The 42,988-nt window shown below is 60.7% G+C and carries 23 protein-coding genes (1 of these 23 running past the window's edge); 5 read left to right on the forward strand and 18 right to left on the reverse strand.

Translation table 11 applies throughout. The annotated features are described in order from the left end of the window. Positions 1–1,444, forward strand: the 3' portion of a protein-coding gene (locus KDL09_RS16505; RefSeq protein WP_294387420.1) for a hypothetical protein. It extends 215 nt beyond the left edge of the window; the window shows 1,444 of its 1,659 coding nt (coding positions 216–1,659); its start codon lies off the left edge, out of view; its stop codon occupies positions 1,442–1,444. Between the two features lie 20 nt (positions 1,445–1,464). Here KDL09_RS16505 and KDL09_RS16510 read toward each other — a convergent pair whose 3' ends face one another. The 5 genes from KDL09_RS16510 to KDL09_RS16530 form a co-directional block, all read right to left on the reverse strand. Next, a complete protein-coding gene (locus KDL09_RS16510) occupies positions 1,465–2,310 on the reverse strand; it encodes an alpha/beta hydrolase (RefSeq protein ID WP_294387422.1) in 846 nt (281 codons plus the stop codon). 41 nt (positions 2,311–2,351) lie between these two features. Beyond that, positions 2,352–2,795 carry a hypothetical protein gene (locus KDL09_RS16515; protein ID WP_294387424.1) on the reverse strand — a complete coding sequence of 148 codons (444 nt, stop codon included), beginning with the start codon at positions 2,793–2,795 and terminating at the stop codon, positions 2,352–2,354. Continuing rightward, positions 2,792–4,204, reverse strand: a complete 1,413-nt coding sequence (locus KDL09_RS16520; RefSeq protein ID WP_294387426.1) for a DUF1501 domain-containing protein — start codon at positions 4,202–4,204, stop codon at positions 2,792–2,794. Before KDL09_RS16520 ends, KDL09_RS16515 begins: the two co-directional genes overlap by 4 nt. Beyond that, positions 4,201–7,137 (reverse strand): PSD1 and planctomycete cytochrome C domain-containing protein, encoded by a 2,937-nt coding sequence (locus KDL09_RS16525; protein WP_294387429.1) that lies wholly within the window; start codon positions 7,135–7,137, stop codon positions 4,201–4,203. Before KDL09_RS16525 ends, KDL09_RS16520 begins: the two co-directional genes overlap by 4 nt. Before the next feature lie 82 nt (positions 7,138–7,219). Continuing rightward, on the reverse strand, positions 7,220–18,901 hold the full coding sequence (locus tag KDL09_RS16530) for an autotransporter-associated beta strand repeat-containing protein (protein ID WP_294387430.1): 11,682 nt from the start codon (positions 18,899–18,901) through the stop codon (positions 7,220–7,222). 423 nt (positions 18,902–19,324) lie between these two features. On the opposite strand from KDL09_RS16530, the gene KDL09_RS16535 reads away from it, so the two are divergent. Both KDL09_RS16535 and KDL09_RS16540 read left to right on the forward strand, forming a co-directional pair. After that, positions 19,325–20,731 carry a PAS domain-containing protein gene (locus KDL09_RS16535; RefSeq protein ID WP_294387432.1) on the forward strand — a complete coding sequence of 469 codons (1,407 nt, stop codon included), beginning with the start codon at positions 19,325–19,327 and terminating at the stop codon, positions 20,729–20,731. A gap of 37 nt (positions 20,732–20,768) precedes the next feature. Beyond that, the gene (locus tag KDL09_RS16540; RefSeq protein WP_294387434.1) at positions 20,769–21,455 is read left to right on the forward strand and encodes a response regulator transcription factor; all 687 of its coding nucleotides are present in this window, start codon (positions 20,769–20,771) and stop codon (positions 21,453–21,455) included. A gap of 7 nt (positions 21,456–21,462) precedes the next feature. On the opposite strand, the gene deoC is transcribed toward KDL09_RS16540, so the two are convergent. Together deoC and KDL09_RS16550 are read right to left on the reverse strand one after the other, a co-directional pair. Further along, positions 21,463–22,245, reverse strand: a complete 783-nt coding sequence (deoC, locus tag KDL09_RS16545) for a deoxyribose-phosphate aldolase (protein WP_294387437.1) — start codon at positions 22,243–22,245, stop codon at positions 21,463–21,465. Positions 22,246–22,295: 50 nt separating this feature from the next. After that, complete coding sequence (locus KDL09_RS16550) at positions 22,296–23,729, reverse strand: PhoPQ-activated protein PqaA family protein (protein WP_294387440.1); 1,434 nt, start codon at positions 23,727–23,729, stop codon at positions 22,296–22,298. An 82-nt stretch (positions 23,730–23,811) separates the two neighbouring features. Between KDL09_RS16550 and KDL09_RS16555 the strand changes: the two genes are divergently transcribed. After that, a complete protein-coding gene (locus KDL09_RS16555) occupies positions 23,812–25,344 on the forward strand; it encodes a hypothetical protein (RefSeq protein ID WP_294387443.1) in 1,533 nt (510 codons plus the stop codon). A gap of 60 nt (positions 25,345–25,404) precedes the next feature. On the opposite strand, the gene KDL09_RS16560 is transcribed toward KDL09_RS16555, so the two are convergent. The 11 genes from KDL09_RS16560 to KDL09_RS16610 all read right to left on the reverse strand — a co-directional run bounded on the left by KDL09_RS16560 (position 25,405) and on the right by KDL09_RS16610 (position 41,981). Next, positions 25,405–26,016: a redoxin domain-containing protein gene (locus tag KDL09_RS16560; RefSeq protein ID WP_294387446.1), complete on the reverse strand. Its 612-nt coding sequence runs from the start codon at positions 26,014–26,016 to the stop codon at positions 25,405–25,407. A gap of 114 nt (positions 26,017–26,130) precedes the next feature. Next, positions 26,131–28,512 carry a DUF1592 domain-containing protein gene (locus tag KDL09_RS16565; RefSeq protein ID WP_294387447.1) on the reverse strand — a complete coding sequence of 794 codons (2,382 nt, stop codon included), beginning with the start codon at positions 28,510–28,512 and terminating at the stop codon, positions 26,131–26,133. Between the two features lie 49 nt (positions 28,513–28,561). Continuing rightward, entirely contained in the window at positions 28,562–29,824 is a 1,263-nt protein-coding gene (locus KDL09_RS16570) for a DUF1552 domain-containing protein (protein WP_294387450.1), read from the reverse strand. Positions 29,825–29,839: 15 nt separating this feature from the next. Further along, on the reverse strand, positions 29,840–32,275 hold the full coding sequence (locus KDL09_RS16575; RefSeq protein WP_294387452.1) for a DUF1592 domain-containing protein: 2,436 nt from the start codon (positions 32,273–32,275) through the stop codon (positions 29,840–29,842). Between the two features lie 8 nt (positions 32,276–32,283). Continuing rightward, positions 32,284–33,024, reverse strand: coding sequence for a hypothetical protein (locus tag KDL09_RS16580; RefSeq protein WP_294387457.1), 741 nt, complete (start codon positions 33,022–33,024; stop codon positions 32,284–32,286). Between the two features lie 54 nt (positions 33,025–33,078). Further along, a complete protein-coding gene (locus KDL09_RS16585; RefSeq protein WP_294387460.1) occupies positions 33,079–34,698 on the reverse strand; it encodes a sulfatase in 1,620 nt (539 codons plus the stop codon). 33 nt (positions 34,699–34,731) lie between these two features. After that, on the reverse strand, positions 34,732–35,631 hold the full coding sequence (locus KDL09_RS16590; RefSeq protein WP_294387462.1) for a kappa-carrageenase: 900 nt from the start codon (positions 35,629–35,631) through the stop codon (positions 34,732–34,734). 27 nt (positions 35,632–35,658) lie between these two features. After that, positions 35,659–37,056 (reverse strand): DUF1501 domain-containing protein, encoded by a 1,398-nt coding sequence (locus KDL09_RS16595; RefSeq protein WP_294387463.1) that lies wholly within the window; start codon positions 37,054–37,056, stop codon positions 35,659–35,661. A gap of 14 nt (positions 37,057–37,070) precedes the next feature. Continuing rightward, entirely contained in the window at positions 37,071–39,836 is a 2,766-nt protein-coding gene (locus KDL09_RS16600; protein ID WP_294387465.1) for a PSD1 and planctomycete cytochrome C domain-containing protein, read from the reverse strand. 19 nt (positions 39,837–39,855) lie between these two features. After that, positions 39,856–41,448 (reverse strand): LamG-like jellyroll fold domain-containing protein, encoded by a 1,593-nt coding sequence (locus KDL09_RS16605; protein WP_294387466.1) that lies wholly within the window; start codon positions 41,446–41,448, stop codon positions 39,856–39,858. Beyond that, on the reverse strand, positions 41,445–41,981 hold the full coding sequence (locus tag KDL09_RS16610; RefSeq protein ID WP_294387473.1) for a sigma-70 family RNA polymerase sigma factor: 537 nt from the start codon (positions 41,979–41,981) through the stop codon (positions 41,445–41,447). The genes KDL09_RS16605 and KDL09_RS16610 overlap by 4 nt, the downstream gene beginning before the upstream one ends. Before the next feature lie 122 nt (positions 41,982–42,103). Between KDL09_RS16610 and KDL09_RS16615 the strand changes: the two genes are divergently transcribed. Continuing rightward, positions 42,104–42,988 (forward strand): Gfo/Idh/MocA family oxidoreductase (locus KDL09_RS16615; protein WP_294387475.1); only part of this gene is annotated, 885 nt, incomplete at its 3' end.

Here is a 42,988-nt window from a genome sequence, read left to right on the forward strand (position 1 = left end):
CGAGGCCCGGGTCCGGGAGCTCGGGGCCAAGCGTGAGGAACTGCTCAAAAACCTCGAGTTCGTTGTCACAGGTTTCGACCCGCTTTCGGGTTCACCCGAAATCAATGAGACCATGGATCTCCAGGCGGAGACGCGGGATTTGCTGCTTCCCATCATTCAGGAACTGAAGCAGATGACCGCCTCTCCACGTGAAACGGAGAATCTGCGCCGTCAGGTCGCCGCACTGCAGCAGCGCAGCGCTTTGGCCAAGGTGGCAACGCAGCGTCTGGGGGAGCAGTTGAAACAGGAGGAGGACGCCACGCTCAAACCGCTGATCCAGGAGTTGCTCGCCAACTGGAAAAAGAAACAGAACGACTCCGACACCGAGCTGGCCGTGGCCGAGTTCAGGCTCGAAGAACTCGAAACAAAGCGCGGTGGCGTGCTCGGCGCACTTCGCGATGTCACCAGCGGCTTCTTCAAGCAACGCGGACGCAACCTGCTCATGGCCGTGTGCGTCAGCCTGCTGATCTTCGGCGGACTGCGTTTGCTCTGGCGCCGGTTGAAGATGCTGCCGCAGCTTCGGCGCAAGAACCGCTCGTTTGGCCTGCGCATGGTCGTGGTGGCCTACCATGTCAGCTCCTTTTTGCTGGCAGCCTTCTCTGCGCTCCTGGTCTTCTATCTTGCGGGCGATTGGGTGCTGCTGGGCCTGGCCACGTTGTTCCTAATCGGCATCGCCTGGACCGGAAAACAAACCCTGCCTGTTGTTTACGAGCAGTTGAAAATCCTCCTCAACCTGGGCTCCGTCCGCGAAGGCGAACGCGTGATCTACAACGGCCTGCCGTGGGAGGTGCGGACCATCGGAGTGTTTTCCGAACTGCACAATCCTGCGCTCGACAGCGGCCAGATACGTCTGCCCCTGCGGGATCTGACCGCTCTCATCTCGCGCCCGTCAGAAGACGAGCTGTGGTTCCCCTGCGCGGTGGACGACTGGGTCTGCCTGAGCGACGGCACGCATGGGAAAGTGGTCGCACAGTCGCCAGAATGGGTGCAGCTCGTGCTGCTCGGAGGCAGTCGCCGCACCTACCCCACCTCAGCGTTTTTGGAGCTGTGTCCAGAAAATCTGACAAAGAACTTCCGCGTGCGCAGCATTTTCGGCATCGACTACCGGCACCAGGCGCTATGCACCACCGAGATTCCCGCGAAGCTCAAAGAACACCTCGAACGGGAACTGCGCGTCATCGTGGGACCAGAGAATTTGAAGAACGTCAGTGCCGAATTGAGCGAAGCCGCCAGTTCATCGCTGAACTACACGGTCCTCGCCGATTTCTCCGGTGAGGTTGCTCAGCGTCATTCCTTCCTCACACGGGTCATCCAGCGCATCTGTGTGGATGCCTGCAATGAAAACGGTTGGAACATCCCGTTCACCCAGATCACCGTTCATCAGGCGGGAACTGCGTCTGCGTAAAGCCTGGATGATCAGGCGGCTCACTGTTGTCGAACCCACTTGCGAAGGAACTCGGCAACGATCTTCGTGCGCTCATCGTCGTAAAACTCCGGTCCACCGTGCTTGCTGCCCGGCAGTCTGATGAGCGTGACAGGCAATTTCAGCGCTTCGTAGTCACGGGCCAGTTCCTGCGACTGCGCCGGTGGCATCTGCGGATCGGCGTCGCCGTGAATCAGCAGCAGCGGAGGATCGCTCTTGTCGAGATGGGCCACCGGGCTCGCCAGTTTTGCCAGATCGCGCTTCTTGTCGGGCACATCTCCCAGCAGCAGCTTCAAAGCCGGAATCCGCACGGTGAGACCAAACTCGGTGCTCTGGGAAAGGATCGACTGCAGATTCGAAGCGCCGTAAAAGCTCACGATGCCCTGCACGTCGCTGCTTTGATCCGGATGATCTCCCACCTTGCCCTCGAGCGCCGGGTTTCCATTGCTCACCCCCACCAGCGCCGCCAGATGACCTCCGGCTGATGAGCCGACGATGGCAATCCTGTCCGTGTTGACGTGAAACGTCCCGGCATTCGCCCGCAGAAAACGGATCGCCGCCTTGATGTCATGAACCTGGGCAGGGAACACCGCCTGCGTCGAAAGCCGGTAGTCCACGCTCGCAATCGCAAAGCCGCGATCCATCAGCTTCGCGATCGGCACATCGGACTTCGATCCTGCACGCCAGGCGCCTCCATGCACATAGACGATGAGCAGCGGATTCTCCGCCTGCGGGCGATGCAGATCGAGTTTGAGCGATGTGCCGCCCACCTTTGCATACTCGATGTCCGTCTGCGTGTCGGCAAAGGCGGTGGAAGCAACCAGCAGGGACAAAAGAAACCGTGTCATGGCGGATCAACGTCGGGAGAACCGTCCGCCTGACAAGCGTCTCACCGTTCGAAAACCATCTGATCGTCCGGCACTTCCAGATGAATCTGATCGCCGTAGCCTAACCCTTCCGTCCACGGCAGTAGCAGTTCGAGCACGTTGGGCTTCTGGAAGTGTGTCGGCTTCGTGTCCGGATGCGGAAAGTAGATCCAACCGCTCACCGGAGCCCCATCACTGCGATGCACGGTGAGATCAAAGAACGAAAAATCCTCCGCCGGATCCTCAGGATGCCACTTCAGCGCACGAAACGTGTGCCGTGGTTTCAGCACACGATAGCTCAACGGCGCGATGCTCACGTTGAGCGTGCCGGGATAAAATGCACTCAAGTCCAGCCCCAGCGCCGCGAAGTAAGGCAGCTGCATTCGCAGCGTGCCGCCAGGAAACTTGGGATTCCCATTCAATCCTGACGCAACACGGTGGCCCTGGACGATAGTGGCGGGGATCATGCGATGATCTGCTTGATCACCTTGCAAGGCTCCACGCCGGTGAGTTTGAAGTCGAGCCCTGCGGCGCGGAAGGAGAGGCGTTCGTGATCCATGCCCAACTGATGCAGAATGGTAGCGTGCAGATCGGCCACGTGGACTTCTTCCTCGATGATGTTGAAGCCCATCTCGTCCGTCGCGCCGAGGGTCACGCCGCCTTTGATGCCGCCACCGGCCATCCACATGGAGAAGGCCTGCGGATGATGATCGCGGCCCATGCTGCGGCCGAGCGAGACACTGGCTTCGACCATCGGTGTGCGGCCGAATTCACCGCCCCACACGACGAGCGTGCTGTCGAGCAGGCCGCGCTGCTTGAGGTCCTTTACCAAGGCGGCGCTGGCCTGGTCGGTCTTCGCGCAATTGCTCTTCACATTGCCTTCTACGTTGCTGTGCGCGTCCCAGCCTTCGTTGTAGATGTTGATGAAGCGCACACCGCGTTCGACCATGCGCCTTGCAAGCAGGCAGGCTCGGGCAAACGACGGCACCTTCGGATCGCAGCCGTACATTTTCAGCGTGGCCTCGTCTTCTTTGCTGAGATCCATCAACTCCGGCGCGGAGGTTTGCAGGCGGTAGGCCATCTCGTAGTTCGCGATGCGCGTGGCGGTCTCGCCATCGCCATCGAGCTCCAGGCGGCGCTGATTGAGCGCGTTGATGAGATCGATCGTGTCCTTCTGCGTGCCCGACGAGATGCCCTCCGGCGTGCTCACATTCAAAATGGGATCGCCCGTGTTGCGGAAGCGTGTGCCGGCATACACGCTCGGCAGGAAACCGCTGCTCCAGCACGCCGCGCCACCGCTGATGCCGCTGCCGGTGCTCATGACAACAAAGCTCGGCAGATCGCGCGTCTCAGCGCCGAGGCCGTAAGTGATCCACGAGCCCATGCTGGGCCGTCCGGGCTGCGAGAAGCCCGTGTTCATGAAAATTTGCGCCGGAGCGTGGTTGAACTGCGTCGTGCGGCAGGATTTCACGATGGCGATGTCGTCCACGATCGTCGCCAGATGCGGCAGCACCTCGGAGAGCTCCGCGCCGCACTGCCCGTGCTTCGCAAACTTAAAGCGCGGCCCCAGCACCGCCGCATCCGGCCGGATGAAAGCATAACGCTGACCGCCGATGATCGAAGGTGGCAACGGCTTGCCTTCATACTTCGTCAGCGTGGGCTTGTGATCGAACATTTCGAGCTGCGACGGCGCGCCAGCCATGAACATGTGAATCACGGCCTTCGCCTTCGGCTGAAAATGCGACGACGCGGCAACATTCGGACTCTTCGCAGCGCCATATGCCGACTCCGCGAGCAACGAAGCCAGCGCGATCTTGCCCGTGCCGACGGCGCAATCCTGGAAGAAGTGTCTGCGGGTGATGTTGGGAATGTTCATGGATGGGTAACTGTTTCGTCGAGATTCAGCGCCGCGCGGCACACGGAGGTCCACAGTGCTTCGCCTTCGAGTTTGTGGGCGCGTTCTTTGGCGAGGAAAGTCTTGAGCATGGCGATCTCATCCGCTGCCGCTGGCCGCGTGGCACAGCGGCGGAAGAGGTTTTGGAGGCGGCCTTCATCCGTGGAAGACTCGGCGATGACTTTCTTCGCCATCGCTTGCGCGGCTTCCATGAACATCTGGTCGTTGAGAAGCGTGAGGGCTTGCAGCGGGCTGTTGGAGACTTCGCGACGGGCGAGGCAGCTTTCGCCGGTGGGCGCGTCGAAGGTGGTGGACATCGCGAAGGGCGCAGTGCGCTTCATAAACGTGTAGAGGCTGCGGCGGAAGTGATCGTCGCCCTCGCTGACTTTCCATTCGAACTTCCCGTAGGTGCCTTCGGAGGTCACGCTCACCGGCTGCGGAGGGAAGACGCCTGGACCGCCCATTTTCGGCGATAAAACACCGGCTGCCTTCAAAGCGGAGTCGCGAATGATTTCAGCATCGAGACGGAAACGTGAACCGCGTGCGAGGAGGATGTTCTCCGGATCTTTTTCGGCGAGTTCGGGCGTGATGCGGCTGCCCTGCTTGTAGGTGGCGCTGGTGACGATGAGACGATGCAGCTTCTTCATCGACCAGCCCTGCTTCACGAATTCGACGGCGAGCCAGTCGAGCAACTGCGGATGCGAAGGCGGCTCGCTTTGATAGCCGAAGTCCTCGAGCGACTTCACCAGTCCACGACCAAAGAACGCCTGCCATTGGCGGTTCACGGTGACACGCGCGGTGAGCGGATTCTCCGGTGAGAACAGCCACTTCGCGAAGGTGAGACGGTTCGCAGGCGCGTTCTTTGGCAGCGCGGGCAGGAAGGCTGGAACCGCAGGCGGCACCTCCTCCTTCGGCGAGAGATATTCTCCGCGATGGTAGCGATGCGTGATACGCGGATTGGATGCCGGGCGCTCATTCATCACCAGCGTGGGCTGACCACGTGGCGGGTTTTTGCGCAAGGCTGCGAGCTGAGCCGCGGCCTGTTTCGTCTCGGGTGCGGTTTCGAGGAAACGGCGCAGCAGGAGATCACGCTTCGATGAATCGTTGGTGGCGAGTGCGTTTTCGACGTCCGCCGGATGTCCGGTCGCCGTGGCGTGATCGCTGGTGGTGACGGAGATGCGGAAGTGGCCGAGTGGGCAGGCAAAGTGCTTTTCGAAAAGCATTTTCAAATCGAAACCGTTCGTGAGATCGACCGGCTTCTCGAAATGAAACACGGCTGCGTGCTGCACGCCGTAACCACCAAGCACCTGCCAGCCGCTGGACATCTCCGCATCGAGCGCGGCGCTGGCGTTGTTGGTTTTCTTTTTGGCTGCGGCAGCTTTTTTGGCGGGAGAGGCATCGCTGATCTTGTCGGCCTCTTGATCGTTGGTGGCATCGGCGCCCTTTATGCCGATGCGCTTGCCGCTTTGAAAAGCCTGCAGTTCGCTGAGGAAGAAGCCGCCGATGGGGCCTTCGTAATAGGTGAGTCCCGGGCCGTCGTTCGGCAGGCTAGGATGGCTGGCGACTTCGATACGCAGTGCAGTCACACCCTTGATCGGCGCTTTGAAGTTCAAGTCATAGACATCACTCTTCGAGATGTCGCCGCTGCCAAGAATGAAGCCGTCGGGTTGCAGTTCCAAATGCGGCATGGTGGTCTTCATCGCCGTGGGGCGAATGATCTCCCACTTGGAGGCTCGATGCGACTCGCCTTCCATCCATCCTGCGAAGCGGCTTTCCATGGCTGCTTTGCCGCCGGGGAATTTCGATGGCAGTTCGGCTTCCAGTTTCGCGATCTTCTCCGCGTGCGCCTTCTCCTGCGCGGCGATCTCCGGCGTGGGGATGTTATAGGTGGGTTCGTTGGCGTTGTTCAGCAGCGCCATGATGCTGTAGAAGTCGGTGTGGAGGATGGGGTCGTATTTGTGCGTGTGACACTGGCAGCAGTTCAACGTGAGGCCGAACCACGTCGCACCGGTGACCCCCACGCGGTCCACCATCGCGTAGAATCGATACTCGTTCGGATCGATGCCGCCCTCTTCATTCAGCATGGTGTTGCGATGGAAACCGGTGGCGATGAGGTCGTCGGGCTTGGCGTTAGGCAGCATGTCACCGGCGAGCTGCTTGATGCTGAACTGGTCGAAGGACATGTCGTCATTCAGCGCCTTCACCACCCAGTCGCGATACGGCCAGATCTGACGCGGGCGGTCTTTTTCGAAGCCGTTCGTGTCCGCGTAGCGTGCGAGATCGAGCCAGCGTCGCGCCCAGCGCTCGCCGTAGTTCTTTGAGGCAAGCAGCGAATCCACGAGCTTGTCGTAAGCATCGGGCGACTTGTCATTCACAAAGGCATCTGCCTCCGCCGGTGTCGGCGGCAGGCCCGTGAGGTCAAGATAGACACGGCGCACGAGGGTGTAGCGATCTGCCTCGGTCGATGGCTTGAGTCCTTCCTTCTCGAGGCGCTCACGGATGAAATGATCGATGCTAGCTTTCGGGTCCTTCGATGGATTCGGAGGCGTGTAAGCCCAATGCGTCTCATACTTCGCGCCTTCGGCGATCCAGGCTTTGAGCACGGCCTTGTCTTTGTCCGACAACACCTTCTTCGTGTGCGGAGGTGGCATGACCTCATCCTCGTCAGTCGAGAGGATGCGTTTGACGACCTCGCTGGCGTCCGGCTTGCCGGGAACGATGGCGATTTCACCCGATTTGCCCTGACCGTACGCGGATTCGCTCAAATCGAGCCGCAGTTTCCCTTTGCGACCGTGATCATCCATGCCGTGGCAGGTAAAGCACTGCTGCGCGAGCACCGGGCGCACGTCGCGATTAAAATCGACGGCACGGGCTGTGCTGACGAACAGCAGGAAAAGCAGAAAGGGGGACTTCATCACCATCACTAACGAACCAAACGGCAGGTTTTCACCTGCCGTTTGATCCGGGAGCAGCCCTCAACGGCCAAACAAAATCCGGTCACCTGCGACGGCGAAGCAGCAGGCCGATGACGCCAAACAGGAACAGCAGCACGCGGGACGGCTCGGGAACCACCACCACGATGCCATGGCTGGAGAAGAGACTGGTCTCGAAGAACAGGCCGGCGAGGCTGAGGTCTGGCAGTTCCAGATCTCCCAGCAGGCCGCCGCTGCGGAAATTGCCGCCGACGCTGAAGCTGTTGGGATTGAGCGTGGCCCAGTCGATCAGATTGAACACATCTCCGAACACCGGCTGATAGTCGGTGCCGCCGTTGTTGGTGAAACTGATGATGCCACCACTATTGAGGGTGAAGTCGCCCGTGACCACGAGGCGGTCATGATCGCCGCCGGTCTCGGCGTCATAGGTGCCGCCCTGAGTGGTGATCCAGCTTGAGAAGTCACCTGCACCGAGGTGACTGCTGAAATTGGCGGCGTCATTGTAGTCAGCACCGTTTGTGGCGCCCATCTGGAGAGTGAGTCGGTTCACTCCCGAAGAATCTCCGACGAGTTCGAGATTGCCGTTCACCGTCAGCACTCCGATGCCGTCACCTGCCGTTCCGATGGCAGAAGGATCCGAGGACATGCCCGGGCTCATCACTCCGGGCCCACCATCTGTGCCGATGATCAGGCTGCCTGTGCCGGTCGTAACAGTGCCCGAACCACTGACGGGCCCGTCGAAGGTGAAATCACCCGCGTTGGACGCGGAAAAATCAAGCGTGGCTCCTGACGCCACTTCGATCCAGCTCGTTGGGGAGATGTCTGTGTCGCCTGAGATGGCCAGCGTGCCTGCGGACACCGTTGTCTTGCCAGTGTAAGCGGTGCCGGCATTCGTGAGTGTCACGGTGCCTGAGCCCTGCTTGTTGACGCTCAGGACATCGCCGGGATCCGCTGTGGCGATTGCCCCGGAGATGAGCACACCACCACCCGCATCGTCCGATTCGGAGGTCAGTGTCAGTTCGCGGATGTTGTCCACGCCCGGGAGTGTGAGGTGCTGCAATGTGATCGCCCCTGAAAACTCGGTGGTGCCGGTGGTGAATGTGCCGCCGAGGATGGTGGAACCCGTGCCGTTGGTGTCATTGATGTCGATGTCCGTGCTGATGATCAGACCGGAAGCCCCGGCCACGAGCCCCACGTCGGGATTGTTCAGATCGACAAGCCAGAGCACCGGATCCTCCGTGTTTCCGAATCCATCATCGACTCCGTTCACGATGTTCACATCCGCGGAGGCCATGAAGAAGCGCGTGCCGGCCTGTGCACCGGTGGTGACGCCGATGCTCGTGCCATACAGCATCTCGGTGGTTTCATCGAAGTCATCCGCACGCACCAGATTCATGTGCGTGCCGTTGGGATCGAGGCTGACGATCTCGTAAACGCCGTTGCGCTCCGGACTCTCACCCTCGTCTTTCACCAGGATGCGCTTGCCGATGTCCGCCGTGGTGATGGTCACGCCGTCCACGATCGTCGTCACATTCAGGAAGGCGCCATTGCCAGCGCCGCCTGCACCATCACTGCTTCCGTCGAAGCTGCCGCCGGTCGCTGCCGCGATGAGCGAGCGGGTGGTGGCCAGGTAGGCATCCGAGGCCAGATTGCGGCGGATGTCCCCCAGTTCCACGATGGTGGTGGAGAGCGAGTCATTGTCGAACACACTCAAGGTGCCGTGACGCACGACCGTGCCGCCGTCGATGGCCGTCCCGGCCGCCCAAGCGCCGCCTGAGTTGTAAGAGTTCGCCGTGTGGAACTCCACTGTACCGCTGCCGACCTTGACCAACGGCGTAACGCCGCCGAAGCCGCCGTCAAGAATGACATCGCCGAACTGGAAGATCGAGCTGCCGTCCGCCTCCACAAAGACGTTGGTGGAGATGTCCTGGTAGAGCGACACCGTTCCTCCTGTGGCAAACCCGTAGGTTCCCGAGGTCGCGCGTGTGCCGATCACGGTGATGCCCTCGTCATTGCCGTCGAAGTTGTTCATCTGCACCTGGTTGACCACCGCATTGGCGGTGCCGTCGAGCAGCAGCTCGACTTCTACGTCCTTCGGGCTCTCGGAGAACACGATGCCGCCGAGATTGATGACATTGAATGCATCCCCAAACGCCGTGTTGCTGCCACCGATCAAGGTGCCCTGCCGCACAGCGAGATTGGTCGTGACGAACGTGTTGTCGCCTGACAGCCGCTGCGAGCCCGAACCAATTTTGTAGAACCCGTTGGCGCCGGCACCGGGGGCGCCCAGCGCGTTTGTTTGAATGACACCGGCAAAGTCAGCATCGTTGGTGTTGTCTCCGCCGATCCTCAAAGTGGAGTTCTCAATGTTCACCGTGGAACCGCTTTCCCCGGAGAGCGAACCGATGGTGACATCGAAGCCGGCACCCGCGTTGTCCCAGTAGGGGCTCAGCAGCGCGCCATCGCTCACGATGAAACGAGAGTAAGGGGAGAAGGAGTTGTTCGAGCCGGCATACAGCGTGCCCTGCAGCACCGTGGTGGTGCCGGAGTAACTGCTGAAGGCATCCGCGATGTCATCACCACCGGTGCTGGCGCCGAAGACGGTTTCGCCGATGCCGGTCTTCACCACGTTCAGCAGCCCCTGATTGCTCAATGTTCCGCCAAAGACGAGCCCGTCGTCCATCCCCACCCCAATGTCCTGGAAGCTTACACCCGTCCTCGTACCATCCGCGGAGAACGTGAGCGTCACATCGGTGAACGCGGCGTTTTCGATTTTCGCGGTGGTCGCGACGCCGGTGGCACCAACGAACAGGAAGTCCTGCGTGAAAGTCTTGTTGATGCCCGCCAGCTGCAGATGCCCCTGCGAGGCAAACTTCACGAGATTGTCATTCAGAGCCATGGCGTTTCCCAGACGAACGATGGCGATGCGGTCCACGTCGCTGCCGCCGGTGGTGGCGCTGTTGTTGGTGATCAGCAGGTCGCCGGTCCAGCCGGTGTTGTCACCGTTGAGACCGAAGATGGCGTTGATCACAAAGTCATCAAACGGATCGAGGATGCTGCCGTTGGCCACATTCCCACTGCCACCCTGCGGGACGTTGATGGAGATGTTTTTGCTGCCGACGATGTTGCCGTTGAAATTGATGAACACAGTTTCGGCATTGGTCGGGGCTCCGATGGACCGGGTATCATTTCGAGTGTTCGAGGTGTTGGTCGGGGTGGTGCTGTTGCGGACGTCGTCCTGGTAGTAGAACTCCACATCATCCTGCAGCGTGAGGGTGCCGTTGTAGTTTACCACATCGGCATGGGCCAGGTAAACGGCCCCGATGCGCTTCGTCTGATTTCCCGCTCCGGAGTCATCACGCACGATGATGGCCTGGCTGACATTGGACACATCCCGGTAGCCACCCTCATCACGATAAAGGAGCTGAACAGTGGAGTTGCCAGTCACCTCCTCGCCCGCCGTCTCCGCAGCGAGGTTGTGTCCGAGAATGATCGGCATCGTGCCGACGCCGAGTGGATTCCCCGCACTGAAAACATTCACCGAGCCTTCGCTGACGATCAACTGGCCGGTCCATTCTGGATTGCTCTCGCGGAAGTACATGGTGCCGGGACCGATCTTGGTGATGCCGCCATCGCCGGTGATGTAGCCGCCGGCGTCGTTGAGATTGGTGGTTCCCTGGCTCCCAACCTTGATGGTAGTGGCCCCGGCCAGCGTGCCGGCGGTCTGCACACCATCAGGCGTACCGGCGTTGCCGAGGCTGTCGAACTGCAGAATGCCGCGGAAGTAAAAGTTGATGTCGTGCGGATCACCCGCGGTGTTCACCGGAGCAAGATCCAGCACGCTGCCGCCTTCAAAAGTGAACCACTCCTGCAGGAAAGCGTTGTAGTTGGAGTTGTTGGCGGGCGTCTGGGGGGCGAGCACCAGAGTCGCTCCGCTTCGAAGGATCGTGCCGTCCAGGAAAGCGCTGTTGGATCCGAACGGGGTTGCGGTCGTGCTCGACGAAAAGGTGGGTTCCCATTTCACGGTGCCCGCCTTGATTTCGGTCAGGCCGTTGTAGGTGTTGTTGATGTTGGTGAGGTACAGCGTCCCGTCTCCCGTCTTGTCGATACGGCCCACCGCCGGATTGGCCGAGTAGTTGACGATCACATTCGGCTCGGACGCAATGATGCCGCCATAGCTCAGGGTGGTTCCGGACGCGACATTCACCTGCCCTCCGTTGCCGCCAAGCATGATGCCGCGATTGGCGTCGAGCGTGAAGTCCGCCGTCGTGTTGAGATTGCCGCCGTTGATGTAAATGGCGTCCACCAAGGCCGCACCCGGAGCCACGCCCAGATTCGCATCACTGGAGATGGTCAGCGCACCGCCATTAAGGAAGGTGCGGCCGGTGAAGGTGTTGGAGCCGGCAAGGATGAGCTCACCTGATCCCGTTTTGACCAGCGCATTTCCCGCCGCGCTGCCGCCATTGTCAGCAATGATCGAACCGATGGTCATCGCCGCGCCGCCATACTGGTGGATGATCAGGTCGGCGTCCGCGCCTGCCATCAGCGTACCGTTGATGATGGACTTGGCGCCCGTGAGTACTGTGGAGCTGATCATGATGCCGCCGTTGGTCACCTCGAGACCGTTGGTTGCGTCGATGATGCCTGTGCCGTCAAAGTCGAAGTGCAGGGTGTTGACGGGCGACGCAGCCACGCCGCCGTTAAAGCCAGCACCGTTCTCACTGACATCCATCGCCGCTGTCCATAGAGTGACATCGTCCTCATCCTGACGCGTGGCGCCCGCAAATTGCGTGATGTCTCCCGATCCGCCGGTGGTCATGGCAAAGTCGAGAGCGTTGAGCGTGTAGGTCGCCGCGGCGGCATTGTAGGTGTAGCTGTCGCCGTAGGTGGCCCAGGCATAGGCGGTGTCATCCGCCTGGATGCTGCCGCCGCCGCTGCCCCGGAAGGTGATGACCGAGGTGCCGCCGGCGCCGTTTTCCACGAAGTTCAAGGTGCCGCCAGAAAGGCGGTTCGTGGCCAGAGTCGTGGAACCGATGTTCATGGTGGTGATGCGGCCTTCCTTCGACGTGACGATCACATCGGTGCCGCCGGCTGAGATGAGTGTCTGCGCGGTGGGGAAATGCGAGGCCGTCCCCACGGCCGCCCCTGTGTAGTTGGCCGTTTCATTTTGAATGGAACTGGCACCATCCATTTCGATGCCGCCACCCGCGAAGGTGATCATGGCCCCGGTGTCGAAGCGGCGTCCCGTGGCGTTGCCATAATTGGTCAAACGCAGCAATCCACCGGACATATTGAGCTGTTCCACATCACCATTCTGCGCAGCGCCGTTCACATCGTTCTGGCCGTTGAAGTTGACGACACCGCGGCCGATTTTCGTAAAGGAGGTATGGGAATCCGCATCCGTGTCATCCAGGCGGAAGTTCAGTTCCATCGTGCCTCCGCCGGCCTGATACACGGTAAGATCACGCACAAAGTTGTTGGCGGCGCTTGAACCGTTGTAAACAACCCTGTCCGTGCCGTCACCAAAAGTTACGGTGCCTGAGGTGTTGGTGCCGGCGAGCATGTCGTTGCCGAACTGGTTGAAGTCGTTGTTGCCGTCTCCGCCGATGTCGATGCGGCTGATGTTGAGTGCCTGGCCTGGCTTGGTCAGAATGACCGCTGCGTTCCAGTTGTTGCTGTTGCCGCCGATGCGCATGCCGCTCTGCCCGTTGGCGGAGTTCATGTTGGCGGCTGCCAGCGGGGTCCAGAAGTTGCCATCGCCCTCGTAGCGCAGGATGCCGTTTTCCACAAAGATGAGCCCCGCCGCGTCCCACTGCTGACGCGCATTGACCACTGCCTGATCACTGCCGCGAATGAAGAAGCGCAGGAGCTGGTTCTCGTTGTCACTGGTGACCGGAGCGGCGATGGCGCCGAACTGGTTGTCGTGGAACTGGCCGTTGAGATTGATGACACCACCGGCTGAGTTGATGCTGTTGGTGGCGATGAGGCGCGCGTCGTTCAACGCGGTGTCCGTATTGATGTGATTGGCGGCAATCCCGCCCGGTCCGCCTTCTTCATTGCCATAGATGTCGCCGTCGATGGTCAAGGTGTAGAGAGCACCAGTGCCGAGGTAGGGGGTGAAGACCCAGTTCCCGGCATCGTCCACGGTATCGACGATGATGTCGCCACCCCAGGTGTTGTTGGCGCTGTTGCTGTGCAGAACATTGGTCGAAACGCTGATGTTGCCGATGTAGAGATTCGCCGGAGCGCCGCCGGAGGCGGAATCGAGCATGTTGGTGCCGAGTTCCAGGTAAAGCCGGCCATCATTTTCGATCCTCAGCAGATTCGAGTCACCCAGACCGTGCTGGTCGCGAATCACGAGAATGCCTTCCGCAATGGTGGTGACGCCGGTGTAGCTGTTGCTGTTGTCGAAATACACGGTCTGCGCCCCGGCCTTCGTCAATCCGCCGCTGCCGGCGATCTCGGAGCGAATGAGCGCGCTGTTGCCGCTTTCGTTGACAATGATGGCCTCGCGCGTGCCGAAGTCGAGCACACCGCCGGCGATGTATTGATTGCTGCCCGCACTGGTGCCGCTGACGTCCCGCCCGAAGAGAAGCATGCCCGAGCCGTTGGTGTCGAAGCCAACCCCGTTGGTGGCACCCAGGGAGTCCCCCAGATAGAGGGTGACGTCAGCATTGAGCACCAGCACCGAACCAAGTTCGTTGTTGTTGTTGCTGTTGACGGTGGAAGTCGGCGTGTTGGTGCCGAAGCGCAGCGAGTTCATCGCCACATTGGTCGTGACGCGGTTGGGATTGTCGCCATACCAGTTCACGTCGCCGTCGGGGTCACCCGCGCGGTCCACGTTGTAGTTCAGCATGAAGTTCTGATTCACGCCGTAGAGCACGGTGTAGTCGCCGTCCACGAGGCCTTTGACCGGGAGGCTGGAGCTCTGCAGATACTCCGTGTCGAAATCCAGCGGCCGCAGCTCCGTGGTGTTCAAGCTGTCAAAAGTCATGAAGTGGTTGGAGATGTTGTTCACGCCGCCAAAGGCGCCCAGCACGATGGACTGCGTCGTCGTGCCATTGCCCGTTCCGCCGCCATACAGCGTCGCGCTGGCACCGCCATCCTGAATGAAAAGGTGCGCCGTGGTCCCAAACGAACCCAGAACATTGTCGAGCACCTGAAACTGAGCGATGGAACCCGGATCACGCTGGAAGCTCGCAAAAGTGAAGCTCGTGGTCTGCGGCGTGGCGTCATCGAGGTCGAAATTGATCTTGCCGGAGCCTGATTCGATGATGAGGTCCCCCATGGTCTCGGAGACCGCTGATCCCGCGTTGCCGACCAGACGAATGCGACCCTGACCGCGGAGAATGAGATCGGCGGTGTCATTGACACGATCGTTGTTCACGTCCGTGGCGTTGAAGAGATAAAAGCTGCCATCGCGGCTGATCACCATCGAATTGACGGAGGAGAGCGCGCCATCAGGTCCTGTCAGTCGAATGCCGCCGCGGGAAAGAGTAGAATCAATGTTCGAGCCACCCACGCCATTGCGCTGGATGTAGATGTCGCCGGAGATCGTGTTGTTTGCCACCAGCCGCAGGGTTCCCGTGTTGATCTTGCTGAAGCCGCCCGTTCCACCGATGACGCCTGTGACTTCGTGTTGATCCCCCACCCCGGCGTCGTTCACGTCAAAGAGATTGGTGTTGCCCGTGCCGGTGAAGTTGATGTCTCCGCTCCAGATCGTGAGATCGCCGTTTCCAAGGTCGCTGGTGATCCAGCCACCGTTGACGTTGAGTTCCGCCGTCTGGGTCGTCTCCGTGTTGACCAGATACAAACGTGGGAACACCTGAAAGCCCGTTCCGCCCGTCGTCACAAAGCCGTCACCCAGATTGATGACGGGTGCATTGATGAGGAAGGTGTTGGGCGTGCCGGCGATTCCATCCACACGAAACTCTCCGTTGAAAACATCGATCTGACTGATGTTGGTCATCCGGCTCGGGTCCTGGTTGAAGCGCACCTGGCCCTCCCCGATCAGACGGATGGTGCCGGGGCCGTTGATCACCGCTTCGCCCGAGTCAATGGTCACCGTGCCCGAGTTGGCGAACACAAGAACTCCGCCGTTGAGTTCGATCGTTCCCGTTGAGTTGCCGGTGATGGACCGCACCGCATTCGTCGTGCCATTGAGGTCGATCACGCCCCCGCTCGTCGGGTTCAGGTTAAACGTACTCCCGATGGAGACGCCCGTGCCGATCCTGATCGTGCCGTTGCTGACGGCCAGATTGCCGCCGCCGTCCGAGTCTTGATCAAGGGTCAGGATTCCTCCACCCGTCTGCAGCAGGTTGGCCGTGTCACCAATGCTCGCCCCAAGATCATAATCACCCGCCTGCGTGACTGTCAGCGTGGCGTCCCCAAGGATGCGGCTGGTGACGCCGCCGCCCGTGACGCTCAGGATGGTGTCGTTGTTGTCCACATCCAGCCAGGCGCCGGCCTGCAGGGTGACAAAGATGGAATTGTCGATCGCGTCGGTGGCGCTGATCCGCAACTGCGCGCCGCTGATCACGTTGATGCTGCCGCCCCCGACACTGTCAGTCACCTTGTCCATTCGCACATCGCCCAGACCTGGATCGCCATCGATCACATCTGCGTAACCGATCGTCAGCGTCAGGCCGTTGAGTTCGACATCCTCGTTGATGTTGAACAGATGCCCGCTGGATGACGCAATGGTACCGCCCGCGCCGCCGGGTTTCAATTCGATGAATCCTCGGGAGGTCGCATCCAGGCTCCGGTCAAAGGCGTCGTTGATGATGATGCCGTGACCCGAGCCGGGAGCGCCATCCAGAGAGACAATCGGCGTACCGGCCGAAGTAGGGTTCGCGGCGTTCGCATTGGCGCTCCACTCATAGATGCCGGTGCCGTCAAAATACGTCGTGAGCAGCGGCTGTGCCGCCGTGCCGAAGTTGTCCACATTGATCTTCACGATGGCATCGTTCACGCCGATGGCGGCCAGCGCCTGGGCTCCGGTCCAGCCGGTGTTGTTGTTGATCTGAATGATGGAACGGGCTTCAAACGTGAGCTGGCCGGTGCCGGACAGGCCGTTCGTGTTTTGCGCGAGAAAACGTCCGCGTGATTGAACCGTCACATCGCCGTTCAATCCTGTCGCCGCTGCTGCCAGACGCGCCGCATCCGTGCTTCCATACTGCTGCAGGGTGCCGCCATCGAGAACGATGATGCTCGCCAGGCCGTCGCCAGAGCCCATCGCGTCTGATTGGGACACCTCCAGAGTCCCGCCCGGCTCCACCATGAACGTCACCGGGCTGCCCGCCGCGATGCTTCCGTAGGTGGCGGAGCTGTCATCAAGGCCCACATAACCGCCCGTCACATGCGCGGTGAGCGGCGTGGAGGCGGCCCCGGTAATCACAGGGCCACCGGCGCCTGTGCCGTTGCCCAATCTCAGCGTGTAAGCGCTCTGACCTTCGCCATTCTGATTGGGAACCAGCATGGCGTGCAGTTCGAAGTCGCTGCCATTGACCATGATGGTGCCCAGATCCCATGCGCGGGTGTTGCGGTCATTGCCAATGCCCTTCCAAGGAGTGCCGACGCCGATCGTGACACCAGATCCGGCAGTCTGGGTGGTTCCATCGCCAAAGTAGAACTGCATGTCATTGGGCAGGTTCTGAATGGTGTTGTTGCCCGTGCCCATGGCCGATGAGTTGGTGCCGTGAAGGACCGTGGCCCCTGGATCGAGATGCACCTCGCCGCCGGCGCTGACGGCTCCAGCAACGTAAGTCAGACTGTTGAGACCACCGCCTCCGGCTGACGTGGACTGCCCGCCAAAGCTGCTGGTTCCATCAACGGTGAACCGGTCCCCTGGAGTGTTGAAGACCGTCGTTGAGCTGTCGAGATAGATGCTGCCGCCTTCAAAAACGGAGTAGCCCTCGGTCGAAGTCGTGGCGCCCATTCGCCGCACGTTCAAGATGCCTCGTGTAACGTACACAGGGCCCGTTCCCAGATAAGTGCGATTGTCGACCGTGCCGGTATAGACGTTGCCTGCACCGTTGATGAAGGTGCCACCCGAGTAGGTGTTGTCGGTGTTGCTGTAAATGACAAGGTTGCCGGCCTGCGTCTTCACCAGGGCAGTGGCCATATCACCGTCTGCAATGGTGGAATAAATGTACAGGTTTAACTGTGCATTGTGAACATACAACGCGCCGCCATTCGCCGTGATCGTGGCATTGCCGCCGCTCTCCGGCTGGATGGACTTGTAGAAGTTGCCGATGGCGAGCAGCCCGCCTGTGTCGATCGTCAGCGTGCTGCCGTTGGTCTGTTCGATGATGGTCGTGGGTGTGCCTGAGGTGACGCCGGCAGTGGCCGTCCACTTGAGAGCATTGACCGTCGTGTCGCCGATCGTCGTGGTGACGGCCCCCTGGCTGAAGTCCACATTGTCCGCAGCACCGGCGGTGGCGAGGTCCGTAGACGTGTAATTCGCAATCGCCACGCCGTTGGTGGCATCGTAGGTGGCAAAGTTGATCTGGTTCACCAATGCCCAGCCGCCCAGGATTCCGTCATTGACCGCGTCTGGAATGCTGTTGAAAACGATGCGCGGATTGTTGCCAGGGTCACCGAGTGTCCCGGCAGAGGTCGTCCAGTCGAAGTCGGCCGTCGCACCGACCGAGCGGGTGAGATCGCCAAAGGACCACAGCGTCGCCGAGCTGCTGCTGGTCCGGCTGATGAAAAAACGCGAGGATCCCCGGTCCAAAAACAGATCCCCCATGGTCTGCGTCCACGGACTGACCGCTCCGCTGCTGTTCGAGTAGAACTGGATTCGGCCGCCCTCCATGTGCACGGGAGCCGTCTCATTGACCGCCGAGTAGTAGGGAGTCGAGCCGATGGCGTTGTATGCCACGATCAAGTCCCCGCCGGAGCGGATCGTGTAGCTGGATGCGCCGCTCAGAGAGGGGATGTTCGTCACCGTTCCCCGGTCCGTGTAGGCCTGCATACGCACGATGCCGCTGTCCAAAATGAAGTCGCCGGTGAAGGCGGAGCTGTCGCCATCCAGACGCAGTTCTCCAAATCCGGTCTTCGTCAGCGTGCCGGCACCACTGATCTCCCCTTTCAGACGCATGGAGCCGAAGGTGGAGTTGTTGCGTGTGACATCCAGCGTGCCGCCGCCCGCACCAATGGTGATGCCACGAGTGGAATAGAAATTGTTTCCCAGCGCACGCAGGGTACCGCCGTCGAGAACAACGTTGCCGCCGCCGGTGCCGAGACTTTCGTCCTTGTACACCTCGACGATTCCGCCGTTGATCGTGGTGTTGCCCGTGTAGCTGTTGGACGAACCCAGATTCAACGTGCCGTTTCCTGTTTTGATCAGCCCCAGGCTGCCGGCGATGTCGGAGTCGATGCGCACATCATTCAAGCCGCTCACATCAATGGTCGCCGCACCGCCAAGCGTGAGCGTACTGCCAGTGAGGAGGTATCCGGTGCTGTTGATGATCAGCGTGCCCGCATTGATCGGTCCGCCAAGAGTCACCGTGCCGGCGGTGCCGGAGAAGATTGCGGTGTCGGTGAGTGAATTGGGCCAGGCGACGTCGGCGGAGACTCCGTCCCACCAGCTGCCGGTGATAGTGTCCCAGGTGCCAGTTCCGCCGACATTGGTGCCGTCCACGAGGTTTCCCGTGGCGTCGGCATCAGCGTCCCAGTAGAACGTGGCGGCCTGTGTTTGAGTGGAGAAGACACCCGTGAACAAGGTCAGCAGAAGCAGGAGCACAGACAGAGACCCATGCGAATTCGCAGACTGCAATCGAGATACAGGCATCACCATGTTCAGTGATGGGAATCCTCTGGAGGGTTGGAGGAATGTTTGTTTCATCCATCCAGAATACCGGTTCACCGTTGTGCGAATCCATCCGACGAACCTGCAATGTCCTCTGTCCTTTCGCCGATCAACGACTACGCCAACAGCCACCCGCATAAGCCATAGGCTTATTGGGCAAACCGCTCATGGATGATTGTGCGTCGGCGTGTCCTCGCCATCTTGGAAACGCTCCGTTTTTCACACCATGCCATGCTGCGACCACGACCATCTTCTTCGGGGTTTGAACTGACAAAAAAAGTCAGACGCTCGTGTGGTCAGACAGCTCCTCCTCTGCCTGCAGAGAATCCTGTCATCCTGTCCGATGTGACTGCGGTCGTGGAATCCGAGGTCGCCGACTCGCTGCCGGTGCTGATCGCGGTGCTCGATCTGGAACGGCGCTATCGCTACTGCAATGCGGCCTATCGTGACTGGTTCGGTCTCGATCCTCAGACTTTGATCGGTCAGCGTTTCGAGGAAGTGGTCGGTGACGCGGTTTACCAAATCGCCCGTCCCCACATTCAACGGGTGCTTGAAGGAACCGAGGTGAATTTTGAGGGCACCTTTGCCTACCAACACGGCCCGACCCGCCATGTGAACGTCAACTACGCCCCGCAGCGGGACGCCGCCGGACAGGTCACCGGCTACGTGTCGCTTACAGTCGATGTCTCGCGACAACGGGACACCGAGCTGCGGCTCCGGGAACTGACCTCCGAGCTGGAGGCCAAGGTGCGCGCGCGTACACATGAACTGCACCAGACCGTGGAGGCGCTGCAATCCACCGTGCAAAGTGCGCCCGACACCGTTCTGGTGCTGGATGCCGTCGGTCACATCCTCAACGCGAATCCTCCGGCGCTGCGTCTTTTCGGCCTGCCGACGGAACAGCTCATCGGCCAGTCGCTGAGCGCGTTTCTGCCCACGGCGCATGTGGAGGAGTTCAGCGAGTTTTTCGAGGAGGCAAAACGTGTCTCGCCTGACATCCGCTCCACCGAGCCCCGCGAATCCATGCTCCGACATGCCAATGGAGCACTCATTCCGATCGAGGTTGCCATCGGTGTCAGCCCGCGCCTTGATCACTTCACCGCTTTTATCCGCGACATCTCCAGACGACGGGATCTTGAATCCGAGCTGATGCGAGTCGCCGTGGACGAACGCCGGCACATCGCGCAGGACTTGCACGACAGCCTCTGCCAGGAAATCAGCGCCGTGCATTTCGCGGTGGTCGCCCTCGCCCAGCGCTTGAAGGAGGACCGGTCCGGCGAAGCAGAAACCACACGCAAAATCGGCCTCATGATCGAGGAGACCCTGGACCACGCACGTCACATCGCCCACGGGCTGGGCCCTGTCATGGAAGAGGGTGACGATCTGGTGCGCGCGCTGCGGCGGCTGGCTCGCACCACGGAAGATCTTTGCAAGATGCCCTGCGGCATGCAGTCCAACGGCAACTTCTCGGACGTGAATCGTGACGCGGGCACCCAGCTCTACTACATCACGCAGGAGGCGCTGAACAACGTGCTCCGGCACGCTCATGCCACCCGGATGGACATCGAGCTCTCGCGCGAAAACAACGAGGTGGTGCTGCGTGTTTCAGACAACGGCCGGGGCTTCCATCCTACAGGGGACTCCACAGGCCGCGGTGTGCGCTTCATGCGCTATCGCGCCGCCAGCGTTCAGGGCACCTTGCGCTTGCGCAAACGCGCCGCGGGAGGCACTGAGCTCGAATGCCGCGTGCCGGTGACATCCTGAACAACAACGCCGGACCGGAAAACTCTGGAAACCTGTCATGAAATCCCAACAACAACCCCTCATTCGAGTGCTGCTTGTGGATGACCATCCCTTTCTGCGTCAGGGCGTTGCGCTCAGCATCGAGGCCGCCAAGGATCTTGAGGTCTGCGGCGAGGCGCCCGACTCGGCCACCGCCACCCGTCTGGAGGAGGAGCTCCGCCCTGATGTCGTCGTCACGGATCTCACGCTGCCGGACAAAGGCGGGCTGGAACTCATTCACCTTCTCTGCCAGCGCCGTCCCGACCTGAAGATTCTGGTGCTCTCGATGCACGACGAAGATCTCTATGCCGAACGCTGCCTGCGCGCCGGAGCCAAGGGCTACCTGATGAAGAGCAAGGCTCCAAACCATCTCGTCACCGCCATTCGCGAGATCGCCGCAGGACGCATCTACGTCAGCGGAAATCTCACCCAGCGTCTGCTGCACGTGCTCACCCAGCCCGCGACAGCCACGGCGGAACGCCCGAACGAACTTAAGGAGCTGAGCGGTCGTGAGTTTGAAGTCTTCGAACTCATCGGACGCGGCAAGACAGCCAAGGAAATCGCCCACATGCTCGGCATCAGCTCCAAAACCGTCGACGTGCATCGCGCGCGGATTCGTGACAAGCTCAACATCCTGACCAATCCGGACCTGATCCATCACGCCGTCCGCTGGGTGCAGGCACACGAAGGTGGCGCCACGGTCTGAACCGGTCTCAGTAGCCTCCTGAGCCAATCTTCCCGGACGATTCTCCGCTGTCGCCGGTGGCTTCGCGCCTGCGATACTCGTCCATCATCGCCGCTGTGGCGGTGGCGCCGCAACGTGAGCCGCCGAGGTCGCGCACTTTGATGAGACCGTCGAGATCGCGCACACCACCTGCAGCTTTCACCTGCACCTTCTCCGACACGTTGGCGCGCATGAGCGCCAGATCGTGCTCAGTGGCGCCTTTGTAGTTGTAGCTGCCGTCGGGTTGCTTCACGAAGCCATAACCCGTGCTTGTCTTCACCCAGTCGGCACCGGCACGTTCGCAGATCTGGCAGAGTTTGATTTTGAAATCGTCGCTGCTAAGCCCCGCGCCACCGTTGGCGAGATAATCGTTTTCAAAGATCACCTTCACCTTCGCGCCGTGCTTGTGCGCTTCGTCGCAGACTGCTTTCACATCGGCTTCGACGTAGTTCCAGTCGCCACCGAGGGCCTTGCCGATGTTGATGACCATGTCGATCTCCGCCGCGCCGTCCTTGCAGGCGAGTTCGGTCTCATAGCGCTTCGATTCGGTGGTGCTGTTGCCATGCGGAAAACCGATCACCGCGCCGACAAGCACGCCCGATCCACGCAGCCACTCGACAGCCTGCTTCACCGCGTAAGGCTTGATGCAAACCGAGGCCACCTGGTATTTGGCGGCTATTTTGCAACCTTCTTCGAGGTCTTTGTCGGTCATCGTCGGGTGCAGCAACGAATGATCGATCATCTTGGCGAGGTCGGAGTAGCTGTATTTCATGGAAGGAAAGCGGTGGCGTCTGATTCCACACGAATGGAACGAATCAACGTCTATTCCAACCGGATCTCGGGGCTCGACACGGTCAGCGTGGAACCGTTCTCGGTGTGCGCATGCACGGTGATGACATCGAGCATCTTCACATCGCCTTCGACGGTCGTTTCGCCGGTGAAGGTGGCGGTGCCGCTCTTCTGCATCGGTGCCGAACTCCAGGGATCAAACTCCATCTGAATGCTGTAGTCCGGATGACGGTTCACCGACCACCACAGCGTGTTCTCCTGCGGCTGGCTGCCGTCAGGGAAAACGACCTTCACAGAGAGACGATGCGCGGCCTTGTCCCACTGCGTCGTCACTTTCGGCGGTGCCACCATGCGACGCGCACCGAAGAAGTGATGCGTGGCGAAGGCGTAGAGGTTCTCATCGACCTCGGGCAGTCCGCCGACGGATTTGACGAAGCCGGCCTCCTTCGCTCCGCCGTGCTGGCCTCCCGGCACGATGTAGACAGGCAGTTGCGGGAAGAGACGGCCGAGTTCGACGAGTCCGGGGCTGACGTTGTCGTTCGAGCCCTGATTGTAGAAGATCTCGGTGCCGCGCTGTTTGAGCACATCGAGATAATTCGTGGTGCGGCAGGCCTCCCATGCGGCGTTGCAGGCGGTTTTCATCTCCGCATCACTCCAACCGGCGTCGCGGGCCATCTTCACGGAGATGCGTTCGTCGGAGCGGGCCTTTTGACGAATGAGCAGCTTCTCTTTGCCAACAGGATCGGTCATCGCGGCAATGAACGCGTCATTCATCTGCGTGATCTCCGGCTTCATCATGCCTTCGACATACGGGCCGCCGGGGCTTTCAATCACCGGCGCGACGACGGGCATGATGGCGGTGAAACGATCATCGGCGATGCCCGCAGCGGCGGTGGCGACACCGCGCTTCGATCCGCCGGTGGCGAGCACCTTCTTCGGTTGAAACACATCCTTCTCCGCGATGGCGGCGGTAAGCGCGCGCATGTCGCTGATGCCCCAAATCCAGGCGGGAGTGTAGCGCGTGTCTTTCGTCTGAATGAAGTGCTCTTCCATCATGAGATGCAGTTTTCCGACCGGCTCCATAGCATCAATTGGCACCATGCCGATGAAGACGAGGCCGACGCCGTGCTCCTTGAGCAGTCGCAGCTTCGCACCGTTGGCGGCGGCAGGTTTGGGCTGCAGTCCGGTGTTTTCGATGAGCACGTTCGTGCAGACGCCGGTCGCAGGCGCAAGCAGCGTCACCGGCATCCGCACCTTCATGCCCGGCCACCACTCGCAGACCGTGATCTCGACGAGCTTTTGACGGATCGACGCGTCCTTCGGGTTAGCATGCCAGTCCATGATCACTTTTGTCTCCAACGTTGAAGTGTCGCGGATCGACGCCAGGTCGAATTTGCCGATGGTGATGTCCGCGTGCGCGGGAACGATGCAAAGGGCGATGGCGGCGATAAGGACGGCTGGTTTCATGACTCACTGAACGAATCACGGCGCTGTCTTCTGCCATGATTGATGTGCAAAGGCGTCACCGCTGACACGTTTGAGGATCACCATGCGTTTCTGCCTCCTTCTCCTGATCACCCCGGCGTTTCTACGCGCCGACGAAATGAAACCCTTCACCGCGGACGAGACGCGGTCGTTCATTCGCGAGCTCTGCGATTTCGCCGTCGAGCATCATATGAAGCACGATGATTCACCCCAGCGAGGCATGATGTATGAATACTTGTGGTGGAAGAAGCGCGGGCAGCCGGATCAGTTCATCCAGGGTGAGGCTCTCGACACGATGCACGACGGCGCGTGGTTCGCGAACGCGATGGTCAACGCGCACCGCGCCACCGATGACGCGCATTACAAGCAGGTGCTCGTCGAATGGCAGTTGCCGTTTTATCTGAAGATGCTGAACCACGGATCGGAACTGTTCTCCGACGAGAAGGTCGATGTGCGCGAAGAAGCGAGCAACACGTGGAAAAACAGCAAGGAATGGCTGCTGCAGGGCCGTGAAAACGGGTTCGTGCCTTACTGGTGGGACAACGGCGGATCCGTGAGCCTGGAAATGCTCAACAAGAAGACGGAGCGCCCCGCTTTCCCCTGCACAAACGACTTCGCGGGCAAGGAGAACCCGGAATGCCGTCTCAGCGGCTGGTCGCATGGCAGTTCCAATCATCTTGCGCAGGACCTGGCGATCCTCGTGCAGCAGGCGTGGGTGATGTTGCGCGGCTCGCAGGATGCAAACGAGCGGAAGCTTGCTGCCGAATGCGCACTCGCAGCGAAGAATCTGCAGGAGTGCCGCGCGCGTCATGGCAGTGGTAACATCTTCGATGTGATGGCCGCCTGCGCGCTGACAAACAAAGACGCGGATCTGATGAAGCGCGTGGGTGCTTGGGACAAGGAAACGGAGCGCATCTTCCAGAATCATTTCACGAAAGCGGTCACGTTTTTCCAACCTGGAGAAAAATGTGGCACACCCGGCTTTGCCGATGACGACATGTATCTCTACTACGGCGGCGTGGCGAAGCATGGCACGCTGCCACGACCGCTCGCGCTGAAGCTCGCGTTCGACGCCTTCACGCATCCATTGCTCTGGCAGATGTATCACGATGACGGCCCGGTGCCGCCAGGGCTGAATCGATTTGACCTTACGACGCTGAACTTCATCGATGGCAAGCCCGAGCATTACGCTTCTCAAGGCAAAGGCCCGCATGGCAAACCGCTGCCCATCGGATCACGCATGGGACCGCAGAACATGGCGGTGTGCGGTTGGGCGCTTCAGGCGATGAGTCAGAGCGGAGATTTCGCCAGCATCGCGAATCAGGTGATGATCAACGTCGAAGACATCACGGGAAGACGCTGTCCTCACCGGGATGTGAAAGCGTGGCTCGAACGTGAACTCGGCTGCGGCCTTCGCACCTGGCAGAACATTTTCAAAGAGCACGGCTATATTCCCACCGGCATCGGCTGCCAGAGCACCCTGCCGGGAGTCGCATGGGACGAATTCTCAGACAATGGCGGCTACGCACATCTCATCACCGCCGCGTCGATGTGGCTGATGGTGCTCGAGGGCAAACGCGACTGGGAGATGTGGTGAAAAACAAAACAGCCATGCAGATCGGGTCTGCATGGCTGTGAAAGAAGTTTAGTCCTTCGCTCAGTTCGCGAGCACGGAGGCCACGTTGCCGACGATGTCCTTGCCGGGAGTCAGCGTTTTGGCGCCGGGCTTCCAGTTGGCCGGGCAGGCTTCGCTGGGGTTGGCCATGAGGTGAACATTGGCTTCCATCTTGCGGACGAGTTCGCTGGCATTGCGGCCGACGTTGTAGAAATTGACCTCGGAGGAGACGAGCTTGCCTTCCGGATTGATGATGAAGGTGCCGCGCAGGGCCAGGCCGCTGCCACAGTCATACACACCGAAAAGGCGGCTGACCGTGCCGGTTGGATCGGCAGCGAGGGTGTACTTCACGTTCTTCATGAGGCCTTCCGTGTTGCGCCAGACCATGTGAGCGAACTTGGTGTCCGTGGACACGGCGATGACGTGCGCTCCAAGCGCGGCGAGCTTGTCCTGCTGGTCAGCGAGGTCGGCGAGTTCTGTGGGGCAGACGAAGGTGAAGTCAGCGGGATAGAACACGAGGACGGTCCACTTGCCTTCCTTCTTGAGGTCGGCGAGCGAGACCTTGCCGAAGTCACCCTTGGCTGGCTCGTAGGTTTCCATGGCGAAGTCGGGCACATTGGCGCCGACGCTGACTGAGGTGGGGGCGGTTTCCATGAGGGTCGTATGTTTTGAAGGTTGAACAGGCGCTTTCAAAGGCACCGGGGCGCGACTCTTGACGCTCATTGGTTCCCCGGTCAATCGCAAAGGCAACCGGATGCCTGAGGTGGCTCACTTGCTGTGAAATACCTCGCTTTGAACCACGGCGTGAATCAAATCACGCATCGCATGGCCTTTCGCCTTGGAGGCGGCGAGGATGTGGTCGATTTCGGCGCGGTCGGAGAAGCCCATGGGGCGGCCGGTGGCGAAAACGAGGAGCTTTTCGATGATGCAGCGGGCGACGCGGTCCTGGTCGGCAACGAGGAGTTTCTGCAACTCGTCGAAGCTGGCGAACTTTCGGCCATCCGGGAGCTCTCCGGCGGCATCTACCGGCGGGCCGAGGCGGTAGCGCACGCGGCGCCCTTCGATCTTGAGGTTTACCTGATCGCCCTTGTCGATGCTGCGGAAACGGTCGCGCCAGCCGCCGATGACGTCGTAGCTTTCGAGCGCGAATCCGGGTGCGTCGATGACCTTGTGGCAGCCGTTGCAGCTTTCCATCGTGCGATGTTTGTCGAGCAGCTCGCGCAGCGTGTTGGCGCCGCGAATGTCGGGCTCGACACCCGGCACGCCTGGCGGCGGTGGCGGCGGCTCCATGCCGAGGATGCGATCCATCACATAAACGCCACGAAGAACCGGCGAGGTGTTCGTGCCGTTCGCGCTGACCTTCATCACGCTGGCCTGTGTCAAAACGCCGCCGCGATGGCTGTCGGGCGGCAGCTTCACCTTGCGCAGCTCCAGACCGGTCACGTCAGGAATACCGTAGTGGCTCGCGAGACGTGCATTGAGCATCGCGAAATCGCTTTGGACGATGTTGGCGGCGCTGAGGTTGCTTTGAATGAGTTCGGTGATGAAAGCGCGTGTTTCGCGCAGCATCGAGTCGAGCAGCAGGCCGTCGTATTCGGGATAAAGCTGCTTGTCCGGCGTGGTGAACTCGATCTCGCGCAGATTGAGCCAGCCGTCGGTGAAATCGGTGACGAAGCGTTCCAGCGTATCCGCCTTGAGCAGTCGTTCGGTTTGTGCACGAAGAACGTCGGGCTGGGTGAGTTTTGCGGCGAGCAATTCGTCATCCGGTGCGCTGCGCGTGAGAAAGTAGCTCAGGCGTGAGGCGATTTGCTGGTCGTTCAGCTTGCCCGCCGGCTCCTTCAAATACAGGAAATCGGGTGAGCAAAGCACGGCGACAGCGGCGGTGCGCAGCGCGACGAGGAAGTCGTGGCTCTCGGCGAATTCAGTGTCGAAAAGTTTGAAGTAGGGTTCGACATCGGCGGCGGAGACAGGGCGACGGAACGCGGCAGCAGCGAAAGCCGGCAGCGCCTGTCGCGAATCGGCGACCGGGTCGGTGCTTTCGACAGTGAAGTTTGGTTTGTAGCCGGGTTTGCCCTTCATCCAAGGTTTGTCCGGCGCGATTTCCTTCGGCCTGGCGTTGCCGAGCAGCAGTTTTTGACCGCGCGGCGGCCACTCGACGCCGAGCGGGCCTTCGAGCGTGACTTCCTGAAGGGCGAGACCTTCGCCTGGATACTTGGCAGGGCCATCTTTGACGGCGGAGTGACCATCCGGGCCGTTGAGCCCCTGCGCACTGATCCAGATGCCGTGATTCTGCGGCATGTGCAGCGTGATCTCGACGGTGCCGGATTTTCCGACGGGCAGTTCGTGGTAGCTGCGCGTGACGGTGTCGGTGTTGCGGAAGTTGAAGCTGCCGGTGCGCAGCGCGAAGACGACGGGTTCGTCGATCTGGTAACCGTAGCCGGTCACGCGCAGCTTGTAGGTTCCGGCCTCACGGGCACGCAGATTGGGGATGACCGTGCTGGGGAATCCTCCCTCGTTGAAGACGACGATCGCGCCGTCGTCGCGCTTGAGCCAGTGCTTGCCGATGTTGTCCTTGTTGCGGTCGCTTTCGAGCGTGGCGCGTTCCAGTTTCACCTCCGGCGGTGCGCCCTGCATCAGCGCGGCATTGATGGCGAGTTCCGCGGCCTCCATGTAGCGCTGGAGTTGCATGCCGGAGATGGAGAGCGCTTCGCCAATGTTGTCGAAGCCTTGGGCGCGTCCGTCTTCCGGCAGCATGTCGATGATGTTCACCTTCACACCGAGGAGGTCATTGATCGTGTTTTGATACTCGCGTCGGTTCAGACGGCGCAGCACGGTGCCCTTCTGCGCGTTGGACTTCTTCACGAGATCGCCGCCGAGCGCGGCCATGAAATCCTGCACCGCATCCTGCGATGGCTGCTTTTTCTTCGGCGGCGGCATCTCGCCTGCGGCCACGCGGTCAAACACGCGCACCCATTTCTTCAGCGCCGCCGCATTGGAGCCGTCGGTGGACAGAGCGGCGAGATCGAGATCGCCTTTTTTCATCTCCGCGTCGTGGCAGTCCATGCAGTTCTGGTCGAGAAACGGCTGGATGCCGGGGATGGCGGCAGACAGGGGCTGGCAGAGTAGAAGAAGGGGCCAAAGGCGCTTCATAGGCAATGCTCCAACGAAGCAGACCCGCGAAATCTGACCAATGAATCCTTCACACCATTTCCAGCCCGCTCATCGTGCCGGAGCTGGTGGCGAATTTTTCCTCCTCCATGCCCAGGCGCTGCAGGGCGCTCAGGTAGAGGTTCGGCAGCGGGTAGTTGTTCTTCTGGTCGAAGGCGAGGTGCTGGCCGTGCTTGAAGCCGCCGCCGGCGAAGAGGACGGGCATGTTCTTGTTATCGTGCGCGGAGGCGTTGCCCAAGTTCGAGGTGAGCAGCACCATCGTGTCGTTGAGCAGCTTGTCGGCCTTCAGTTTGCGCAGGAAGCCGCCCCATTGGTTGATCACGCCCTGCTCGACGATCGCGAGCTGCGCGAGCTTCTCCTCGTCCATGCCATGATGGCTGAGGCTGTGGTAGCTCTCGTCCACGCCTTCGATGCCCTGTACAGAGTTGCCCGTGATGTGCAGCGTGATGAAGCGTGTGCTGTCGGTGGCAAGCGCCATGTGGATGATATCGAGGAAGATGCCATCCACCGCGACTTCGTTGTCACGCGGGATCTTGGTAGGCGGCTGCAATGAAACCTTCGGCTTCGGCTTGTGGGTCCACGCTTCGTTCAAGGCGAGACGCTGCTCCAAATCGCGCACGCTGGTGAACCACGCGTCGAGCTTGTCGCGATCGCCTGCGCCGAGTTCACGCTGGAGTGATTTGGCCTCGGCACCGACAATGTCCATCACGCTGCGGCCGCTGCGGATGAGTTCCGCCTGCCGTTCCTGCTCGGCAGGCGAGTCATTGACAAACAGGCGCGTGAACAGCCGCATGGCGCTGTTTTCGGCGGGAATCATCGAGCCGTTCTCGGTGTAGCTCGGGCTCGTCTGCGAGTTCGTATTCAGCACGAGCGACGGGAAACGCGTTTCGTGTCCGAGATGCTTCGCCATGAGCTGGTCGAGCGAGATCGTGTTGCGCGAGGTGGCACCGCGGGCGTTCGGGCAGGCCGAGTAGATGCTTCCTTCCGCCGTGTGACCGCCGGTGACGCCGGGATGCGAAGAGCCGGAGACGACGGTGAAATCCTCGCGCAGATCCTGGATGCTTTTCAGGTAGCGCGACGGCTTGTAATCACGTCCGGCGCCTTCGGGCACGAGATTCGGATTGTGCAGACCGAGCGACATGCTCACGCCGACAAAGCGCTTCGCCTGTTTGCTCTCCTTGACCGCCGCAAACGCAGGCGTCATCGCTTCCAGCAGCGGAAGCCCGAGCGTGATGCCCGCGCCACGTAGCATCGCACGGCGGGAGAGGTGGTTCTTGAAGGTGAAGGTGCTCATTGCGGGTGGTAACGGTTACTTTTCCAAAAACATGCCGGTTAATAACGCCGCGCGGATCAGGGAGCGCATTCCGTGCCCGTTTGAGGAGGTTTTGGCGACGGCTTGTTCCAGCTCGGCTTCGTTGCTGAAGCGCAGTGGCGCGCCAGTGGCGTAGGTGATGAAATGGTCGGTGAATCCGCGGGCGAGCTGGTCGGCACGGCTGGTGTAAATCTGCTTCCACGTGGTGAGATCGGCGAAGGTGCCGCCGTCGGGCGTGGTGCCGGAGGGGTCCACCTTCGCACCACCGCGACCGCCTTTGCCGTAGCCACTGCGCCAGACGCCGACGGGATCGTAGTTTTCCAGCGCGAAGCCGGGCGGATCGATGGTCTGATGGCAGGAGGCGCAGGACTCGTTGTTGCGATGTTTGTCGAGCTGGTCGCGAATGCTCGTCGCACCGCGGATGTCGGGCTCGATGGCGGGCACGCCGGGCGGCGGCGGCGGAATGCGGTTGCCGAGGATGCGCTCGTTGATGAACACGCCGCGCACAACCGGCGAGGTGCTGGTGCCGTCGGCGGTGACTTTGAGGATGGCTCCCTGCGTCACCAGCCCGCCGCGTTTTGACGAGGGATCCAGTTTGACCTTTTGCAGGCCGCTTCCGACTTCGAGTTCCGAGGCGACGATTTTTTGAGACACTGCGACGGGCAATTTCTGAAAGGCGGGCTTCTTGCCGTTCTTCGGAGCGTTCGCCGGGCTGTCAATCTGGCCGCCTGACGCATAGTGCCGTGCGAGGCGGCCGTTCAGGAAGGCGAAATCGGAATCGACGAGGTTCGTGATGCCGAGGTCATTTTGCACCAGTTCGGCGAAGTAGGCACGGGTCTCCTGCAGCATGGATTCCTGCAGCACCTGATCAAAGGCGGGAAACAGCCGCGTGTCGGGCGTGGTGAAGTCGATCTGGTTCAGCTTGAGCCACTGATCGGTGAAGCTGGTGACGAAGCGTTGCGCCTTCGGATGATCGAGCATGCGGTCCACCTGCTGCGAGAGGACCTTCGGATCGTGCAGCTTGTTCTCGTTGGCGAGCTGAATGAGCGCGTAGTCGGGCATGGAGACCCAGAGCGCGTAGCTGAGACGCGAGGCGATGGCGTGATCGTCGAGCTGCCCGGGCGCTTCGATGAAGGTGAGGAAACGCGGCGAGCACAGGATAGCGCGGTAGGCTGCACGCAGCGCCTCTGGCACCGGATTGCCGTCAGCGAGCGCCTGACGACCGATCTCGCGATAAGCGGCAGTTTGCTCGTCGGTCACTGGACGGCGGAAAGCGCGGCGGGCAAAGCGGTTGATGAGCTTGTCGAGCGTGGCCGCGTCGGCGTTCTGCAAATTGGCCTCGCCGAACAGATTCTTCCGCAACGTGGCACGATCCGCGTTCGGATAGATGCGTTCGACATCGATGCCGCTGTGGGCGATGCCTTCGAAGCCTTCCTTGGCGAGATCGCGACCTTTGAAAGATACGTTGCCGCCCTTTGCACCCGTCGGCGCTTTGCGCAGTGTGGCGTCGTTGGGTTTGAGTTCGAGCCGGTGGTTCTTTTGAATCCATGCCTCGTAAACCAGATCGCGCGGCGTGCTCGTAGCCTCGACGAGGCCGATCATGTAGAGCATGGGCGCATTGGATTCGCACTCCCCGGAGCGCAACGTGCCCCACACCGTGCCGTCGGCACCGGGGTTGATCGCGTGAACATTTCGCAGGGTGATGCGATACCAGCCGTCGTCCGGCACCCAGGTGGGCGTGCGTCCGAAAAACTGCAGCGTGATCGGCCATGAGACGCTCTTCCCATCGCGCAGATCGGGGCCGCGATAGTTGCCACCGCGGTTCTTGGTGAGCATCTCCGGCGTGTGATGCTTCTGGTAGGTTTCGTCTCCGTCCAGCGCACGCTTGAAGGCATCCGTGAGGGCGATGTCGGCGACGTCGAGGTAACGCGCGAGCAGATGCTGCGAAAGCTGCTGGCCCGCGGCCACCGTTTCGAAACCATACGACGCACGATCCTCCGGCAGCAGAACCTTGAGCGGCATGTCGATGCCGAGCAGGTCGTGAATCGTGTTTTCATACTCCGTGCGCGTGAGCCTGCGGCTGCGCACACGACCGTTCGTCGCGATGTCGGCGGCGTCCGCCTTCACCAGCGGCGCCTTCAGGCTTGCAAGAAACGCATCTGCGTCCGCCTTCGCGGGCTGCGGCTTTTTCTTGGGCGGCATTTCACCGTCACGCACGCGCTCGAAGATCTTCTGCCAGCTCTGAAAGGCGTCCGCGTTCGTGAGATCAAACTTCAGGGCATCGAGATCGAGCCCGCCTTTCTTCACAGCGGCATCATGACACTCGATGCAGTGCTGGTCGAGGAAGGCGGGCAGCGGATCGGGCAAAGCGGCCCATGCGTCACCGATGAGAGCGGCGCCGGCCGCGAAGAGAGGAAGGAAACGAACTTTCATGAATGCGGTCACTTGCCTTTCGCCTTCGCAGATTTCTTGCCGACTTCGACGGGTTCGAACTTCGGCAGCGCTTCACGCTTCGCAGTCCAGCCGGGCTGTTCGTCGGCCTTGATGCTCCAGAGCGTCACGTCGTCGAGTTCCGCCGTGCCGCCCTTCGGTCCGGCGATGCCAAGGCCGCTGCCACCGCTCGGAGTCGGTTTCGCGAAGCAGGCGTGCTTCGCATAAAGCGTGGGGCCGTCGGCGAACTGGATGACAAACTCCTCGCCCTTCATCTCGGCAAGCGCGTGATACCATTTCCCCGGCTCGAATTTGAGTTCCTGAGATGCGGCCACCTTCACGGATTCATGGTCCGCTAGCACCTCCGCGCCGTCCTTCGTCAGGCGGATGCGGCAGACGTGATGACCGAACTCGATGAAGGGGACGACGGCCGTCTCGCTGCCGCCGGTGAATCGCACCGAGAACTTGGCGATGAACTGCGCCGGCGTGACTGGGCACGAGACACGCGGCTCGTAGCCGAAGTGGTCCTTCTTCTTCGCCTGATACTCGGGCGTGGACGGTTTGCCGCGCAGCACGCCGTCTTCAATGACCCATTGTGTGCCCTGCCGCGGCCCCCACTGCTCCTTGTTGATCGCACCGGCCTGGGCGAAGTCATTTTCCAGCACGACCTGGTCCGGCTGCGCGAGCAGCGGCTTCAAGTCGGCCGCCGAAGCAGCGGCGGCAGCGAGGAGGACAAACAGGGCGTTTTTCATGAGGGACGTGCTAGAACGGGGGACGAAGGGCCAGCTTGCGGCATTCTTCGAAATTCACTTCGCCTTCGGCCGGGCCGCTTCGGCTTCCTTCATTTTGCGGTAGTCGTGTGACATCTGCTCGGCTTTGGCGCGGGCGGAGGCGTCGTAGTTCCAGAACTCCCGGATGACGGCTTCGATTTCAGGGTAGTCGCTGCCGTCGTCGCCGACGGCTTTGCGGCGGTCGGCAAGCTGCTGCTTCAGGTCGGTGACGATCTGCGCGTAGGCAGGGTCGTCATAGACGTTCACGAGTTCTTTCGGGTCCTTTTTGAGATCGTACAACTCCCAGCCGGGCGGGGTACGCGGATACTTGTCGTCGCGGCCCATGCCGTAGTAGAAGATGAGTTTGTAGTCCTTCGTGCGCAGTCCGAGGTTCCCCGGATTGTCGTGATGATACATGTGCATCCAGTAGCGGTAGTAGGCGGCCTTTTTCCAGTCAGCAGGCTCGATGTTCGTCTCGCAGATCGCTTTGAAGCTGCGGCCCTGCATGGACTCGGGAGTTTTGACACCGGCGAAGTCGAGGAGCGTCGGCGCGAAGTCCACATTCTCGATGATGGCGCTCGTGCGCGTGCCGGCCTTGATGCCGTTCGGGTAGTGGATGATGAACGGCATGCGCTGTGACTCGTCATACATCCAGCGTTTGTCCTGATAGTCGTGCTCGCCGAGCATCATGCCCTGATCGCTGGTGTAAACGATGATGGTGTTCTCCATGAGGCCCTCACGGCGCAAGTAGTCGAAGAAGATCGCGAGGCTGTCGTCCACGCCCTTCACGCAGCGCAGGTAGCGCTTCAAATAGTCGTTGTAGGCCGTGCGTTTGCGCTGTTCCGCCGTCGGCAGGTTTTCGTGTCCCCATTCCTTCACGTAGTTGCGACGCAGATTGCGATCGCCGATGGACGTGCCGATGTAGGGCAGCAGTTCGTCCTGATAACCACGTGTGGCGATGGAGCCGAACGCGGGCTGCGTCCACAAGCTGTCAGGCTCGGGGATGTCGGCGTCCTTCAAGTAGTCCTCATAGCGCGCGGCATACTCGAACATGTCGTGCGGCGCCTTGTGATGATACATGAGGAAGAACGGCTTCTTCGGATCGCGCTGTGTCTTCATCCAGTCGAGCGCGATGTCCGTGATGGCATCCGTCACATGCTGACCGTGGCGGTTGATGAGGTTCTTCGGCCAGGGCTTGTCACCGCGAACGATGAACTCGGGGTCATGATACTTGCCCTGGCCCGGCAGCACGCAGTAGTAGTCAAAAGAAGCGGGCTCCTCCTCGAGATGCCATTTGCCGATCATGGCGGTCTGATATCCCGCCTTCTTCATCTCGACGGACAAGGTCTGATTCTCCGGCTTCAGCCTGCCGCCCAGATCATAGACCTTGTTGATGTGGTTGTATTGACCAGTGAGCACGCAGGCGCGGCTCGGTGTGCAGATGGAGTTGGTGACAAAGCAGTTCTCGAAGAGCATTCCTTCCGCCGCGAGCTTGTCGAGCGTCGGCGTGGGATTCAGTTTCGCCAACCGACCTCCATACGCGCCAATGGCCTGCGATGTGTGATCGTCGGCCATGATGTAGATGATGTTCGGCGGCGCGGCGGAGGAGAAATGTAGAATGCAGAATGACGAAAGGAGAAGGGCGAAGTGTTTCATGATTCTGTTGGGCAGGGGAGCAACCATCTTTTATCACTGAGTTTTCCGTTCCCACACGCGGATGTAGTCCACTTCCATGGAGGTGGGAAATCCCTCCGCCGTCGCGGCCTGGGGCTGGGGCTTCATGTCCTGCCCGACCCAGCCGATGTGCGGATGGCGCAGGCCGAGCGAAAGAGTGAGGTTCATCGGCAGGTGCCAGTATTGATTCGGTTTCCTCGCGACTTCTTTGCCGTCGATATACCACACGATGCTCTCAGGCGTGACATCGCAGCCATAGACATGGAAGTCTTTGCGCGGATCCCAGGGAGCGGTCCAGGCGCTCTTGCAGAGCGCAGGGTCTGTTCCCGGCCTGACCCACTTCACATTTCCGTCTTTGTCGGCGAGTCGCAGATGCAGGTTCATATCGATCTGATGGACGGTGTCGCGCACTTTGGTCTCGCGATTCAGTTCGTTCATTTGCAGTTCGACGAAATCGATTTCGCAATAGCGCACCTCGCCCGTTGTGGCTTTGCCATCGCTGTAGATCCAAAACGCAGGACATGCTCCGGGGAAGAGGCTGCAACCTTTGATCCGTGCCTCGTAGTAGCCATAAGTCCGCTTCAGCTTGGAACGGAAAATGCCGGACGTGTAAAACAGAGGCTGGCCGTTCTTTCGAGTGTGCTCCTCGTAGTCCATGCGCAGAATCAGTTTCCCGTCTTTCTGAACCACATTTTTCTCATCCCAGGTCCACGGCCCCCAGCTTGCGACCTTCGTGGTCCACTTCCGGGCATCGACTTCTGCTCCGTCGAACTCGTCAGAAAACGCAGGCTTAGGCACCCATGGGCCGGTCTGACCGAGCGGCCCTGACGCGTTTGATTGAACCGGGTCTGCACGAAGTATTGCCAGAGTGGCGAAAAGGAGGAGACTTATGCGTGAGAGAGGGGCAGTGTTCATGATTGGAAGAATGAAGCCGGGGACAACCTAACCAATCAACTCCTTGATCACCTGCCCTCCAAACTGGCTGAGCTGCTTGTAGCGGCCGGCGTGGTAATAGGTGAGCTTGTTGTCGTCGAGACCGAGCAGGTGAAGCAGCGTGACGTGGAAGTCGCGAATCGGGTGGGCGCACTCGACGGCTTTGGCGCCGATTTCATCCGTGCCGCCGACGATGCCGGGTTTCACGCCGCCGCCGGCTAGGAGCATGGTCATGGCGTCGGCATTGTGACCGCGACCGAGCGAATAGACGCCACCACGCTTGTTGTTGTCGGGCGTGCGGCCGAACTCGCCGCACCAGATGACGAGGGTGTCGTTGAGCATGCCTCGGGCCTTGAGGTCTTTGATGAGCGCGGCCATCGGTTTGTCCACGCTCTTGATGCGGGCGGTGTGACCGTTTTCGAGGTAGTCGTGGCTGTCCCAGCCGCCGGAGAAGATCTGCACGAAGCGAACGCCCTGCTCGACGAGACGCCGGGCCATGAGGCACTGGCGGCCGAAGGGTGCGGTGTCCTTCTGGTCGAGGCCATACATTTGTTTGATGTGCTCCGGTTCGGAATCGATGCCCATGACTTCGGGAACTTCCATCTGCATGCGATAGGCGAGTTCGTAGCTTTCCATGCGCGCGGCGAGATCGGCGTGCTCGGGATGACGCGCGCTGTGCTGCTCGTTGAGAAAGGCGAGTTGATCGATGAACTGACGCTGGTGCCTGCGGTCTTTGAACGACTGCGACGGCAGGTCGAGAATCGGCGAGCCCTCCGGACGCAGGCGCGTGCCTTGGTAGTAGGCGGGCAGGAAGCCGTTGGTCCAGTTGCCGGGTCCGCCTTGCGGCAGGGCAAGCTCGGTCATGACGACGTAGCCGGGCAGGTTTTGGTTCACGGTGCCGAGACCGTAGGTGGCCCAGGCGCCGAGGCCGGGATCGCCTCCGAGTCGGCTGCCTGTGTTCATGTGAAAGAGCGCCTCGGGATGATTGAGCGACTCCGCCATGCAGCCGCGGTAGTTGCACAATTCGTCCGCGACGACGGGATCGGCCATGTGCTGCCACTGGTCACACATGTCGATGCCGTTCTGCCCGACTTTGCGGAACTTGAAGGGACTGCCGACATAGAACTTGAATCCGGTCTCCAGACCGCGCGTGCTCTTCGACTCCTTCTTGTGCAACTTCGTCAACGTCGGTTTGGGATCAAAGGTGTCCATGTGGCCGGGCCCGCCTTCCATGAACAGCATGATGACGTTTTTCGCCTTCGCAGGTAGCATGGGCTGCTTGGGCACAAGCGGTGAAGCGGCGGCCTCCTTCGCAATCATGTCGGAGAATGCGACAGACCCGAGCGAGGCTCCGAGGCCGTAGAGAAAATCGCGGCGGGAGGGCGGTGTGAAGATCGAGGCGTTCATGTCGGAGAAGTCGGTTAGTAAATGTGCATGAACTCATGCGAGTTGAAGAGCGCCAGGCACAGATCCGCGAGGGCGCGGGTGCCGGGAGCGACATCGGCGGCCTTGGTGTCCGGGACGTACTTCTCGTAGGCAGGAAGAATCTCCTCGTAGTCGAAGGGTTGGCCGGAAAACTCCTCGACGAGCGAGCGCGTGATCTGCGTCGGGTAAGTGACGGGTTTTGGCGTCGTGCCGTCGTGGTAGGCGCGCATCTGAATCACATAGCCAGCCATTTTTTCCCGCTCTGCGATGGTGGGAGCGCGACCAAAGGTGAGTTCGAAGGCGCGGTCGATCTGCTGCTCGAGTGTTTTGGCTTCCTTCTCGAGCCGAACGGCGAACGCGATGGAGCGGTCGGTCACAAGGTCGCTGTTCATCATCGTGAAGGCCTGCGGCGAGACGGAGGCGGCATCGCGCATTTCGCAGGAGTCGTTCGGCATCGGCTGATTGAAGACTTCGAGGAAGGGATCGGCCTGGCCGCGGACGCGATACACATAGATGCTGCGGCGGTTCCGCTGCTCTGGCGTGCGCGATGGCTGGTAGGCGGGGGCGAGCGAGAACTGAATCATGCGGGGTTGCAGCGCCACCTCCATATTCATTTCCGGCATCGCCGGCAGCCCTCCGAGCTTCGGATTCAATTCGCCGGTGATCGCGAGCATCGCATCGCGGATTTCTTCGGCGGTGAGCCGGCGCACCGGATAGTGAGCAAAGAGATCGTTGTTTGGGTCCTCGTTGAGCAGTTTCTCATTCTGCGGATGGAGAGTGCTCTGCTGATAGGTCTGCGACGAGATGATCATCCGATGCAGGCGCTTGATCTTCCAGCCATGCTCCACGAAATCGGCGGCCAGCCAGTCGAGGAGTTTGGGATGCGTGGGCTTGGCACCTTTGACGCCGAAGCTGTTCGGGTTTCCTGCGATCGGCTTGCCAAAGTGATGCTGCCAGATGCGGTTCACGATGGCGCGTGCGGTGAGCGGATTCTGCGGATGCACGATCCACTTCGCCAGTGCAAGCCGGCGACCGCTGAGCTCTTCGGAAATGAGGTAGGGATCAGTCTCGATCGAACCCACGGGAACGCGCAGCGCACTGAGCACGCCCGGACCAACTTCTTCGCCGGGAGCTTCGAGCGAGCCACCGGTGAGGATATGACTCTGCGGTTTCCAGTTCGCTTGAACCTTGTCCGGCATGCGCAACTTCCGTGCGTTCAGGAACTTTGGATCGGGGCCATTGTAAACGCTCTGCACCATCGGCTCGTAACGTTCCAGCCGGCGTGTCCAGATCCACACGTCCTGCTCGCGCACCTTGAGCTGTCCCTGCTCCTCGATGCTGAGGCCGACATGGCGGATGGGCTTCATCTCATCCGGATCGTCCTTCCGGTCGGCCTCGTTTTTGTAGGGCAGCTTGTTCTCCGCATACCAGTTCCTCGCAGCGGTTTCGCGCTTGTTCACGAGCTTGGCTTCCTCCGCCTTGGCGAAGTCGAGCAGGCGCTGCACATGGGCGCGGCCTTCGTCGAATCCCTCACAGTTTTCCTCGGGCATGAAGTCCGCGGGACGTTCGGCGATCTGCGTGCCAGCGAAGGTCGCGTAGATGCGGTAGTAGTCCTTTGTCGGCAGCGGATCGAACTTGTGATCGTGACATTTGAAGCACCGCATCGTCGTGGCGAGGAAGGTCTGGCCGACGGAGTTGACGACGTCGTCGAGGTAGAGCTGCCGGGCTTCATTGTTCTTCACCATCGCCGGATCCCAGGGGCCCATGCGCAGGAAGCTGGTGGCGATCAATTGTTCTGAGTTCTTGGTTCCTGGTTCTTGGTTGGCTGCGAGTTCGTCGCCAGCGATCTGTTCCATCACGAACTGGTCGTACGGCTTGTCGTTGTTGAAGGCACGTATGACGTAGTCGCGGTAGCGCCAGGCATTCGACCGTTCGTAGTCGTTCGACATGCCGCCGGTGTCGGCGTAGCGCGCGACATCGAGCCAGTGCTGTGCCCAGCGCTCACCGTAATGTGGTGAAGCGAGCAGACGGTCCGTCAGTTCCGCGATCGCAGACGAAGCATTCGCCGCGTGGGTTTTGACAAAGGCTTCCACTTCTTCCGGTGTCGGTGGCAGTCCGATCAGATCAAAGCTGATACGCCGGATTAGGCTCCGGGCATCGGCAGGTGGCGCGGGCTCGACCTTGGCAGCCGCAAGTTTCTCGCGAATGAGGTGATCGATGGCGTTCTCGTTTGGCTTGAGGTCAAGTTGCGGCTTCACGACCGGCTGGAATGCCCACACATCCTCCGGTTTGTAGCGTCGTGTCGTCCACTCACCCGACAGACCGCCCGATGTTTTGAGGATAACGCCTTCGTCGGTCACCTTGCGTTTGGCTTCGGCCACGCGAATGGCCTCCTGCCTTGCCTCATCGGGCCAGGGAGCACCTGCTTGAATCCATTCTTCGAGGTATTGAATCTGCTCCTTCGTCAGCCGGTCATTCTCCTTCGGCGGCATCTCATAGTCCTCATCCAGCCAGCGCACGCTGGTCATGATAAAGCTCTTCTTCGCGTCGCCCGGCACGAGCACGTCACTCTTCGTCTCGCCGCCCTTGAGCAGATCGTCGCGGGTCAGTGTCTTGAACTCGCCTTTGATCTTCTCCGTGTCGCCGCCATGGCAGCCGTCGCATTTTTCTTTGAGCAGAGGACCAACCTTGAGGGTGAACAGGCGTTCAGCATTCGTGGGGTCAGCTGCTGCGACGTGAATCGTGCTCAATGCGAGGAGCACGAGAAGCAATGAGCCAGGCTTAGGGTCTTCCATGTTCGTAAATGTCGGCGATTTCCTTCGTGGTAAGTGCTGCATCGAACAGCGCGAACTCATCCATGCTGCCGTTGAGATTGCGCACGGCGAACTCGGGACCTTTGCGGTAGGCGGGTTCGCTCCAGTTGCCGATCGAGGCGGCGCCGATGTGGACTGTTTCCACCAGATACTCGTCGGGGATTGCCTCGCTGTGGATGGCTTTGCCGTTGAGGTAATGGTTCACGCGTTTGGTTTCGACGTCATACACGACCGCCAGCATCATCCATTGCCCGCTCAGTGCAGCATTCCAGAACGGCGGCGAGTAGAAGTTGTGTTTGTCGGGCCTGCGACCGGCCTTGTCTTGCGTTTCGAATTTCTTCACCGAGAAAAACAGCCGTCCGTCATTCGTGATCTGCCAGTGCGGCTCGCCCAAGTCGTGGCCGTCGGTCAGAAACAGCGAATTGAAGAGACGGTCGAGGCTGTTGATCTTCACCCAGGTGAACATCGTGAGCGACGCATGCTCGCCCGGCACATTTACTCGCACGCGGCTGCCTGTCGGGCTGAAATCCAGCGCTGCGCCGGACCTGCCCCAGCGATCTTCCACGCGGGCCGCGGCGACGATCGCGGCTTCGCTGACCATGCTCGCATCATTGGTCGCTTCATTGGGTAGCCGGCGTGTTTCGGTCGATCCCATCTGATAGTAGGCCACCAGCCGCGGATCGCGCCGCAGATTGTCGCTGAAGCGCTGCCAGTTTTCGTGACGTGCCTTGCGTGTGGCGGCGAGTTTCTCGTTCATCTCGGCGATGCCGATAAATTTAGCGGAATCGGCGGTCAGGTCGGCGCCTTTGCCGTCGGTACCCCAGCGCAGTGCTTCGCCTTTCTCCATGCGACGCATTGCTTTGCTGCGAGGATGCCATTCGACCTCGCCATCCAGCACATGCACCTCGGATTGCTTGTCGGAGATGTTCAGCGCGAACTCGGTGCCGAGGTCCACCACTTCGCCTTCGGCAGTGTGAATGCGGAAACCATGCGCGGGCTCCGGCACGCGGGCGCGCACCTTGCCGCGAGTCACGCTCATCTCCATGGGCGACACGATCTCAAACTCAGCCGTTCCTTCCACGATGACCGTCACACCGCTGAACAATTCGATCTGCGCCACGCCCGAAGCGAGACTCAGCGAACCCGCAGGCAGCAGCGCGCCATCCGCGAGCGACGTTTGATTTGCCCAAACCGCGTCAGCCTGACCTGCGAGCACCGCAAAGCCACTGGCCTTCTGCTCGGTGGGAACGCTGGCGACGGAGTTGTCCCGGCGCGACTTCAGCAACACGCCCGTGACGGCGAGCAAAGCCACGATTGTCGCAGCCATCGCAGCAAATGCAGGAATCCAACGCCGCGACGATAATTGCACGGGCTTACGCATCGTTGGCGATGGCGCATTCGCCGCTGTGGTGAGCATCGCCGACAGTGTGAGCCGGTCGTAGTAGGCCTGGCGGGCTTCTTTATCGACGGAGAACTCGGCCTCAAGCCGCACGAAGTCCGCCTCGCTGATGTCGCCTTCGATCAAGGAATCGATGAGCTGATTGCGTTCCTGATGGTTCATGGCCGGGCCTCCGTCGTTCCAAGTTGTTTCTCGATGCAGCCGAGCAAGGCGTTGCGCAGCCGGTGCAGCGACACCTTCAGGCCGCCGACGCTCCGGCCCATGCGCTCCGCGAAGTCATCCAGCGTTCCTGCCGTCGCGGTGTAGCGATGCAGCAGCAGCTCGCGATCCTGCTGGCGAAGCTTTTCCAGACAGCCCTTCAGCGCCTCATGCCGACGCTCTGTGTCATCATCTCGCTCCGCGAGGTCTTCGGCGAAGATTTGCTCGAGTTCCTCACCGAACACCAGCCGCGAATCCCGTGCCTGCTGCTTGCGATAGTTCAGCACCTCGTAGCGCGCCACGCTGAACGCCCAGGCCTTGAAGTTCGTCCCGAGCGTGAAATCCTCTCGCTTCTTCCACAGCGTTGCATTCGCCTGCTGCACCACATCATGCGCCGACGAGTCCCCCGGCAGCAACGACTGAACATAGAGCCGCAACGGCATCTGGATGTCGGTTAACTGCGCGACAAAGGCGCTCTCGTTGGAAGGTTCGGACATGGCGGGAACATAACCAAATGCCCCGTTGGCAGAAAGGTTAACATCCCCGGGAATAATTCACCCGTCATGCAGTCGTCGGAAAACTTGGGCAAGGTGGCCGTCGATCCGTCGTTACCACGGCCATGAACCGCCACCCCCGCCGCCAGTTTCTCAAGACCGCCGCCCTCACCGCCTTCGCCGGACCGAACATTATTCGAGCAGCTGATTCGAAACAGAAAATCCGCGTCGCCTGCGTCGGCATCGGGCAGATGGGGAATGGCGCGGTGAGCGGATCGCGCGATGAGGAGATCGTGGCGTTTTGCGATGTGGACTGGCGCGAACTCGGCGGGCGCAGCGCGGCTGAGATCGCGAAGAAGCATCCCAAGGTGCCAAAGTTCACCGACTTCCGCGAGATGCTCGACAAAAAGGGCAGTGAGATCGATGCGGTGCTCGTGTCCACGCCGGATCACATCCATTTCCCGGCCGCCATGGCGGCGATGGAGGCGAAGAAGCACCTCTTTGTGCAGAAGCCGCTCGCGCATAACATCTGGCAGGTGCGCACGCTGCAAAAGGCCGCGAAGAAATACGGCGTGCAGACGGTGATGGGCAACCAGGGCCACTGCTGGGAGGGCATCCGCCTCGTGAAGGAATGGTTCGAAGCCGGTGTGCTCGGCGAGGTGAAGGAGGTGCACTGCTGGACGGATCGCCCCAAGGGCAAAGTCGGTTTCATCAATCCTCCGCCCACGCAGGCTGCGAAGACGGCGCCCGTGCCGGAAGGTCTCTCATGGGATCTGTGGCAGGGGCCGGTGGCGCCACGCGACTACAGTCCGGAATATCTGCCGCAGTTCTGGCGTGGCTGGTGGGATTACGGTTGCGGAGGCCTGGGCGATATCGGCTGCCACTGCCTCGACGCGCCCTTCTGGGCGCTGCAACTCGGCATGCCGGAGAAGGTGGAAGTCGTGGAGCAGGAGAAGTGGGAGAACCGCGCCTACACCGCCCCGGCATCGCACATCATCTTCCATTTCGCC

Source organism: Prosthecobacter sp. (assembly GCF_020439865.1).
Classification (GTDB): domain Bacteria; phylum Verrucomicrobiota; class Verrucomicrobiia; order Verrucomicrobiales; family Verrucomicrobiaceae; genus Prosthecobacter.

What these genes read in the sequence shown, in the direction of transcription:
- KDL09_RS16575 (WP_294387452.1), bottom strand. Translation starts at nt 32,275, where the DNA reads ATGAAAGTTCGTTTCCTTCCTCTCTTCGCGGCCGGCGCCGCTCTCATC.
- KDL09_RS16570 (WP_294387450.1), bottom strand. Translation starts at nt 29,824, where the DNA reads ATGAGCACCTTCACCTTCAAGAACCACCTCTCCCGCCGTGCGATGCTA.
- KDL09_RS16515 (WP_294387424.1), bottom strand. Translation starts at nt 2,795, where the DNA reads ATGATCCCCGCCACTATCGTCCAGGGCCACCGTGTTGCGTCAGGATTG.
- KDL09_RS16565 (WP_294387447.1), bottom strand. Translation starts at nt 28,512, where the DNA reads ATGAAGCGCCTTTGGCCCCTTCTTCTACTCTGCCAGCCCCTGTCTGCC.
- KDL09_RS16580 (WP_294387457.1), bottom strand. Translation starts at nt 33,024, where the DNA reads ATGAAAAACGCCCTGTTTGTCCTCCTCGCTGCCGCCGCTGCTTCGGCG.
- KDL09_RS16510 (WP_294387422.1), bottom strand. Translation starts at nt 2,310, where the DNA reads ATGACACGGTTTCTTTTGTCCCTGCTGGTTGCTTCCACCGCCTTTGCC.
- KDL09_RS16550 (WP_294387440.1), bottom strand. Translation starts at nt 23,729, where the DNA reads ATGAAACCAGCCGTCCTTATCGCCGCCATCGCCCTTTGCATCGTTCCC.
- KDL09_RS16540 (WP_294387434.1), top strand. Translation starts at nt 20,769, where the DNA reads ATGAAATCCCAACAACAACCCCTCATTCGAGTGCTGCTTGTGGATGAC.
- KDL09_RS16595 (WP_294387463.1), bottom strand. Translation starts at nt 37,056, where the DNA reads ATGAACGCCTCGATCTTCACACCGCCCTCCCGCCGCGATTTTCTCTAC.
- KDL09_RS16590 (WP_294387462.1), bottom strand. Translation starts at nt 35,631, where the DNA reads ATGAACACTGCCCCTCTCTCACGCATAAGTCTCCTCCTTTTCGCCACT.
- KDL09_RS16520 (WP_294387426.1), bottom strand. Translation starts at nt 4,204, where the DNA reads ATGAACATTCCCAACATCACCCGCAGACACTTCTTCCAGGATTGCGCC.
- deoC (WP_294387437.1), bottom strand. Translation starts at nt 22,245, where the DNA reads ATGAAATACAGCTACTCCGACCTCGCCAAGATGATCGATCATTCGTTG.
- KDL09_RS16605 (WP_294387466.1), bottom strand. Translation starts at nt 41,448, where the DNA reads ATGAACCATCAGGAACGCAATCAGCTCATCGATTCCTTGATCGAAGGC.
- KDL09_RS16555 (WP_294387443.1), top strand. Translation starts at nt 23,812, where the DNA reads ATGCGTTTCTGCCTCCTTCTCCTGATCACCCCGGCGTTTCTACGCGCC.
- KDL09_RS16560 (WP_294387446.1), bottom strand. Translation starts at nt 26,016, where the DNA reads ATGGAAACCGCCCCCACCTCAGTCAGCGTCGGCGCCAATGTGCCCGAC.
- KDL09_RS16585 (WP_294387460.1), bottom strand. Translation starts at nt 34,698, where the DNA reads ATGAAACACTTCGCCCTTCTCCTTTCGTCATTCTGCATTCTACATTTC.
- KDL09_RS16610 (WP_294387473.1), bottom strand. Translation starts at nt 41,981, where the DNA reads ATGTCCGAACCTTCCAACGAGAGCGCCTTTGTCGCGCAGTTAACCGAC.
- KDL09_RS16525 (WP_294387429.1), bottom strand. Translation starts at nt 7,137, where the DNA reads ATGAAGTCCCCCTTTCTGCTTTTCCTGCTGTTCGTCAGCACAGCCCGT.